The following is a 54,716-nucleotide window of genomic DNA, read 5'->3' as shown; positions in this document are numbered from 1 at the left end:
CCTGCAGTCGAGGAGGTTGCACCATCCCTTCCTGCTCTCGCCGCCAACGCAAAACCCAGCGGCGCAAGGCTGTAGGGCCAACACCGGTAGCTTCACAGGCTTTAGGTATGGAGTAATCCATCTCCACAACCAAACGGATCGCCTCCGCTTTTTCCTCAGATGTAACAACCCGATATCCCATGATGATTCCTAAAGTCGACGCTCCTACATCATGGTCCAAAAATATTCGACCACTACACGACAGCTCCTACAGGTCTACGCGATCCCCTGTAGGAGCTGTCGAGTGAAACGAGGCTGCGATCTTTTGTTTTTGATCCCTGAAAATTAATAGAACTTCTAGCCTCACGCAAACCTCATAGCTAACAAGTCCCTCCACTTTGGTAACAACATGGATCTTGTTATCGCGCGTCCTGAAGGTTTGTACTGCCCGGCCGGAGATTTCTACATCGACCCGTGGCGGCCGGTCGAACGTTCAGTCATCACCCATGCTCACGGCGACCATGCCCGCACCGGCAACCGGCATTATCTGGCGGCCGCTCCCGCTGAAGGGATTTTGCGTGCGCGATTGGGCCAGGACATCAACCTGCAAACCCTGCCCTACGGTCAACCCCTGACCCACCATGGCGTCACCTTGAGTTTTCACCCTGCCGGGCATGTCCTCGGCTCGGCACAGGTGCGTCTGGAATATGGCGGCGAAGTCTGGGTCGCCTCGGGCGACTACAAGATCGAGCCCGACGGCACCTGCGCGCCGTTCGAACCCGTACGCTGCGATACCTTCATCACTGAATCGACCTTTGGTCTGCCGATTTATCGCTGGCAACCCCAGGCGCACGTCTTTGCCGAGATCAATCAGTGGTGGCAAGCCAACGCCGCCGCCGACAAAACCAGCGTGTTGTTCTGCTACGCCTTCGGCAAGGCGCAGCGAATTCTCCACGGCATCGATGCCAGCCTCGGCCCCATTCTGGTGCACGGCGCCGTGGAGCCGCTCAATCAGGTTTATCGCAAAGGTGGTATTTGTTTACCGCCAACGATCTATGCCGGCGCGGTAAAAAAGAACGACCCCATGATGCGCAAGGCCTTGGTCCTGGCCCCGCCTTCGGCTGGCGGCAGCACTTGGATGCATCGCTTCGGTGATTACAGCGACGGCTTCGCCAGCGGCTGGATGCGTTTGCGTGGCACGCGGCGGCGACGTGGCGTGGATCGTGGTTTCGTGCTGTCTGACCACGCTGACTGGCCCGGCCTGCTCTGGGCCATCGAACAGACCGGCGCTGAGCGTGTGGTGGTGACCCACGGTTCGGTCGGGGTACTGGTGCGCCATCTGCGCGAACAGGGTCTCGATGCCATGAGTTTCAGCACTGAATACGGCGACGATGAGGAAGAAAACGCAGCCGTCGCCCCTGAGAGCGCCGAGGTGCTGGCATGAAGGCGTTCGCCGAGTTGTACGCCGAACTCGATGCCACGACGTCGAGCAACGCCAAACTGGCGGCGATGCAACACTACTTCGCCGAGGCCGCGCCGGAAGATGCCGCATGGGCTGTTTACTTTTTGTCCGGCGGGCGGCCTCGGCAACTGGTGCCGGTGCGCATCCTGCGAGAGTTGGCGGTGGAGATCTCCGGCCTCGCGCCGTGGCTGTTCGAAGAGAGTTATCAGGCGGTCGGCGATCTGGCGGAAACCATTTCGCTGGTGCTGCCCGAAGCGCTTCACAGCTCCAACGATGGATTGGCGGTCTGGATTGAAGACAAACTGCTGCCGCTGCGCGGTGAAACCCCGCAAGTCCTCGCCGAGCGACTGCCTGCCCTGTGGTCGCAACTGGACCGCCAGAGCCTGATGCTGTGCATCAAACTGATCACCGGCAGTTTCCGTGTTGGCGTCTCCAAGTTGCTGGTCACCCGCGCCTTGGCGGCCATGGCCGGGCTCGACAGCAAACGCGTCGCCCAGCGACTGGTGGGTTACACCGACCTGTCCAACCGCCCGAGCGCGCCCGGTTACTTGAAGTTGATCGCCGCCGAATCGTCTGACGAACATACCCAACGGGGCGGTCAGCCCTACCCGTTTTTCCTGGCCCATGCATTGTCGCAACCGGTCGAGCGTTTCGAAGCCCTGCTCGGCCCGGCCAGCGATTGGCAAGTGGAATGGAAGTGGGATGGCATCCGCGCCCAGGTGGTCAAACGCGACGGGCGACTGTGGATCTGGTCGCGAGGTGAAGAACTGGTCACCGAGCGCTTCCCCGAACTCGACAGTCTGGTTCACTGCTTGCCCGACGGTACGGTGATCGACGGTGAAATCGTCGCCTGGAAAACCGAACAACCCACCACCGAAGACGCCTTCAACCCTCATTCCCCGGCCTCACCCGCGGTAAAGCCTTTCGCTTTGCTGCAACAGCGGATCGGCCGTAAAACCCTGGACAAAAAGATCCTCGAAGAAGTGCCGGTGGTGGTCCTCGCCTACGACCTGCTGGAATGGCAAGGTGAAGACTGGCGCAACCAGCCTCAGGCCAAGCGTCGCACTCAACTGGAGCACGTCGTCAGCCGCTGTTACAACCCGGTGTTGTTCACTTCACCGGTACTCACCGGCGCAGACTGGTTTGACCTCGCCCGACAGCGGCAAGCCTCCCGCAAGCTCGGTGTCGAAGGCATGATGCTCAAGGCCCGGGATGCGTTGTATGGCGTCGGGCGGACCAAGGACATGGGCGTCTGGTGGAAATGGAAAGTCGACCCGTTCAGCGTCGACGCGGTACTGATTTATGCGCAACGCGGCCATGGTCGCCGCGCCAGTCTCTACAGCGATTACACCTTCGCCGTGTGGGACGGGCCGCCTGACGCGAGCGAACGCGCACTGGTGCCATTTGCCAAGGCCTATTCAGGGCTGACAGACGAAGAAATGCGCCAGGTCGACAGCATCGTGCGCAAGACCACCGTAGAGACATTCGGGCCGGTGAGCAGTGTGACGCCGAGCCTGGTGTTTGAACTGGGATTTGAAGGCATCGCCCTGTCCAGGCGACACAAGAGCGGGATTGCGGTGCGGTTTCCGAGGATGCTGCGCTGGCGGCAGGATAAGTCGGTCGAAGAAGCTGACAATCTGGGAACGTTGCAAGACTTACTCTGCTGACGATCAGATACGCCCCCTATCGGTGCAGCTATTTTCCGGCGCCCGTTTTCGTGCACAAATCCCTCCTTGCCATTTCTTGAATCACCTTTTAAAACACTTGTTCGGGACTCTGGTTCGGAAATTGCTACTTTCATAGGGTCTTACGCTTTCCAGTAACAATAATTCTGCGCCACAAGCGCTCATATTGGTTTTTAGGGATTGAATAATGAAAAAAGCATTGCTGACCCTTTCTGCACTGGCGTTGTGCATGGCAGCCGGTTCCGCGCTGGCCAAGGAATACAAGGAATTGCGTTTTGGCGTTGATCCTTCCTACGCTCCGTTTGAGTCGAAAGCGGCTGACGGTAGCCTGGTAGGTTTCGACATCGATCTGGGTAACGCGATCTGCGCCGAGCTGAAGGTCAAGTGCAAATGGGTCGAAAGCGATTTCGACGGCATGATTCCGGGCCTGAAGGCCAATAAATTCGACGGTGTGATCTCTTCGATGACCGTCACCCCGGCCCGCGAAAAAGTCATCGACTTCTCCAGCGAGCTGTTCTCCGGCCCAACCGCATACGTGTCCAAGAAAGGTTCTGGCGTCACCGCAGACGTCGCTTCGCTCAAGGGCAAAACTGTCGGCTACGAACAAGGCACCATCCAGGAAGCCTATGCCAAAGCCGTTCTGGACAAGGCGGGCGTGAAAACCCAGGCCTATCAGAACCAGGACCAAGTGTATTCCGACCTGACTTCCGGTCGTCTCGACGCCGGCATCCAGGACATGCTGCAGGCCGAACTGGGCTTTTTGAAGTCGCCACAAGGTGCCGGTTACGAAATCAGCAAGCCGGTGGACAGCGAATTGCTGCCAGCTAAAACGGCTGTCGGTATCTCGAAAGGTAACAAAGACCTCAAGGCACTTTTGGATAAAGGTATCAAAGCGTTACACGACGATGGCACCTACGCCACCATTCAGAAGAAACACTTTGGCGATCTGAATCTGTACAGCGGCAAATAATGCCCGGCGCCCATCTTGCGATGGGCGCTTTTTTCATCCGATCAGGTTGCTGATTTATGTTCGAAAACCTACTACAAAACCTGGGGCTCTCAGCCTTCAGCCTCCAGGGCTTCGGTCCGTTGCTGATGGAAGGCACCTGGATGACCATCAAATTGTCGGTGTTGTCGCTGTTGGTGGCCGTGTTGCTCGGCTTGCTCGGCGCCAGTGCCAAGCTGTCAAAAGTCAAACTGGTGCGCGTACCGGCCCAGCTCTACACCACGCTGATTCGCGGTGTGCCGGACCTGGTGCTGATGCTGTTGATCTTCTACAGCCTGCAGACCTGGCTGACGTCGTTTACCGATTTGATGGAATGGGAATACATCGAGATCAACCCGTTCAGCGCCGGGGTCATCACCCTGGGCTTCATTTATGGCGCGTACTTCACCGAAACCTTCCGTGGCGCGATTCTCGCGGTCCCACGGGGCCAGGTCGAAGCGGCGACCGCGTATGGCCTCAAACGCGGCCAGCGCTTCTGGATCGTAGTGTTCCCACAGATGATGCGTTTTGCCCTGCCGGGTATCGGTAACAACTGGATGGTGATGCTCAAGGCCACCGCGCTGGTCTCGATCATCGGCCTCGCCGACCTGGTCAAGGCAGCACAAGATGCCGGCAAAAGCACCTATCAGCTGTTCTACTTCCTGGTACTTGCAGCGTTGATTTACCTGCTGATCACCAGCGCCTCCAACTTCGTCCTGCGCTGGCTCGAACGCCGCTACGCCGCCGGTTCCCGGGAGGCCGTACGATGATCGAGCTCTTGCAGGAATACTGGAAACCGTTCCTTTACACCGACGGCTACAACATCACCGGCCTGGCCATGACCATGTGGCTGCTCAGCGCGTCGATCTTCATCGGTTTCGTGGTGTCGATCCCGCTGTCCATCGCCCGGGTTTCGCCGCATTTCTACATCCGCTGGCCGGTTCAGTTCTTCACCTATCTGTTCCGCGGTACGCCTCTCTATATTCAGCTGCTGATCTGCTACACCGGGATTTACAGTCTGGCCGCCGTGCGCGCCCAGCCCGTGCTCGATGCGTTCTTTCGCGATGCGATGAACTGCACGATCCTGGCCTTCGCCCTGAACACCTGCGCCTACACCACGGAGATTTTCGCCGGGGCGATTCGCAGCATGGCGCATGGTGAAGTCGAAGCGGCCAAGGCATACGGTCTGACAGGCTGGAAGCTTTATGCCTACGTGATCATGCCTTCAGCCCTGCGTCGTTCGTTGCCTTATTACAGCAACGAAGTGATTCTGATGCTGCACTCGACCACCGTGGCCTTCACCGCGACCATCCCGGACATCTTGAAAGTCGCGCGGGACGCCAACTCGGCGACCTTCCTGACCTTCCAGTCGTTCGGCATCGCCGCGCTGATCTACCTGACCGTTACCTTTGCGCTGGTCGGCGTGTTCCGCCTCGCCGAACGCCGATGGCTGGCCTTCCTCGGGCCAACCCACTAGGACCCGCTTTAGGAATAAAGAGACATGCGCCACCAGATTCATGACCTGCTGGCCCCGCTGCCGGGGACCGCTCGACAGATTCACAGCTTTCACTTCGGCCCCTCATCGGCCAAAGGCAAGATTTACATCCAGTCATCCCTGCATGCCGACGAAATGCCGGGCATGCTGGTTGCCTGGCACCTCAAGCAACGTCTGGCGGAACTCGAAGCCGCCGGCCGTCTGCGCAGTGAAATCGTGCTGGTGCCGGTGGCCAACCCGGTCGGCCTCGAACAAGTGCTGATGGATGTACCGCTGGGCCGTTACGACCTCGAAAGCGGGCAGAACTTCAACCGCTGGTTCGTCGATCTGAGCGAAGCCGTCGGCAACGAGATCGAAGGTCTGCTCGGCGACGATCCGCAGCACAACCTCGAACTGATTCGCAGCAGCCTGCGCAATGCCCTCGCCCAACAGACGGCCAGCACGCAACTGCAATCCCAGCGCCTGGCTCTGCAACGGCTGGCCTGCGATGCCGACATGGTGCTGGACCTGCATTGCGATTTCGAAGCGGTCGCCCACCTTTACACCACGCCCGAGGCCTGGCCGCAGGTCGAGCCACTGGCGCGGTACATCGGTGCCGAAGCCAGCCTGCTGGCTACCGACTCCGGCGGTCAGTCGTTCGATGAATGCTTCACTCTGCTCTGGTGGCAATTGAAGGAGCGCTTCGGCGAACACTTCGACATTCCGCTGGGCAGTTTCTCGGTCACCGTCGAATTGCGCGGTCAGGGCGACGTCAATCACCCCTTGGCGAGCCTCGATTGCCAGGCGCTGATCGATTACCTGATTCACTTCGGCGCCATTGCCGGCGAACCTGCGTCGCTGCCCGAACTGCCCTACCCGGCCACGCCGCTGGCCGGCGTTGAACCGGTGGCAACACCGGTCGGTGGGCTGCTGGTATTCACCGCGCTACCAGGGGAATACCTCGAAGCCGGGCAACTGATCGCTGAAATCATCGACCCGATCTTTGACCGCGTCACCCCCGTTCATTGCACCGTCGCCGGGTTGATGTACGCCCGTTCGCTACGGCGCATGGCCACTGCCGGCATGGTGATCGCCCACGTCGCGGGCACCGAAGCCTATCGCAGCGGCTACCTACTTTCGCCTTGAGGATGCATGCCCCCATGTACAAACTGACCATTGAAGGCCTGCATAAAAGCTATGGCGAACATGAAGTACTCAAAGGCGTTTCGCTCAAGGCCAACACCGGCGACGTCATCAGCCTGATCGGCGCCAGCGGCTCGGGCAAAAGTACCTTCCTGCGTTGCATCAACTTTCTCGAACAGCCCAACGACGGCACCATGAGCCTGGACGGCCAGAACATCCGCATGATCAAGGATCGCCACGGCATACACGTGGCCGACGCCGATGAACTGCAACGGATCCGCACCCGCCTGGCCATGGTGTTCCAGCACTTCAACCTGTGGAGCCACATGACGGTGCTGGAAAACATCACCATGGCCCCGCGTCGGGTGCTGGGGTGCAGCAAGCAGGAAGCCGAAGACCGTGCCCGGCGCTATCTCGACAAGGTTGGCCTGGCCTCGCGCGTGGCGGATCAATACCCGGCGTTTCTTTCCGGAGGTCAACAGCAACGCGTGGCGATCGCCCGGGCACTCGCGATGGAACCGGAAGTCATGCTGTTCGACGAACCGACCTCGGCCCTCGACCCCGAACTGGTGGGCGAAGTACTGCGCGTGATTCAGGGTCTGGCCGAGGAAGGCCGAACCATGATCATGGTGACCCACGAAATGAGCTTCGCGCGCAAGGTGTCGAGTCAGGTGTTGTTTCTGCACCAAGGCTTGGTGGAGGAAGAAGGTGCGCCGGACGACGTACTGGGCAATCCGAAAAGTGAGCGGTTGAAGCAGTTCCTGAGCGGCAACCTGAAATAGCCTCACTTCCCACCTCTACAACGAAATATGGCCAGTCAGCTGAAGTCTTTGAAGACATCAGCTGACTGGCCATTCGTTTTTCGCAGGCGGCGATCAAACAACGGGCGCTGGAGGCGGCTCGTCCGGCAAGGTGGGCTCACCGGGCTCGGAAGGTTGTTCGTTGGGGGTATCGGGATCAGGCTGACCGGGAATGCCCCCTGCCATGCTGATAGGTGGATGTGCCAACAAGGACCAGGCCAAAACGCCAACCTGATTGGGCTCAAGCCTTGCCAGTTCGGCACTTATTCGCGGATCGATCTTCATAGGGCACTCCTGAGCGATGGCCCGTCCGCGTTGCGCGAACCGGGCAGTACACCCAATAGAGTGTCCACCCGCTCAAGAATTCCCACGACTTGCCTGACGAACGGATCAGGTGCGTGGCAGGGTAACGCCGCGCTGACCCTGATACTTGCCGCCACGGTCCTTGTAGGACACTTCGCACTCTTCGTCGGATTCAAGGAACAGCATCTGTGCCACGCCTTCGTTCGCGTAGATTTTCGCCGGCAGATTGGTGGTGTTGGAGAACTCCAGGGTCACATGACCCTCCCACTCAGGCTCAAGCGGCGTGACGTTGACGATGATACCGCAGCGCGCATAGGTGCTTTTACCCAGGCAAATGGTCAATACATTACGCGGAATGCGGAAATATTCGACGGTGCTGGCCAGGGCGAAGGAGTTCGGCGGAATGATGCACACGTCGCTGTGGATGTCGACGAAGCTGCCGGCATCGAAGTTTTTCGGGTCGACGATAGCCGAATTGATGTTGGTGAACACCTTGAAATGATTTGTGCAACGCACATCGTAGCCGTAGCTTGACACGCCGTAGGAGATCACACGGCTATCGTCGCTGCCACGCACCTGGCGCTCTACGAAGGGCTCGATCATGCCGTGCTCTTGCGCCATGCGGCGAATCCACTTGTCCGATTTGATGCTCATGGCGGGTGTCCTGAATAGCGAGGTGGAAAAAATCTGTCCGGCATCTTACCGGGCGCGCGCTTCGGGTTCAAAGTCCGAGGCACAAATCTTGCCGATCCCCCGTAATTTCCGGGCCTTGCGAGAAAACCGGCGGACCGTCAGTCATGAAAACAGAGAAACCTTCGTCGCAAGCATTGGCACGTTCCGGAAAAAGGGTTAAGGTGGCGCCACTGTGCTGCTTGTGTCACTGAGAATCTCTACACGATATGTTGAATTTCGATCCAACCATCTACAAGAATTTTTCCTGCTCTTTGCACTCAGTCTCGGCCAGGGTTCTTCCTGCGTCGCAGTTATCTTTGTTCAAGGAGTTACACCATGTCTAATCGCCAAACTGGTACCGTTAAGTGGTTCAACGATGAAAAAGGCTTCGGCTTCATCACTCCACAATCCGGTGACGACCTGTTCGTTCACTTCAAAGCTATCCAATCCGACGGCTTCAAAAGCCTGAAAGAAGGCCAACAGGTTTCTTTCATCGCTACCCGCGGTCAGAAAGGCATGCAAGCTGAAGAAGTTCAAGTTATCTAACTTGTACTTGCTTTAGTAAAAAGCCCCGCCCTCAAAAGCGGGGCTTTTTTGTGCCTGTCTGTTTTGCAGGCAAAAAAAATCGCAGCCCATGGCTGCGATTTTTTGCGTCTTACCAAGCCACGCCAAACCCGGCGGTGTACCGGGTCTTGTCCAGATCAGCATCGTCGGTGCCGCTGATGATGTCTCTCTCGGCCTTCAGGTTAAGCGACGCCCATTCGGTCACCTTGTAGCGCAAGCCCATTTCGGCATCGAGTGCGTAATCGGCCACGCCCGACAACGGCTTGCCCACTTCGCCATTGGTGAAGAACTCCACCTTCTTGCCGATCAGGTAGCGGTTGTAATCCCACTTCATCGCCAGGGAATAGAAGTTTTCTTTACCACCGTCAGCGAACTCATAGTCCGTGCGGTTGACCAGCGAGCCCAGCGAGAATGCACCCAGCTCGTTATCCCAGAACTGGTAACCCGGACCGGTACCGACGGTGCGCTGGCGGGACAGCTCTTCGACCTTGTCGCGCTTATAGACCGCGCGCCCTTGCCAGAACCATTTTTCGGTCAGGAAGCGGTCGAGCGAGTATTCGCCCCGCCAGTTGTCGGTAGTGACCACGTCATCCTGAAATTCGCGGTTGTACTCACCTTCTGCGGTGTGTCGCCATCTGCCGTGACGCGCAGTGGTCTTGAAGTCGATATCGTAATCATCGGTGTCTTTCTCGGCCCGCTGATAATCCAGCGCTGCATCGACATTACCCTTCCAAACCAAATCCTCGACGACAGGCTTTGGCTTGAGAATCTGCTGAATACTCGCCAGCTCCACAGTCTTGGGCGTCTCGCCGTTGGCCAGGGTGACCTTGCCGTCTTCTGCCGCATGCAGCGCCTTGGCCTTTTCACCGGTGTAGGCATCCTGTTTGACCAACAACTGCTGATCGCTTTCCAGGGTTTTGACCTGCTTCCAGTCGATCGGGACGGCACCGGCGTATTCGGTCTGGATCAACAGTTTGCCGCCATCGAAAACGGTGATCTTGCCGCTCAGCTTGTCACCGTTCTTCAACCAGACGGTATCGGCGAGCAAGGGCGTGGAGGCACTGACGACAGCAAGGCACAGCAGGGTTCTGGACAACATAAGCAAATACAGGCTCAATTTTGCGAAAAAAAGTCGGCATTATCCATACGAATAAGGCCCTAACAAGGACTGACCCGACTATTTCTATTGAGTTCATTTCTCAATTGGCGATCCAGGATTTACTCTACAGACGGTAAGGCGAACTCTTTCAGGAACTGCCGACGTGACCGACTCCACCACTGAAACCGATAGTCCGGCGCAAATCCGACGCACGGCGCTGTACCTGACTCTGGCGCAAGTCCCGGAGGGAAAAGTCGTGAGTTACGGTCAGCTCGCCGAGCTGGCCGGACTGGGTCGCGCCGCCCGCTTCGTCGGACGGACGCTGAGCCAACTGCCGGGCGACAGCAAATTACCCTGGCACCGCGTGCTCGGCGCCGGCGGGCGTATCAGCCTGCCTGCAGGCAGCCCTTCGGGGGATGAACAACGCGCGCGTTTGCGCATGGAGGGCATCAGTATCCTGAACAATCGTGTTGATATTCAGCGCCATGGCTGGCGCCCGGTAGAGCACAGCGGTTAGAGTGCGCGCTTTGTTTCCGTATTTCTTGAGGCAGACTCCAGCCCATGCCCCGTAAAACCTGGCGCGCCGCGCTCGCCGCCTATGCCAGCCCCTCGACGCTTGTACTGTTGCTGCTTGGTTTCGCCGCCGGCCTGCCCTACATGCTGGTGTTTTCGACACTTTCGGTCTGGCTGCGCGAAGCCGGCGTGGCTCGCGAAACCATTGGCTATGCAAGCCTGATCGGCCTGGCCTACGCCTTTAAATGGGTCTGGTCACCGCTGCTCGACCAATGGCGCCTGCCTTTTCTCGGCAAGCTCGGTCGCCGACGTTCCTGGCTGGTGCTTTCCCAGGCACTGGTCATTCTCGGCCTGATCGGGATGGGTTTCTGCGACCCGCAAAAGCATTTGTCCTGGCTGATCGCTATTGCTGTGGTTGTCGCCTTCGCTTCGGCGACGCAAGACATCGCAGTCGACGCCTATCGCCTGGAAATCGCCGACGACACCCGCCAGGCCGCGCTCGCCGCCAGTTACATGTCCGGTTATCGGATCGCCGCACTGCTGGCCACCGCCGGCGCCCTGTTCTTCGCTGAAGGCTTCGGCTCCACCGGTTTCAACTATAAGCATTCGGCATGGGCCGGCACCTACATCCTGTTCGGTGCCTTGATGGTTCCGGCGCTGCTGACCTCCTTTTTCATGCGCGAACCGCCGGTGCCGCTGCGCACGCAGCTTCAGGCCGGGCGCTACAGCTTTGTGCATCAACTGGCATCGGTGTTTGTGCTGATCGTGCTGCTGGTTTCCGTGCCAGCCATGTTTACTCAGCTGTACAACACCGATTTCGCCAGCGTGCTGTTCGAAGGTGTGAGCCTTCTCGACCTGCTGCTCGAAGACCGCGCGTTCCTGCGGGCGATTCTCTACACCACGCTCACCGCTCTGTGCCTGTCAGCCATTGGTCGCCGTGGCCTGGCGCCGGTACTGACGCCGATCAACGACTTCATTCTGCGCTACCGCTGGCAAGCGTTCCTGCTGCTCGGCCTGATCGCCACCTATCGGATGTCCGATACGGTCATGGGCGTGATGGCCAACGTGTTCTACATCGACCAAGGCTTCACCAAGGATCAGATTGCCAGCGTCAGCAAGATCTTTGGCCTGATCATGACCCTGGTCGGCGCCGGCATGGGCGGCCTGCTGATTGTGCGCTTCGGCATCTTGCCGATTCTGCTCATCGGCGGCATTGCATCAGCCGGCACCAACCTGCTGTTCCTGATGCTCGCCGACATGGGCGCCAACCTGAACATGCTGATCCTCACCATTTCCCTGGATAACTTCAGTTCGGGCCTCGCGACCTCGGCGTTTGTCGCCTACCTGTCAAGCCTGACCAACTTGAAGTTCTCCGCGACCCAGTACGCCCTGCTCAGCTCGATCATGCTCTTGCTGCCACGCCTGATCGGCGGCTACTCGGGGGTCATGGTGGAGAAATTCGGTTATCACAACTTCTTCCTGATCACTGCCCTGTTGGGCGTTCCGACGCTGCTGTTGATCGCGCTGCACTGGTTCCAGGAGAGCCGCCGCGAAGGCCCGACGCCAACGCCGGCACCAGAACCGGTTCCGACCCAGGTCGCGGAAGAATCGTAGGTTCTTTAGCAGGAAGCAGCGCAGAGGGCGCGGGAATTCCCGCCCTCCCGTCACACCCCGCCGACCGCACGCCTGTACGCCAGCAGATCTCGCCCGTACAATGCTCCGTCATTTCTCGTCATCAGCAACCGACAACGGCCAACCATGCGCACCAGTCAATTTTTGCTCGCCACACAGAAAGAAACGCCTTCCGACGCGGTCGTGATCAGCCATCAGCTGATGCTGCGCGCCGGCATGATCCGCAAACTCGCCTCGGGCCTGTACACCTGGCTGCCGATGGGCTTGCGAGTGATGCGCAAGGTCGAAGCCGTCGTTCGTGAAGAAATGAACGCCGCGGGCTCTCTCGAAGTGTTGATGCCGAGCACCCAACCGGCTGAGCTGTGGCAGGAATCCGGTCGCTGGGAAGAATACGGCCCTGAATTGTTGCGCTTCAAGGATCGCCACGGTCGCGATTTCTGCGCAGGCCCGACCCACGAAGAAGTCATCACTGACCTGATGCGCAACGAATTGAGCAGCTACAAACAGCTGCCGATCAACCTGTACCAGATCCAGACCAAATTCCGTGACGAAATCCGTCCACGCTTCGGTTTGATGCGCGGTCGCGAATTCATCATGAAGGATGCCTACTCTTTCCACGCTGACCAGCCATCGTTGCAGGTCACCTATGACCGCATGCATCAGGCGTATTGCAACGTGTTCACCCGTCTGGGCCTGAAATTCCGCCCGGTTGAAGCCGACAACGGCTCGATCGGTGGTGCTGGCTCCCACGAATTCCACGTACTAGCCGAATCCGGCGAAGACGATATCGCCTTCAGCAACGGTTCCGACTACGCCGCGAACATCGAGAAAGCCGAAGCAGTGCCACGGGAAACTTCCCGCCCAGCACCCGCCGAAGAGCTGCGTCTGGTCGATACGCCTGACACCAAGACCATCGCCGCGCTGGTGGAAAAATTCAATCTGCCGATTGAAAAGACCATCAAGACCCTGGTGGTTCACGCTGAAGAGAAAGGCAAGCTGATTGCCCTGATCATCCGTGGCGACCACGAGCTGAACGAAATCAAGGCCGGCAACCAGCCTGGCGTTGCCAGCCCGCTGGTCATGGCATCCGAAGCCGAACTGCGCGACGCCATTGGCGCCGGCGCTGGCTCCCTCGGCCCGTTGAACCTGCCGCTGCCAATCATCATCGACCGTTCCGTCGAGCTGATGAGCGACTTCGGCATCGGTGCCAACATCGATGACAAACACTATTTCGGCGTGAACTGGGAGCGTGATCTGCCGGTTCCTACCGTTGCCGACCTGCGTAACGTGGTCGCCGGCGACCCGAGCCCGGATGGCAAGGGCACCCTGGAAATCAAGCGCGGCATCGAAGTCGGGCACATCTTCCAGCTGGGCAACAAGTACAGCAAAGCGATGAAGTGCGAAGTGCTGGGCGAGAATGGCAAGCCAGTCACCCTGGAAATGGGTTGCTACGGCATCGGCGTTTCCCGCGTGGTGGCTGCGGCCATCGAGCAGAACAACGACGCCAACGGGATCATCTGGAGTGACACGCTGGCCCCGTTCCAGATCGCTCTGGTACCGCTGCGCTACGAAACCGAACAGGTTCGCGAAGCCACCGACAAGCTGTATGCAGAATTGACTGCCGCCGGCTTCGAAGTACTGCTGGACGACCGCGACAAGAAAACCAGCCCGGGCATCAAGTTCGCGGACATGGAGCTGATCGGCATTCCTCACCGGATCGTGGTCAGTGACCGCGGCCTCGCCGAAGGCAATCTGGAATACAAGAGCCGCACCGAGCCCGAAGCGCAAGCGCTGCCGGTCGCAGACGTGCTGTCCTTCCTTCAGTCCCGTATCCGCCGCTGACACCAGATAGAGAAGTCATGTTCAAGCGAAACACCTTAGGCCTCGGTGGTGCCGCCCTGTGCGGCACCCTGCTGGTCAGCGGCTGTGCCAATCACATGTCACAACGCAGCGAGCACGAGGAACGTGTCGAGCGTAAATTGCTCGATCACAGCCTGCAGATTGATGTCGGCGAGCCGAAGGTGCTTGAGCTGCCGCAACGTCGGGTGAAGATCCACGAGCAGAAGACGTTCGAAGTCACCGAATTCGAAGTCACACGCCACTACGACCGCTACACGCCTTACCAACCCTGGCGGGAGGCTTACGAGATCCCGCTGGGTGCGGTGGCCGTGGTGGCCGGTGTCGGTGCGAACGTGGTCAACGTGTTCGCCCTCGGCAACCTGCCGGACAGCGTGACGAAAGACTGGTTGAGCTACGGTTTCGCCGGGCTCAACCCGTTCATGAACGTGCAGTCTCATGGTCGCGCGCAACAGAACCTGGCGGGAATCGACGAGGTCCAGCTCGACAAGCGCACCGAATACTCGAGCCTGCCATGGAGCGAGCGTCCGGTTGAGGTCAAGGCCGGCAAGGAAACGTTCGAGCTGAGCACCGACAAAAACGGTGTATTGCGCGTGAACCTGCTGGACAGTCCGTTCGCCGAACATGACATCAATCATTTGAGCCGGCTGCTGATCAGTGTCCAGGATGCCCAGGACGATGTGCACACCAATTCGTCCCTGGCGGTCAGTAGCTCCTTGCGTAGCAAGCTGCTCGAAGCTCACGGACTGATTTACGACGACCTCGAAGACGACGAAGTGAGCCAGTGGGTACACCGGGTCAAACGCTTGTCGGAACTGGGTCTGGAAGAGGAAGCCACCGAGCTGGAACAAAGCCTGATCGAACTGACGCGCAACGATCCTGAGCTACAGACCGAATTCCTCAAGTCATTGACCAAGGATGCCGGGCGACTGGTCGCGGATCCGGGACCGAATTAAAGTCAAAAGCTTCGTCGGAACGCCGCCCGGAGCAAGCCCGCTCCCACATTAGATTTATGGTGTTCACAAAACCAATGTGGGAGCGGGCTTGCTCGCGAAGGCGACCTGACATTCACTTCAACATCAAGATCTGCCACTACCGCTCGAACAACTCCATCTGCTCAAACCCGCCCCGCAAATCCTCCAGCCGCACCCCAATCCCCAACAACCGCACCGGTTTCCCGCCGCGATTGAACGCCTGGGTCAGCAACAACTGATAGCTCCCCAAATCCCGCCCTGCCCCGGCCTGCTCCAGCGTAGTCTGGGTGAAGTCATGGAATTTCACTTTGACGAATGGTTTGCCCGGTCGATAGCTGCTGTCGATTCGCGCCATGCGGCCGGCCAGTGTTTCCAGCAACTCAGGTAATTTATCGAGGCAGCTCACCAGGTCCGGCAGATCCACGTCGTAGGTGTTTTCGACACTGATCGACTGCCGACGACTGTCGTTGTGCACTAATCGATCGTCAATCCCACGGGCCAGGCTCCAGAGTCGCTCGCCGAAGCTGCCGAATTCGCGCACAAGCGCCAACTTGTCCCATTCACGCAGATGCGAACAATCGACGATGCCGAGCCTGCCTAATTTGTCTGCGGTCACCTTGCCAACGCCATGCAGCTTGCTCACCGGCAAACCACTGACAAAATCCTCGACCTGATCCGGCGTAATGACGAACAAGCCGTTGGGCTTCTTCCAGTCGCTGGCGATCTTGGCCAGAAACTTGTTCGGCGCAACGCCCGCCGAAACAGTGATGTGCAACTGATTAGAAACGCGACGGCGAATGTCTTGGGCAATCCGCGTGGCGCTGCCACCGAAATGCGCGCTGTCGGACACGTCGAGGTAGGCCTCATCCAACGAAAGCGGCTCGATCAAGTCGGTGTAATCGCGAAAGATCGTGTGAATTTCCTTGGAGGCCTCTCTATAGGCCTCCATGCGTGGCTTGACGATGGTCAGGTCCGGGCACAGCTTCAAGGCATGCCCGGAAGACATGGCCGAGCGCACCCCATAAGCCCGCGCCTCATAATTGCAGGTGGCGATCACGCCACGTCGATCCGCCGATCCGCCCACTGCCAGGGGCTTACCGGCCAGGCGCGGGTCGTCACGCATCTCGATGGCGGCGTAGAAGCAGTCACAATCGACGTGGATGATTTTTCGCTGCGTCATATAAATGCAGTGTTCATGGTGAAGAAATGGCGTATTGGCGGGTCAGATCGGCAGTATCTCACTGACACCTGTATATAGCACCAGTACTCAGAATGTTCTTTTCCACCCGTAGGAAAAGTGCCAGATGAATTTATTTTTTCAATCGAAAAGCTTCACCCGATAGAGCTGAAAGCCTTGCCATACCGGCCTTACAGCCAATCACCCAGCCCTATTTTCAAGCTAAGCGATTGAACAGGAAGAGGTTTTCTCTGGATTGAAGGTTGACAGCCCGCCGATCCTCTGTAGAATGCCGACACACAGACGCGGGATGGAGCAGTCTGGTAGCTCGTCGGGCTCATAACCCGAAGGTCGTCGGTTCAAATCCGGCTCCCGCAACCAAACATCAAAAAAGGCTACTCGAAAGAGTGGCCTTTTTTGTGCGCGCCGCTTTTGTAAAAATGAGCATGGAAACGACGTGGAACGTCTGACGGCGCAGAAATGAGAAATCGTTCCGATTCCGAAACTTAAGTCTCCCTCACGACCGTCCGCCACTCATTTACGCTTATTTGACCCTATTCAGGATTAACGGTTGACACCCCGGCGTATCTCTATAGAATGCCGCCACACAGACGCGGGATGGAGCAGTCTGGTAGCTCGTCGGGCTCATAACCCGAAGGTCGTCGGTTCAAATCCGGCTCCCGCAACCAAACATCAAAAAAGGCTACTCGAAAGAGTGGCCTTTTTTGTATCTGTTGAAAAAGTCCTTTCGCAACAATGATCTGCCACTGTGTAGCGAGCCGTTCAGGTTCACCCATGCTCTGAGCCCAGACTATGCTGAGCCACAGACAGAACCCTCTACGACTGATGACGTACCATCGCCGATACCCGGTGAGAGGCGTTAATATTTGTGATTATTTTTTTCTACAGGGATTGGTAACTTGGCTGGATACCCCCATCCTGTCGCGCACAATCCAAGAGGTGATTGATGCGCGCCAACTCGTCTGATCCACAAGACCCCGTCACAGCGACACAACCGATCAAGGCCGAGCGTCTGCGCTTGCTTGATCGAATCAGCAAATACCGCCAGCCCATCGGTCTGGCAGTCACTTTGCTGTTGTTCGCTATCGCGCTGATTGCCTGTCGCCACCTGCTGAGCGAACTCGATCTGTACGCTCTGCACGACTCGATTCTCGACGTTCCGAAACCGGCATTGCTCGGTGCGCTGGGCGCGACCGTGGTCGGTTTCATTATTCTGCTGGGCTACGAATGGTCGGCCAGCCGCTACGCGGGCGTGACACTCGCTCCGCGAATCCTGGCCTTGGGCGGGTTCACCGCATTCGCCATCGGCAATGCCATCGGCCTTTCGATGCTCTCGGGGGGCTCGGTTCGTTACCGTTTATATGCACGTCATGGCCTGGGCGCCTCTGAAGTCGCCCACATGACGCTGTTCGCCAGCCTCTCGCTAGGCTGCGCCCTGCCCCCACTGGCCGCCCTCGCGACCCTCAGCAACCTGCCTGGCGCCTCTGCCGCCCTGGGTTTGTCCGAAACGTTGCTGGGTGCAATCGCCGCGGCCGTTTTGCTGCTCTTCAGCGTACTGGCCATTGGCATTTACCGCCGCCGTCTGCCAGAACAGCCTTATCCTGACAACCTGCTGGTCAAGGTCGGACGCCGCACCTTGCGCCTGCCGGGTCGTCGCCTGACGTTTCTGCAACTGATCATTACTGCCCTGGACGTCGCCGCCGCGGCAACCGTGCTTTATCTGCTGCTGCCGGAAGCACCGCCTTTCGGCGCGTTCCTGCTGGTGTACCTGTTGGCCCTGGCTGCAGGTGTGCTCAGCCATGTTCCCGGCGGGGTCGGGGTGTTCGAAGCGATTCTGCTGGCCGCCTTCTCCGACACACTCGGCGCTGCACCACTCGCTGCCGCGCTGCTGCTCTATCGCCTGATCTACGTGGTGCTGCCGTTGCTGGTAGCCTGCGTATTCCTGCTGATCAACGAAGGTCAGCGCCTGTTTCAATCGCGTCAGTCCTTAAGAGTGGCGTCCGGCCTGGCCGCGCCGATCCTGGCGGTGCTGGTATTTCTGTCCGGCGTGGTGTTGCTGTTCTCCGGCGCCACCCCGGAAATCGACACACGCCTGGAACACATCGGTTTTCTGATCCCGCATCGACTGGTCGATGCCTCGCACTTCGGTGCCAGCCTGATCGGTGTGCTTTGCTTGCTGCTGGCCCAGGGGCTGCGCCGCCGACTGTCGGCCGCCTGGATGCTGACCACCATCTTGTTGCTGGTCGCCGCCCTGCTCTCTCTGCTCAAGGGCTTCGACTGGGAAGAAGCCTGCTTGCTGACGCTGACCGCGAGCCTGCTGGGAGTTTTTCGCAGCTCGTTCTATCGCCCCAGCCGCCTGACCGAGGTGCCGTTCTCGCCGCTGTATCTGGTGGCGAGCCTGTGCGTACTCGGTGCGTCGATCTGGCTGTTGCTGTTCGCCTATCAGGACGTCCCATACAGCCATCAGCTCTGGTGGCAGTTCACCCTCGACGCCGATGCCCCGCGTGGCTTGCGCTCGCTGCTCGGCGCTGCGGTGTTGCTGGTAGTGGTGTCCCTGACCTGGCTGCTGCGCACCGCACGCCCGGTGATCCATCTGCCAACGCCCGATGAGCTGGACCGCGCGGTAAAGATCTTGATGGCCTCCGCGCAACCGGATGGCGGCCTTGCCCTGACCGGAGACAAGGCGCTGCTGTTTCACCCCAATGACGAGGCGTTCCTGATGTACGCACGTCGTGGTCGCAGTCTGGTGGCCTTGTATGACCCGATCGGCCCGACCCAGCAACGGGCGGAAATGATCTGGCAGTTCCGCGACCTCTGCGACATCCACCACGCCCGTCCTGTGTTCTATCAAGTGCGCGCCGAGAACCTGCCGTACTACATGGACATCGGCCTGACCGCGATCAAACTCGGCGAAGAAGCCCGGGTCGATCTGCTTCGCTTTGATCTCGAGGCCAAAGGCAAAGAGATGAAAGACCTGCGCTACACCTGGAACCGTGGCACTCGCGATGGCCTGTCGCTGGAGATCTTTGATCCCGGACAAGCGCCGATGGATGAACTCAAGGTGATTTCCGATGCCTGGCTGACCGGCAAGAACGTGCGCGAGAAAGGTTTCTCCCTCGGCCGCTTCAGCGATGACTACCTCAAGCACTTCCGCATTGCGGTGATCCGATTTGAAGGTCACCCGGTAGCGTTCGCCAACCTGCTCGAAACTTATGGCCACGATCTGGCCAGTCTCGACCTGATGCGCGCGCACCCAGACGCCCCCAAGCTGACCATGGAGTTCATGATGGTCGGCCTGATTCAACATTATAAAAATCATGGATACGCGCGTTTCAGCCTGGGCATGGTGCCGTTGTCGGGGTTGCAGCCCCGTCGTGGCGCACCACTGACCCAGCGTCTGGGCTCGATGGTTTTCCGCCGTGGTGAGCAGCTCTACAACTTTCAAGGCTTGCGCCGCTTCAAAGACAAATTCCAGCCTGACTGGGAACCCCGTTATATGGCCGTGCCCGCCGGACTCGATCCGCTGGTTGCCCTGGCCGACACTGCCGCCCTGATTGCAGGCGGCTTGACCGGATTGGTGAAACGCTGATGATTCAACGCTCCTTGCGGTACGTACTGGCCACACTGGTAGTGCTGGCCCTGATTCTCGGTGGCGGTTACTGGTACCTGAAACGCCCGGCGCCCGAACCGACCCTCGAACAGCTGACGCCGGCCGATGGCGCCGCGATGACCCGTGTCATCCCCGGCAACACGCCACGCGCCCAGGTGCTGGTGGCGGTCAATGAAGACCAGAAGCTCAGCAACAAACAGTTGATGACCCTGAGCCGCAGCGGCTCGGCGCAGATTGTTCAGGTGATCCTGCCCAAAGACTGCCTGCTGCAAAGTCGCGCCCTGCAATCGGCCCTGAGAGAACTCAAAGGCCCGGCGACCCTGGTCAGCGGCATCGGCCCTGGCGCCGTGCTGGCGTGGCGCTGGTTGTCCGAGCAGAAGGACGACAAGGCTCAAGCCATCTCGGTGGACCTGGCCCTGGAAAAACCAGGCTGCACGCACCTGCTACCGAAAAGCGCCGCTCACGGCCACTGGCTGGTGGCCTGGAACGATAACCCGGACGACACCAGCGCCGGTTTCGTACGCGACCAACCCAATGCCGAAACCAGCATCAGCGACTACGACATCAACCTGCCGCAAGTGCTGAACAACGAACTGCGCAAGATTCTCGTTGGCGGCGATAAAGCCGCTGGCGGCTTGCAGATCCCGGTGGTCGAAGTGCCCGCCGGCCAAGCCAAGGACACCGTGACCCTGTTCCTCTCCGGTGACGGCGGCTGGCGCGACCTGGACCGCGACGTCGCGGGCGAGATGGCAAAGATCGGCTACCCGGTGGTCGGCATCGACACCCTGCGCTACTACTGGCAGCACAAGAGCCCGGAGCAAAGCGCCTTGGACCTCGCCGAGCTGATGCAGCACTACCGGCAGAAATGGGGCACCAAGCGCTTCATCCTGACCGGTTACTCGTTCGGCGCCGACGTCCTGCCGGCGATCTACAACCGCCTGGAGCCATCGGAACAGCAACGGGTCGACGCGATCATCCTGCTGGCCTTCGCCCGCACCGGCAGCTTCGAAATCGAAGTCGAAGGCTGGCTCGGCAACGCCGGCAAAGAAGCCGCCACCGGCCCGGAAATGGCCAAGCTGCCGCCGGAGAAAGTGGTGTGCATCTACGGTGAAGAAGAAGTCGACGAGAGCGGGTGTACTGACAAGACTGCGGTGGGCGAAGCGATGAAACTGCCTGGCGGCCATCACTTCGACGAGAACTATCCGGCGCTGGCCCAGCGGTTGGTGGATATCATCGAAAAGCGACAAGCCAAGGGTGAGACGGCTCAGGAGTGATCTGAGCGTCGCCCAACAAAAAGCCCTCGCAGCCTTAAGGTTGCGGGGCTTTTTGGTTAGAGGCGACGCTCTGCCGCGCCGTAGACCTCTTCGTCGCGTCGAGCACCGACGGCAACGATCAATACCTGAATCGCCTTGCCATCGACTCGATAAACAATCCGCGTGTCGCCTGTCCGGATCCGTCTACAGCCTGCAAGGCTGGCTCTTAGGGGCTTGCCGCTCTTGTCCGGCTCACCATTGATAATCCGCTCTTCGATGACATCAAGAATGCGGTTCGCCGCCACAGCTCCCAGCAGATCCAGATCCCTCTGGACCTCCGGATGATAGATAACGCCCCAAACCATCCACAGCTCCTTTAGTCTTTCCTGGCGTACCGCGTCCGCATATCGTCGTGGCTGACTGCCTTGGCCTGATCAAAACCGATCAGTCGCTCTCGAGCCGCTGCTTCAACCCGAAGGTCCTCAAGCTCGTCGAGCATTTCCTGATACGCATCGACATTGATAATGACCGCTGCTGGCTGATTGTCCTTGAAAATGACCAGCCGCTCGGTGGCTCGGCTAGAAATCTCTTTGAGCCTTGCGCTGAACCCCCTGACCATTGCAGTCACCGATATGGCTTGGTCAGCACGCTCCAGTAATGCCGTCATACCCACCTCTCTACACAATCATGCAAATTTGAACACATAGTTCTACGCAGAGTATTGCGTCGAATTCGACATACAGCAAGCGGCAAAAAACGCGAACTGATCAACCTGCGTGTTTCACACATCTTCGCCGTGTTTAGTTTCGTTTACTTAAGGTGTCGAAATATCGGATGACGCCCGCAGACCTTGTAGGCAAACTCCGAATCGTTCTTTTTGGGCACTTTGATGCCTTGTTGCGCTTTTCTTCGACGGGATACTCTCCGGACGTCGCTGACTATTCAGCGATCGGGTGTGGTAACCCGGCGAAACCAGCGCAACAGCGCCTTCATCCCGAACACGGGCATTTTTTATGTCTGCGATCTCGAGTTATGGCGGCTGTGCGTGGGACGCCCTCGGGCGTGCCGGTTTCCTTGGTTCCCGGTTTACCACCCTGCGTACAGCTGCCTCCCTTTCGCGTGGTAACGAAAATGGCAGCTCCTCGAACCCAGGAGTAAAACCATGACCAAAACAAATCCGTCAGAACCTGACGAACTGAAAACCATCGGCCTCACCCCCTTCATCTACTGCTCAAACAAGGCACTGTTCCGTGTCAGTCGAGACGTCCCCCTCGGTGATGCGCTAGCCATGGCCTCTGATTTTCTGTTCCTTGCCAAGGAGCTGACTAAAGATGCTGCCTACGCCCGCGACACCGACCGACACGCTTGGGCCGCGCATTACCTGACGGCAATGAGTAAGGCCGTGATTGATGATGCGGTGAAGGTACTGACGCCGCCACCTGCTCGGACAAAAGCCGAATCTAAAAAATAGCTGCCTGAGCGCAACTAATGGCGCCGAGACCCCAAACACAAAAAAGCCCCCGCTACCGCAATGGCAACGGGGGCTTTTTGTTGTGGCTTACATCTCCACCTGAGTCCCCAGCTCAATCACCCGGTTCAGCGGTAGATTGAAGAACCGCAGATTGCCGTTGGCGTTCTGCAACATGAAGGCGAACAGCGCCTCACGCCAGCGCGCCATGCCTTCGAGCTTGGAGGCAATGACTGTCTCGCGGCTAAGGAAGTAGGTGGTGCGCATCGGGCTGAAGTCCAGGTCATCGAGATGACACAGCTTCAGCGCTTGCGGCACGTCCGGCTCGTCGACGAAGCCGAAGTGCAGGATCACCCGGAAGAAGCCTTCGCCGTAGGAATCGACCTCGAAACGCCGCGATGCGGGCACCCGCGGGATGTCTTCGTACACCACCGTGAGCAACACCACTTGCTCGTGCAGTACCTGGTTATGCAGCAGGTTGTGCAACAGCGCATGAGGCACGGCATCTGGCCGCGCGGTCAGAAACACGGCGGTGCCCTGAACGCGATGCGGCGGTTGCACGGCGATGCTGCTGATGAAGATCGGCAGCGGCAAGCCACCCTCGTCGAGACGATCGACCAGCAATTGCTTGCCGCGTTTCCAGGTGGTCATCAGCACAAACAGCACGATACCGGCGATCACCGGGAACGCCCCGCCCTGAATGATTTTCGGCACGTTGGCGGCGAAGTACAGACCGTCTACCAAGAGGAAACCGAGCAACAGCGGTATTGCGAGGACCGGAGGCCATTTCCACAGCAGCAATATCACCGCCGACACCAGGATAGTGGTCATCAGCATGGTACCAGTCACCGCCACGCCATAGGCGGAGGCCAGCGCGCCGGAGGATTCGAAACCCAACACCAGCAGAATCACGCCGACCATCAGCGCCCAGTTCACCGCGCCAATGTAGATCTGGCCTTGTTCGGCGCTGGAGGTGTGCCGAATGTGCATGCGCGGAATGTAACCGAGCTGGATCGCTTGACGGGTCAGGGAGAACGCACCGGAAATCACCGCCTGAGAAGCAATGACCGTGGCCAGGGTCGACAACCCCACCAACGGAATCAGCGCCCAGCTCGGTGCCAGCAGGTAGAACGGGTTGCGAGCGGCTTCCGGATCACCCAGCAGCAAGGCGCCTTGACCGAAGTAGTTCAGCACCAGCGCCGGCAGCACCAGAATGAACCACGCACGGGCAATCGGCTTGCGACCGAAGTGGCCCATGTCGGCGTACAGCGCTTCGGCACCGGTCAATGCCAGCACTACCGCGCCGAGAATCGCCACGCCCATGCCCGGGTGCACAACGAAGAAGCGCACGCCCCACACCGGGTTCATCGCTTTCAACACTTCCGGATGCTGCATGATGCCGTAGACACCCAGCGCGCCCAGCACCACAAACCAGGTCACCATGATTGGCCCGAACAGGATGCCGATCCGCGCGGTACCGTGACTTTGAATCAGGAACAGCGCCACCAGCACGATCAGCGACAGCGGCACCACCCAATGGTCGATGCCCTCGAAAGCCAGTCCCAGGCCTTCAATCGCCGAGAGCACCGAGATCGCCGGCGTGATCATGCTGTCGCCATAGAACAGCGCCGCGCCGATCAGCCCGCAGACCACCAGTAAAGTGCGCAACTTCGGATGCCCGGCCGCAGCCCGCCGAGCGAGGGCGGTCAAGGCCATGATCCCGCCTTCGCCCTGGTTGTCGGCGCGCAGTACGAACATCATGTACTTGATCGACACGACCCAGATCAGCGACCAGAAGATCAGCGCCAGAATCCCCAGCACCCCGTCGTGATTGACGGGCACGCCATAGCCACCGGAAAACACTTCTTTGAGGGTGTACAGCGGGCTCGTGCCGATATCGCCATAAACTACCCCGACCGCCGCGACCAGCATACCGATCGGCTTCGCCGCCGAATGCTCGGCACCCGCCGCCTGACTACTTGCCTGACCCATCCACCACTCCTACTACCCAGACCGGACTTCTTTGGAAGAAGCACTATGCTTTGCCGTGCAGCATGCGCTGTTTTACTTACTGTTACAGACGTTTTGTTGACTGTAAAAAATCGGTAAAGCGTAACGGCGCGAAGCATAGCGCAGCACTCGTCGTATTTCCCTGCATAAAGCTGGTCAAGTGCGCCTCTCATCGCTAGAATTGCGCACTTTTTGACCAGAGGCGCAACATAGCGCCCGTCTGTCGCCTTGCCGTCTTCGGCTGGAGGCGTCCCAAATACCGAGGTTAGACATGTCCACCACTCCTGCGCCGGCCAATCCAAAGGTTGGTTTCGTATCCCTGGGTTGCCCCAAAGCACTGGTCGACTCCGAGCGCATCCTTACCCAGCTGCGTATGGAAGGCTATGACGTTGTGTCCACTTACGAGGACGCCGACGTCGTGGTGGTCAACACCTGCGGCTTCATCGACTCGGCCAAGGCTGAGTCTCTGGAAGTGATCGGCGAAGCCATCAAGGAAAACGGCAAGGTCATCGTGACCGGCTGCATGGGCGTCGAAGAAGGCAACATTCGTAAAGTGCACCCAAGCGTGCTGGCCGTGACCGGTCCGCAGCAATACGAACAAGTGGTCAACGCCGTGCACGACGCCGTGCCGCCGCGTCAGGATCACAACCCGCTGATCGACCTGGTGCCGCCACAAGGCATCAAGCTGACCCCGCGCCACTACGCCTACCTGAAGATTTCCGAAGGCTGCAACCACAGCTGCAGCTTCTGCATCATCCCGTCGATGCGCGGCAAACTGGTCAGCCGCCCGGTCGGTGATGTATTGGACGAGGCTCAGCGCCTGGTCAAGGCCGGCGTCAAAGAGCTGTTGGTGATCTCGCAAGACACCAGCGCTTACGGCGTCGACGTGAAATACCGCACCGGTTTCTGGAACGGCGCACCGGTGAAAACCCGCATGACCGAACTCTGCGAAGCCCTGAGCACCCTCGGCGTCTGGGTTCGTCTGCACTATGTTTACCCGTACCCCCACGTCGACGAGCTGATTCCGCTGATGGCCGCCGGGAAAATCCTGCCGTACCTGGACATCCCGTTCCAGCACGCCAGCCCGAAAGTCCTGAAAGCCATGAAACGCCCGGCCTTCGAAGACAAGACCCTGGCCCGCATCAAGAACTGGCGCGAAATCTGCCCGGACCTGATCATCCGTTCGACCTTCATCGTCGGCTTCCCCGGCGAAACCGAAGAAGACTTCCAGTACCTGCTGAACTGGCTGACCGAAGCCCAACTGGACCGCGTCGGCTGCTTCCAGTACTCGCCAGTCGAAGGCGCACCGGCCAACCTGCTGGACGCGGCCATCGTGCCGGACGACGTCAAGCAAGACCGCTGGGACCGTTTCATGGCGCACCAGCAAGCCATCAGCTCGGCACGCCTGCAACTGCGCGTCGGTCGTGAAATCGAAGTACTGGTCGATGAAGTCGACGAGCAAGGCGCGGTCGGCCGCTGCTTCTTCGATGCCCCGGAAATCGACGGCAATGTGTTCATCGACAATGGAAGCAACCTGAAACCAGGCGATAAAGTCTGGTGCAAAGTGACCGACGCCGACGAATACGACCTGTGGGCTGAACAGATCTAAACGCAAAAAATACCAAAAGCCCTGCTCTCTTGACGAGATGCGGGGCTTTTTTACGTCTATCGTTTTGTGGGAGAAAGGATTCGCATCATCAACTGCAAAAGGGGCAGCCGGCCATGCGCCAACATTCGGTCATCCACACGCCGAAACAGAGCGACTACGAAGAACTCACTCAGGTCTGGGAAGCCTCGGTGCGCGCCACCCATGACTTTCTGCCGGACAGCTACATCGAACTGCTGAAGAACCTGGTGCTGACGCGCTACCTCGATGCAGTGATGCTGATCTGCACCAAAGACCCGCGCCAGCGCATCACCGGGTTCGCCGGGGTCGCGGCGGGCAAGATCGAAATGCTCTTCATCGACCCGGCTCACCGCGGCCAGGGCCTGGGCAAGCAGTTGCTGCGCTATGCGATGGAACACCTGAATGCCGATGAACTGGACGTCAACGAGCAGAACCCGCAAGCCTTGGGTTTCTACTTCAAACAGGGCTTCGAAGTGATCGGTCGTTCGGAAGTCGATGGCATGGGCCAGCCTTATCCGCTGCTGCACATGCGCATGAAACAGACAAATCAGCGCGCTCAACGCGGCTAAAAGCTTTACGGCGCAAATGGAGCCGGGATTAACCGGCGCCAGGCAGGTACAATGCCCACCCCTTTTTTGTTACGGCCCTGTCATGACTGACCCGATTCGTCTCTCCAAACGCCTCATCGAACTCGTCGGCTGTTCCCGTCGGGAGGCTGAGCTGTTCATCGAGGGCGGCTGGGTCACCGTGGACGGTGAAGTCATCGACGAGCCGCAGTTCAAGGTCGAGAACCAGAAAGTCGAGCTTGATCCAGAAGCCAAGGCCACTGCACCGGAACCGGTGACCATCCTGCTGAACGTGCCCGTGGGCATGAATGCGGAAACGGCCATGGCAACGATCAGCGCCGAGACCTTGAGCGAAGAACACCGCTTCAGCAAACGTCCGCTCAAGGGCCACTTCCTGCGCCTGACCGCCAGCACCGACCTGCAAGCCAACGCCAGCGGTCTTTTGGTGTTCACCCAGGACTGGAAGATCCTGCGCAAACTCACTGCCGACTCCGCCAAGATCGAGCAAGAGTATGTGGTCGAAGTTGAAGGCGACATGGTGGCTCACGGCCTCAACCGCCTGAACCACGGCCTGACCTACAAGGGCAAGGAACTGCCGCCGGTCAAAGCCAGCTGGCAGAACGAAAACCGCCTGCGTTTTGCGATGAAGAACCCACAACCGGGCGTCATCGCCCTGTTCTGCCAGGCCGTAGGCCTGAAGGTTGTCGCCATCCGCCGCATCCGCATTGGCGGCGTGTCCATCGGCAAAGTGCCGTTGGGCCAATGGCGTTACCTGTCCGGCAAAGAGAAGTTCTAAGACTTCTCACGCCGCCACACATTTTGGCGCCGCTGTTTATGCGGCGCCCACTGCTGAATATCAGGACTGCACACCATGATTCATAACGACGTACTGCGCAGCGTGCGCTACATGCTCGACATCAGCGACAAGAAAGTCATCGAGATCATCAAGCTCGGCGGCATGGACGTGACCCTGGAAGACCTGGTGACGTACCTCGACAAGAAAGAGGAAGACGAGGAAGGCTTCGTACGCTGCCCGGATGAAGTCATTGCGCATTTCCTCGATGGCCTGGTGATCTTCAAGCGCGGCAAGGACGAAAGCCGTCCGCCGCAGCCGATCGAAGTGCCGGTGACCAACAACATCATCCTGAAAAAACTGCGCGTGGCCTTCGAACTGAAAGAAGACGACATGCACGCCATCCTCAAGGCCTCCGAGTTCCCGGTGTCCAAGCCTGAGCTGAGCGCGCTGTTCCGCAAGTTCGGCCACACCAACTACCGTCCGTGCGGCGATCAGTTGCTGCGCAACTTCCTCAAGGGCCTGACCCTGCGCGTGCGTCCGCAGTAAGTGCCCGCTGGCCTTGAGCTGCAAACCCGCGGCTCAAAGCCAGGCTGTATAGACCCTCATTCCTCGCAAAAATAGTGGCTCCGCTTCCGGCGGCTGACGACTAGGGTGTATTGACCCTCAGCTCTCAGGATTCGCCATGCACCCGTATTTTTCCCTGCAAGGCCGCACCGCTCTGGTGACCGGCGGCACCCGTGGTATTGGCAAAATGATCGCCAAGGCTTATGTCGAGGCTGGCGCAACCGTGTACGTCTGCGCCCGGGATGCCGAAGCCTGTCAGCAAACGGCTGATGAATTGAGCGCATTCGGTCGTTGCCACGGAGTGGGAGCCAACCTGGCCACCGAAGAAGGCGTACTTCAACTGGCTACGCAACTGGGTGAGCAGATCACTCATCTGGATATTCTGGTGAACAACGCCGGCACCACGTGGGGCGCGCCGCTGGAGAGCTACCCGGTCAAGGGCTGGGAAAAGGTCATGCAACTGAACGTGACCTCGGTGTTCAACTGCATTCAGCAGTTTTTGCCGTTGCTGCGTAAGGCCGGTTCGGCAGCGAATCCGGCGCGGATCATCAACATCGGCTCAGTGGCGGGAATTTCGTCCTTCGGCGAGCAGGCGTATGCCTACGGGCCGAGTAAGGCTGCCCTGCATCAACTGTCGCGAATTCTGGCTCGGGAACTGGTGAGTCAGCACATCAACGTCAACGTCATCGCGCCGGGGCGTTTTCCGAGCAAGATGACTCAGCATATTGGGAATGATGAGCAGGCGTTGGCCGACGATACGGCGTTGATTCCAATGAAACGCTGGGGCCGGGAGGAAGAAATGGCGGCGCTGGCGATCAGTCTGGCGAGTACGGCCGGCGCTTATATGACCGGGAATATCATTCCGCTGGATGGCGGGTTTAGCCTCTGACTCGCCACAGAGCCGGGTGGGTTATCATGCTCGCCCTTATCCCGCCTCGACCGCAGACCATGACCTACAGCGTTTCCCCCATCGGCTTCGTGCGCTCCTGCTTCAAGGAGAAGTTCGCCATCCCGCGCCAGCCACAACTGGCCCCGGCCGCTCGCGGTGTACTGGAACTGGTGGCGCCGTTCGATCAGGGCGATGCGGTGCAGGGTCTGGAACAGGTCAGCCACGTGTGGCTGCTGTTCCTGTTTCATCAGACACTGGAAGAAAAGCCACGGCTGAAAGTCCGCCCTCCTCGTCTCGGCGGTAACAAATCCATGGGCGTGTTCGCCACCCGCGCGACGCATCGGCCCAACGGCATCGGCCAATCCGTGGTGAAGCTGGACAAGGTTGAAGCCAATCGCCTGTGGATATCCGGCATCGACCTGCTGGACGGCACGCCGATTCTCGACATCAAACCCTACGTGCCTTACGCCGACATCATTGATACAGCCTCCAACAGCATCGCCAGCGCCGCACCGCTGCTGATTCCCGTGCAGTGGACGGACTCAGCACTGCAACAGGCTCACGGCCATGCTCAGCGCCTTGAAGAACCGCTGGTGGAGTTGATCGAGCAATGCCTGGCACAAGACCCACGTCCGGCGTATCAGATTCCCACACCCGAACGGGAATACGGCGCACAGTTCTGGGACCTTGACGTGCGCTGGCATTATCCAGAGGCGGGTGTGATCCGCGTCCTTGAAGTCATTCCCGCCCCCAACCTGCATCGGGCATAAAAAAGCCCCCATTGCCTGCACAGGCAATGGGGGCTTTTCAGTGATGCGATGTTCTTACTTCTCGACGAACGCTCGCTCGATCAGGTAATCACCCGGCTCGCGCATCCGCGGCGACACTTTCAGGCCGAAGCTGTTCAGCACTTCGCTGGTCTCGTCGAGCATGCTCGGGCTGCCGCACAGCATGGCGCGGTCGTCCTGCGGGTTGATCGGTGGCAGACCGATGTCGCTGAACAGCTTGCCGCTGCGCATCAGGTCGGTCAGGCGACCTTCGTTCTCGAACGGCTCGCGGGTCACGGTCGGGTAGTAGATCAACTTGTCACTGAGGGCCTCGCCGAAGAACTCGTTCTGCGGCAAGTGCTCGGTGATGAACTCGCGGTAAGCGACTTCGTTGACGTAACGTACGCCGTGGCACAGGATCACTTTTTCGAAACGCTCGTAGGTTTCCGGGTCCTGGATGACGCTCATGAACGGCGCCAGACCGGTACCGGTGCTGAGCAGGTACAAATGTTTGCCAGGCTTCAAGTCATCCAGCACCAGCGTGCCGGTAGGCTTTTTGCTGATGATGATCTCGTCGCCTTCCTTCAGATGCTGCAGCTGGGAAGTCAGCGGGCCATCAGGCACCTTGATGCTGAAGAACTCGAGATGCTCTTCCCAGTTCGGGCTGGCAATCGAGTAAGCGCGCATGAGCGGCCGGCCGTTGGGCTGTTGCAGGCCGATCATCACGAACTGACCGTTCTCGAAGCGCAGGCCCGGATCGCGGGTGCACTTGAAGCTGAACAGAGTGTCGTTCCAGTGATGAACACTGAGGACACGCTCGTGGTTCATGTTGCTCATGTACGTGGGACTCCTGGAGATTTGGTCTGCGCATGCTCTGCGCCCGCGCTGCGAAAAATGAGCTGCTGTGCGCAATTGCATCGCATTCTAATGGCAGCCACAATATCTGTTAACTGGATTATTAAGATAAGGGTTATCGGTTATATCGATATGCGATTTACTCTCCGTCAACTTCAAGTATTCGTCGCCGTCGCCCAGCAGGAAAGCGTATCCCGTGCTGCGGGCCTGCTCAACCTCTCGCAATCGGCGGCAAGCACCTCGATCACCGAGCTAGAGCGTCAGTCCAGCTGTCAGCTGTTCGACCGCGCCGGCAAACGGCTGAGCCTCAATGCCCTCGGCAAACAGCTGCTGCCGCAAGCGGTGGCGCTGCTCGACCAGTCCAAGGAAATCGAAGACTTGCTCAATGGCAAGTCGGGATTCGGCTCTCTGGCGGTCGGCGCGACCCTGACCATCGGCAATTACCTGGCCACCTTGCTGATCGGCAGCTTCATGCAGCGCCATCCGGAAAGCCAGGTGAAGCTGCACGTGCAGAACACTGCCAACATTGTGCAGCAAGTCGCCCACTATGAAATTGATCTGGGTCTAATCGAAGGTGACTGCAGCCATCCGGACATCGAAGTGCAGAGCTGGGTGGAGGATGAACTGGTGGTGTTCTGCGCGCCCCAGCATCCACTGGCCAAGCGCGGCACGGCGACCATGGAAGAGCTGACCCATGAGGCCTGGATTCTGCGGGAACAGGGCTCCGGCACGCGACTGACCTTTGACCAGGCCATGCGTCACCATCGCAGCTCACTGAATATCCGACTGGAACTGGAACACACCGAAGCGATCAAGCGTGCCGTGGAGTCCGGGTTGGGGATTGGCTGTATTTCGCGTCTGGCGCTACGCGACGCGTTCCGCCGTGGCAGCCTGGTGCCGGTGGAAACGCCAGATCTGGACCTGGCGCGGCAGTTCTATTTCATCTGGCACAAACAGAAATATCAAACGTCGGCGATGCGTGAATTCCTCGACCTGTGCCGCGCCTTCACCGCCGGGGTTCAGCGCAGCGATGAGATCGTTCTGCCCACCATCGCTTAAAGCAGGATGACTGCCCAGACCAGCGCGATCATGCTCAAGGCTACGAACTGAGCGGCGCTGCCCATGTCCTTGGCGTTCTTGGACAGCGGGTGCAACTCAAGGGAAATGCGGTCGATGGCCGCTTCCACGGCCGAATTGAGCAATTCGACAATCAACGCCAACAGGCACACTGCAATCAGCAACGCCTGCTCGACGCGACTGACGTTCAGGAAGAACGACAGCGGGATCAATATGACGTTGAGCAACACCAGTTGCCGAAAGGCCGCTTCGCCGGTGAAAGCTGCGCGCAGACCGTCCAGCGAATAACCGGAGGCGTTGAGGATGCGTTTTAGGCCGGTTTGGCCTTTGAAAGGTGACATAAAGTAGGCAACTGACCAAAAAATGAAGTGGGAAGGCTAGATTAAGCACAGTCAAAAAAGCGTGAACGCGCCGCGTCTGATCAGTTCGAAATTGACTCAAGTTGTTGCAGAAGCAAGGCTGCCTGGGTCCGGGTCCGCACATTCAGCTTGCGAAAAATCGCCGTCACGTGGGCCTTGATCGTCGCTTCGGAAACGCTCAGCTCGTAGGCAATCTGCTTGTTCAACAAGCCTTCACAGACCATGGTCAGCACACGAAACTGCTGCGGCGTCAGGCTCGCAAGGCCTTCGCTGGCGGCCTTGGCTTCGGCGGAAACGCTGACCGCCTCGAACGCCTGGGGCGGCCAGAACACATCACCATCGAGCACCGCGCGTACGGCTTTCTGGATGACGCTCAGATCACTGGACTTGGGGATGAAGCCGCTGGCGCCGAATTCACGAGACTTGACCATGATCGAGGCTTCTTCCTGGGCCGACACCATGACCACCGGAATCTGCGGATACTGACCGCGCAACAGCACCAGCCCTGAAAAACCGTAGGCCCCCGGCATGTTCAGGTCCAGCAGCACCAGATCCCAGTCGGACTTCTCGTCCAGACGGGTTTCCAGCTCGGCAATGCTTGCCACTTCCACCAGGCGGACTTCCGGGCCCAGGCCCAGGGTCAACGCTTGATGCAGGGCGCTACGAAAAAGAGGGTGGTCATCGGCAATCAGGATTTCGTATGTGGCCATTTTTCAAATGATCCTGTTTTTTATGGGACGCCCGATGCATTCAGGCCTCACCAAAACAACTCGAGGTACAGCCACGGAGCTGTACCAACAGGGCACGTTCAACGCCAATCACGTGGCTATCCACGTAAAGAATACGGCGTATCAAACTTTGGCCGCGCCCTAATCGGCGCCAAGCATGCCCAGCGAAGCCGGGGTGGTCAAGGTGCATGGCCAGTACAGTTCTTTGCAGTATGGGCGACAATCAGCGGCTAACAGGGACGCCGATTTACACAAAAGGCATCAGCTCGGCGTGTGCTGGTGTTGAAACATTCATTTCAAGCTGATGTTTGGCATCAAGGTAATGTTGGCTGAATACGTCGAAATAAGCGTCCAGCGCCGACGCAGCCTCGGTATCGCCCGCCAGATCGAGACACAACGCCGCCACTTCGGCTGTGCATAGATGCTCGCTGCGGGTCGATCGGCGCAACCGGTACCGCGACAGCTTCTCGGGTAACAGGCTCAGGATTGGCAGCCGATCGAAGTAGGGGCTTTTGCGGAAAATCTTTCGGGCTTCTGTCCAGGTGGCATCCAGCAGAATGAACAGCGGACGCTTCGAACGATCGGCATCGACGCTGTTTGTGACACGCTCGGGTTCGACGTACTCACCCGGAAACACCAGATAGGGCTGCCATTGCGGGTCGGCCAGCAGCGCCAGCAGTTGCTCATCAACTTCCGTACGCGACCAGATGAACGCATGGTTGTCGCGCACCACATCGGCGATCAGCCAACCGGTGTTGCTCGGTTTGAACACTTCCTTGTTGGTCATGATCAGGCACACGCCAGAACGGGCCTCGACTTGCGGACGCCAGGCGCACAGGCAGTGGCTCTCGATCACGCGGCAGGCTCGGCAACGCGGTGCCCTCCAGCCTCGGGCCTGAATCGGCTTGATGCCCTCTTCCTCTCGCTCATCGCGCAAGCGGGCTACTGCGTTTGCAGCAAAGCGTGGGGTTGCAGGGTTCATCGCAGGCAACGCCGGCAGGGGAAGAAAATCGACACGAAAAACACTCGGCAGGGCAGAAAGTGGCGGCAGTTTATCAGAGCAGCCGGCGCAAGCCTGTACCGTCCAGGCCTCGTCCCCTATAATTCGCCGCCACTGAACGCACAGTCATGTGACGGGTCGAACCACCAGTCACTGAACCAGGAGAGTTTCATGCTGCGCCTTATCGTTCCCACCGCTGCCATTTTGCTGGCGTCGTCCTTCAGCGCTCAGGCTGCGTCCTTGAGTGAGCAGAATCTCAACAGAGAGCTGCGAAACGTCGCCACACAAAGCAGTGTTGGTACTCCACGGGCGATCAACGAAGACATTCTTGATCAGGGCTACACCGTCGAAGGCAACACGCTGATCAACCATCTAAGCGTACAAAGCAGCCACGCCAACAAGATGCGTGCCGACCCGAAAGCCGTGTATTTCCAGCTTGGCGCCTCTGTATGCAACAACCCATCGTTCCGCAAACTGATGGCCAAGGGCGCGGTCATGCGTTACGACTTCACTGAGGTGAAGACCAACCGCGCAGTCGGCTCCGCCAGCTATCAGGAATCGGATTGCCCGAAAGCGGCTCCGACCAAGAAGAAGTAATCATTGGGGATTGGCGCGCCGCTGTTCATCCTCGGCGCGCAGTTCTGCCAACAACGCCTGCAAATAACGTGAACGTCGGTCGGCCCCCTCCAGACGCCGGCAGCACTCTTCTTCGAGACTCAAATGATTGGTCTCGGCTGATGACTTCAGCAATCGATACAGTTGCGTATCGATCTCCAGAATGACTCTGGCCATCACTTCCCGCCTCCCTGCACCTCGCCCTTGCTTGAGCGATAAAATCCTTGAACCGCTTGTAACGTGCGTCCTGCCTTTGACGCAAAGTTGTCGTGTCGTGCCTGTAATTTAGTAAATCAGACTGTCGGACACTCGCCTTGCGTTCAGACGAGCGGTGAAAGCACCTTGCAAATCGCCAATAAGCGGTTGCCAGGAAAGACTTTGCGGCGCAATGATCAAGTCAGCGAAAAACGCTGCGAGGGTCTAGATTCATAGTGTTCACGTTTACTTTTCAGGGCAGGAAAGGGGCTGCCCATTGCCCGTCTTGTTGTGCGAATGTTTCCTTCATCCAAGGGAAAAACAGAGCCTGTATGGAAGGAGAAGTTGATGCCTTACCAACCGAATGACCTCCTGAGCCGTCATTTTGAAGAAAGCGGCCACGACCTCATCAGCAAGGTCGAAGAGCAACTCAACCTTGTTTCACCCAACAGCCCGAACATCCCGATCTACCGCGACATGATCCTGACCGTGCTGCGCATGGCCCAGGAAGATCACAACCGCTGGAATGCCAAGATCACCCTGCAAGCCCTGCGTGAACTGGAACATGCCTTCCGTGTTCTGGAGCAGTTCAGGGGGCGCCGCAAAGTCACCGTTTTTGGCTCGGCCCGAACACCGATAGAACATCCGCTGTACGGTCTGGCCCGGGAACTTGGCGCCGCGCTGGCGCGGTCAGACCTGATGGTCATTACCGGTGCCGGTGGTGGCATCATGGCGGCGGCCCACGAAGGTGCTGGCCTGGCACACAGCCTGGGATTCAATATCACCCTGCCCTTCGAGCAGCATGCCAATCCCACCGTGAATGGCACTACCAACCTGCTGCCTTTCCACTTCTTCTTTACCCGCAAGCTGTTCTTCGTCAAGGAAGCCGATGCGCTGGTCCTGTGCCCTGGCGGTTTCGGTACCCTGGATGAAGCGCTGGAAGTGCTGACACTGATCCAGACGGGCAAAAGCCCGCTGGTGCCCGTGATATTGCTGGACGCTCCCGGCGGCAATTTCTGGCAAGGCGCGTTGGACTTCATTCACCATCAACTGGAGGAAAATCGCTACATCCTGCCGACCGATATGAAACTCGTCAGTCTGGTCTACAGCGCGGAAGAGGCTGTGGAGCAGATCAACCAGTTCTACAGCAACTTCCACTCCAGCCGCTGGCTCAAGCATCAATTCGTGATCCGCATGAATCACAAGCTCAGCGACCAGGCGCTCGAACACATGCAAGAGGCATTTGCCGACCTGTGCCTGAGCGATCACTTCCATCAACACGCCTACAGCGGAGAGGAACACGACGAACCGCAGTTCAGCCACCTGGCGCGACTCGCTTTCACCTTCAACGCCCGTGATCATGGACGTCTGCGGGAACTGGTGGACTACATCAACCTGCCGGAAAACTGGGCGCAATCCCAACCCCAGGCGCAACAGCGCTCGCGGGAACCGTCCAAGGTTACGTAAGCAAAAAAAACGGCCCGCTATCAAAATAGCGAGCCGTTTCAGTCAATCGTCCATCCCTCGGCCACTGAACAAGCGGCTGATCATTTCCATGGAATATCCCCGATAACTCAGGAACCTGCCCTGTTTGGCACGTTCCCGGGCGTCTATCGGTAAATGCCCGGAAAACTTTCGCCGCCAGGTGTCTTCCAGTTGTTCCTGCCAGTTGATACCGCTCTCGCGTAAAGCGAGTTCGATGTCGGTACGTTGCAGGCCGCGCTGGCTCAACTCTTCGCGAATACGCAAAGGGCCATAACCGGAACGGGAACGGTAGGAAACAAAGCTTTCAAGGTAGCGGGATTCGGACAGCAGGCCTTCTTCCGTCAAACGGTCGAGAGCCGAGTCGATCATTTCAGGGAGGGCGCCGCGTTGACGCAGTTTACGCGTCAACTCGACTCGACCGTGCTCGCGTCGCGCGAGCAGGTCCATTGCGGTTCGCCGCACCGCGACGAGTGTATCGAGTACGGCGGTCATCGGATCAATCAGATATCAGCGTCAGCCAGGTCATCAGCAGTCTCTTTGACTGGCGATGCTTTGACGTCCGGCGCTGGAGTCAGCAACTTGTCGCGCAGTTGCTTCTCGAGCTTGGCGGCGATTTCCGGATTGTCTGCCAGGAACTTGGCCGAGTTAGCCTTGCCCTGACCGATCTTGGTGCCTTCATAGGCATACCAGGCGCCGGACTTCTCAACGAAACCGTGCAGCACGCCCAGGTCGATCATCTCACCATTGAGGTAGATGCCCTTGCCGTAAAGAATCTGGAACTCGGCCTGACGGAACGGCGAAGCTACCTTGTTCTTCACAACCTTGACGCGAGTTTCGCTACCGACAACCTCGTCACCTTCTTTCACCGCGCCAGTACGGCGGATGTCCAGACGAACCGAAGCGTAGAACTTCAGCGCGTTACCACCGGTGGTGGTTTCCGGGCTGCCGAACATCACACCGATTTTCATACGGATCTGGTTGATGAAGATAACCAGGCAGTTGGCGTTCTTGATGTTACCGGTGATTTTACGCAGCGCCTGGGACATCAGACGGGCTTGCAGGCCCACGTGCATGTCACCCATTTCGCCTTCGATTTCAGCCTTTGGAACCAGAGCTGCCACGGAGTCGACGATGATCACGTCAACGGCGTTGGAACGCACCAGCATGTCGGTGATTTCCAGGGCTTGCTCGCCGGTGTCCGGCTGCGAAACCAGCAGGTCGTCGACGTTGACGCCCAGTTTGCCGGCGTATTCAGGGTCGAGGGCGTGCTCGGCATCGACGAATGCGCAGGTCGCGCCGGCTTTTTGAGCCTGGGCGATCACCGACAGTGTCAGCGTGGTTTTACCGGAGGATTCAGGACCGTAGATCTCAACGATACGACCTTTTGGCAGACCGCCAATGCCGAGCGCGATGTCCAGACCCAGAGAGCCAGTGGAGATAGCCGGGATCGCCTGACGGTCCTGATCGCCCATACGCATTACGGCACCCTTGCCGAATTGACGTTCGATCTGACCCAGGGCCGCAGCCAAGGCTTTCTTCTTGTTGTCGTCCATTAAAGTCCTCACGTAATCAATAAGGCCTGACGGCCAACACCTGTATAAGTAGCCAGTATTATTCCACAGCGTTTCAGGATCGCCTACCCCTGATTTGAGATTTCTCCAGCAGCATGGCGCAGCAGCCCCTCTAGCGCGGCCTTCACCGTTTGTCGGCGGACCTCGTCACGGTTGCCGGGAAAGTACTGCACCTCGCTGAACACCTGTTCACCAACGCCCCAAGCCAGCCACACGGTGCCCACCGGCTTGCTCGGCGAACCGCCATCCGGCCCCGCCACACCGCTGACCGCCACGGCAAAACGCGCCCGGCTTTTCTCCTGCGCGCCTCGGGCCATGGCCTCGACCACCTCGCGACTGACCGCTCCCACTGTCGAAAACAACTCGACCGGAACATTCAATTGCTCGGTTTTCTGGCGATTGGAATAGGTGACATAACCAGCCTCGAACCATGCCGAACTCCCCGGAATCCGGGTGATCGCCTCGCTGATCCCGCCACCGGTGCAGGATTCTGCGGCGGTGACGTGAGCATTGAGAACCTGCAAGCGCCTGCCAAGTTCAGCGGCCAGTTGGGTGATTTCTTTCACGGTCATCTCCTGAGCAAGCGGAATGAGAACTACCGTACACGAGCGTAACGCGCTTGCAAGGCGCAGGATCGATCAAAATGTTAGCGAGCGAGGGCTCTGATATAAGCCTGCCAACACAGCCAGAAACACAACAACGCCAATGACGCAGTAAGATATCGGCATCAAACCGAAGGCTGGCATAACACCGCCCTCGCCCGCGCCCAGAGTTGCAAGCGATCCTGTAAACCGTTCAGGCCGCCGTTGATGCGGCGAGTGATGCTGTTGAACTGGTCGCGGTCGGCCAGCTCGTTGAAGCCATTTTGCTCCCAGAACCACGCGGCTGATTCGGCGGCCCATTGGGGTTGTTCCAGCAGTTCCGGCAAAAACAGTAAACGATCATCACCGAAGAGTCCGAGACTGCACTGACGGTAATTGTCGCGGCCCGTGATCTGAATCAGGCCTCGGCCACGGTACTTTTGACCGTCGCCGTCAGGCTCTGGCGTATTGCCAAGGCGGACAGCCAGTGCGCCAGTGTCGTACTTGCTCAAGTATTGAGCGCTGCCCAACTCACGCACGTACTGCAACTGCCCTGATTCGTGACCGACTTGCGCGAGGAAGGCGGCGATACGTTTGGGGATGTTGATGTTGCGGTGAGACATGGCTGTGTTCAGGACGGAAATGAAAACGCCCGCTTGGGAGCGAGCGCGGGGCATAACGATCTGTAATTGTTGCTGCGTAACTGTCATATAGCCCCCAGGCCCTGACGAGTGTCTGGTTCGTGTCAAAGATATCCAGCCAGCCAAAGTGGCGCACTGGGTCGATGCTCGCTGAAAGGAAAGAACGACCCTTGCGGCCAATCCCGAAGTGCACGGCGATAGGCCTGCAATTCGGCGTATTGATCGGTGGTCAATGTTGTACCGCCGCCGCCCTCCAGTTCGTCCCTGTCGCGGGCGACCATACTGTCCGTGGCCGATAACTGGCTATCACTAGTTCACGCTCCACCCCGCCTGTACCTGACCGGAAAAATTCCGGGCTTTCAGGCGGCAGCCCTGTTTGGTACCGGTGCTCCCGACCAGGATGAGCATCGCCCCGTCGCCGCCCACACGGGTGGCCACGAGCGAAGAAAAAGACGTCGGAGTCCCCATGATCGGGGTTTCATCGACAAACTTGACGTCCACCAAACCGGCGCTGGGGACACTATTGGGATAGTCCACGGTATATCCTTCCGTTGGTATTTTGCAGGCAGCCGTGTGCTGGTAACACACGACTGCACTTCCAGTTATCAATAAGCTCCAGGGTTTATACGGTTACGCCACTGACAGGTGAAGCCGGCCAGTCAATGATCATCGGGAAGTCCGGTTGCTGTTCAATGTCCATCAACTTGAGCGTATAGCGTTTCCACTCTTGCAGAGTGGCCAGTTGAACACTGGTGGCCTCACCTAGTTCATAAGCGTATTGCAGCGGCGCGACGCGAATAACAATCTGAAACAGACGACTGTCTCGCTGGGCGTTGGCTTGAGCGGTTTTGCCTGTTAGTTCGGCAGCCAAGTCCAGCACCCAGTCATCATTCAGCCAAACATAATATTCGCCGGGACGAGGCTTGAAGGTCAGATAGTCAGGCAACGGGCCCAACGCGAACCAGATTTCAACGCCACCTGTGTCTTTGCGATACGCCTCGCGGTTGCGCAAATCGATCAGTTGCGAAGCGGCACCGTTACGCCAGACCCAGACATAGCCCGTTTCGGCGGCCGGCAATGCTTCCGGCAACTCTATCGCATTGCCTGGCAGGACAACGCCCATACCGGGGATCACCGGCAACTCCACCGGACCGAACAATTCCTGCGTTGTTTCAGAAAAATAGTAATAAACCATAAACACCTCTATTGAAAAATCTTGAGCATCCATTAAAAACGCAGACCAGCGTTAATTTCAGATGAGTTTTATTCTGCCTGGGTAGGCAACATTTCGTGGACGCGTTTCTATACCTCCTGTAACTTCGGCAACTCCTGTAACTCCTGTAACTTCGGTAACTTCGGTAACTTCGGTAACTTCGGTAAAACCAAGACTGCTCGGACCTTGATTGAATAGAGCATCGGGAGCGACTGACCCTGCACCTGAGGGAACACCCAACATGTCGCTTTTTAGTTCATGTCTGTGTGACTTCAATATATCAACTTGCCAACTACCAGCCATTCGACCTGGGTCAACACTGCGACCTTCGTCAACAACCCTCGGGGTACCGGCTTGCAGCGTTTCGAGGTCGATGCCAGCAGCCACGCGACCGGCAAGACTTGGGCAGTGATCACGCAGTTGGCTAATTAGGGGGGGATCTTCATGGTGTTTTCACCGGGCAATAAAAAACCCGCTTGTTGGCGGGTTTAGAGAAAGGTACTGGCCTTGGAAAACCCGCGTCCTTGCGGGCCGGATGCCGGTCGGCACCGCTGCTCGCCATTCCATTGGGCTTTGTGTTCAGTGATCCTGGCGAGGATCTCGCGGCGGCACTTCGCAAACGCCAATCCGCTTGGCCGCCCAGCGTTCATAAAGGCCAATGGCAACGTCCGCCCCGGCCATCGCCGTCAGGCAACCGAACGCGCAAGCCGTCCAGATCGACACGCCGGCGGCATACAGCAGCATGATGGCCGAGACCCCGCAGACCATGCAGGCCCCGGATCGCAAGGCCAGGCGCCGCAGCAATGACCAGCCGCGGGCGCCCTCCTTGTCAGCGCGCCACATTTCGCCGGACACCCCACCCACCAGGGCGAGAACGATGACCAGCCAGATCGGCATGTCCAGCAACGCTTGTTGCTCGTTTGTCATGTCACGCCTCCTGGGGGGTGAATGGCCTAAATCGGAAAAGTCCTGCGCAATAAAACAAGACGCCCTGCCACCTGGCAGGGAGTCCTTGGCTCTACCCTTAAAACTCCCAACCGATATGACCGTAAGTTGGATACGGTGCAGTACCGTTATGCTCGGGACTTGTGGTGTTCGGGTAGTAGATTTTTCGAGCGCGAATGGTCGGCGTATAGCCGAAACGCGCCCAGACAGGCACATCCTGGACGATCGCCAGGCTGCCATTGGGTTGAAGGCGCAAAGAAGCCCCCGGACGGCCACCGGTTCCCGAATTCCAAAGCGGAACGTCATTCGCTGCATAAACAACGAAGTTGCCGTCTGCCTGGAACACCGCCTTCACCGCGCCTTTGTTCTGCGTATAACTGGCCCAGCGAACACTCCAGTTCGGGCCGTAGTTCACAACGTTGCCGTCGCCCTGGAAGATGATGGCGCCGTCACCGGCAAAGTAAGGCTGCCCTCTGACCAACTCGGAGGGGCCCGGAAAAATGACCGCGGCGCTTCCCGTCACGACAGGTATTGACGGAGTAGCATTCCAGAGCGTCTGCGAGTCGATGATCACAATGTTGCCGTCGTCCTGCACTTGAAGATAAGTGCGATTCGCGGCTGCCTCGACACTGTCCACTGCCGTGGTATTGACCGTCGTCCAGCAACGGTTACGGGTGTGGTCTACAAGAACCCCGCTGTAATACACGTAGAAACAGTTAGGCACCGCTGCTACAGGATTGAGAGTGTTCGTGTAAGCGTTCCCGTCAGCCACCCAGGCAAGTGCGCCATTATCGTAGAGCGCCAGGTTCATGTCCGGTTGCAGCAGCAGTTTGAACCGCTTGCTCGGCGACTCAAGATACTGACCCGGGCTCATCGAGTTGCGCGGTGGCAACACCGGGCTGCCATTGTTTGTGAACTGAATACGGGGTGGTCCTAGTGGTCCTGCCATTTTTATCACCTATTGAGTCGAATGGTTTGGTGCGCAGGATTGCGCTTTCATGTCGCTCAATGGCGATCGCTCAAGGCTCGCGGCCTTCACATGATTCAATGTTCCGCATCGGGAGCATTTGATCTGGAGCTCGGTGTACTCACCCACTCGGGCGAGAAGTCTTTTGCACTGCCCACATCTGCAATCTTTCAACATCGAGATGCCTCCTGGCTTCTGCCGAATCCTTTCTGTAGTTGAGGTTGATAAACCTCGGACGAGGCAGGCATTCCAAAAAGCCCGGCGCTTGCCGGGCTTTTCAGTAATGCGGTCCTTCGCGTTGACCTTTCGGCGCTACTGGCGCGGTACGGATCGATTCATATTGTTTTTCCGACCGCGGTCCCTGCCCGCCGGATAACTGCTTGTGGTGCTTTACGCTGCACACCCGGGTCAGTTGCCAACCCTCTGAACCGTTGAGGCCGGTTCATCGCTGCCTTTGTGGTGGAACTAAAGAGCTTCGTTTCGAGCTGCTTTTGAGCTGCTTGAGACAAAGAATATGCATGGATGCATATACAGTCAATGCATAAACGCATTTATTTATGCGCCATAAATGCATTGACGCATGAAAACCCCGCAGGCAAAGGCGCTGACGGCTTTTCGACAGGCGAAAAAAAACCCGCTCAGTGGCGGGTTTTATCTGACAGCGGTAAGGTTAACGGGCGTACATGCCCCACCAGAAGACGTGACCGAGGATGACGATCTGCTCCTCCTGGATTTCCTGGAAGGTGTAGTCCTCGTCCGGATGCTCATCGCGATTGAAGCTGCGCAGGCGAATCCCGGTAGGCAGGCGATAAAGCTGTTTCACCCGCAGCTGGCCGTTGTGGTTGATGGCATAAAGGTCGCCATCCACGATATCGCCGATCCCGCACTTGCCGGCATTAACGCCTACGGTGGCGCCGTCGCGCAGTACCGGCAACATACTGTTGCCGCGCACCGTCACGCATTTTGCCTGGTCGAACTGAACGCCATTGTGGCGCAGGCTCCGCTTGCCGAAGCGCAGGCTAGAGCGCTCGCTCTCTTCGATGACGAACCTTCCTGATCCTGCAGCCAATTCAACCTCGCGAAGAAAGGGGACCGATACCTCGTCATCATCGACGGGCGTATCGTCGTCCCACAGACTTATGTCCCTGAGTTCCGAATGCAATTGATCGCGCCCGGTGCTGGCTGCCGGCGCGACATCCGCACGGCCCCGCAACTGGTCGGTGCTGACGGCGAAGTACTCGGCGATCTTCGAGATGTGTTTATCCGAGGGATCGACGATCTTCCCGCTGAGGATCCGCGAGAGAGTGGATTGAGGCACGCCGGTGCGACGGTGAAGCTCCGTGGGGGAGATCCCGTGCTGATCGAGCAGCGCTCTTAAGACGGTAGAAACATTGCGTTTTTGCATAAAGCGCATAGTGCTTGTTCTTTTCGCGGAAGACAAATGCCAAATTGCATAAATTGCGCATATGCCGTGCATAGACAGAAGAAATGTATCGCAGGGCTTTCATGCCTGCGTCGGGTGGACCGCCCATGTTAACCTTGCGCCCATCGCGGAAAAGCCGGGCCGATGCCCCTCCTTTGCCCTACACCTTTCAACGAATTTGCCTGATTATCCGATGAATAAAGCGCTCTCTGATCTGTCCTCCCACACGCCAATGATGCAGCAGTACTGGCGCCTGAAAAACCAGCACCCTGACCAGCTGATGTTCTACCGCATGGGCGACTTCTACGAGATCTTCTACGAAGACGCGAAGAAGGCCGCCAAATTGCTGGACATCACCCTGACCGCCCGTGGGCAGTCGGCGGGTCAGGCGATTCCGATGTGTGGGATTCCTTACCATGCCGCGGAAGGTTACCTGGCGAAACTGGTCAAGCTCGGCGAGTCGGTGGTGATCTGTGAGCAGGTCGGCGACCCGGCGACCAGCAAAGGGCCGGTGGATCGTCAGGTGGTGCGGATCATCACACCGGGTACGGTCAGTGACGAAGCGCTGCTGGATGAGCGTCGGGATAACCTGATCGCGGCGGTGCTGGGTGACGAGCGACTGTTCGGTCTGGCGGTGCTGGACATCACCAGCGGCAACTTCACCGTGCTGGAGATCAAGGGCTGGGAAAACCTGCTGGCGGAACTGGAGCGGGTCAATCCGGTAGAACTGATGATCCCGGATGACTGGCCGAAGGATCTGCCGGCGGAGAAACGTCGTGGGGTTCGTCGCCGTGCGCCGTGGGATTTCGAGCGTGATTCGGCACTGAAAAGTCTCTGCCAACAATTCTCGACCCAAGACCTGAAAGGCTTCGGTTGCGAGAACCTGACCCTGGCCATCGGCGCCGCGGGTTGCCTGCTCAGCTACGCCAAGGAAACCCAGCGCACCGCCCTGCCTCACTTGCGCAGCCTGCGTCATGAACGCCTGGACGACACCGTGGTGCTGGACGGCGCGAGCCGTCGTAACCTGGAACTGGACACCAACCTGGCTGGCGGTCGCGACAACACGTTGCAATCGGTGGTCGATCGCTGCCAGACCGCCATGGGCAGCCGTCTGCTGACCCGCTGGCTGAACCGTCCGCTGCGGGACCTGACCGTATTGCTGGCGCGCCAGACCTCGATCACCTGCCTGCTCGACGCCTACCGTTTCGAAAAGCTGCAACCGCAGCTCAAGGAAATCGGCGACATCGAGCGAATCCTGGCGCGGATCGGCCTGCGCAATGCCCGCCCTCGTGACCTGGCTCGCCTGCGCGATGCGCTCGGTGCCTTGCCCGAGTTACAAGTGGCAATGACTGAGCTGGAAGCTCCGCACATCATTCAACTGGCGAAGACCACCAGCACCTACCCGGAACTGGCGGCACTGCTGGAAAAAGCCATTATCGACAACCCGCCCGCCGTCATCCGTGACGGTGGTGTGTTGAAAACCGGTTACGACGCCGAGTTGGACGATTTGCAATCGCTCAGCGAAAACGCTGGCCAGTTCCTGATCGACCTCGAAGCCCGCGAGAAGGCCCGTACCGGTCTGTCGCACCTGAAAGTCGGTTACAACCGCATTCATGGCTACTTCATCGAGTTGCCAAGCAAGCAGGCTGAGTCGGCGCCGGCAGACTATATCCGCCGCCAGACGTTGAAAGGTGCCGAGCGCTTCATTACGCCGGAACTGAAGGCGTTCGAAGACAAGGCGCTGTCAGCGAAGAGCCGCGCCCTGGCACGCGAGAAGATGCTCTACGAAGCACTGCTCGAAGATTTGATCGCCCAGTTACCACCGTTGCAGGACACCGCCGCGGCACTGGCCGAGCTGGACGTGCTGAGCAACCTTGCCGAACGTGCACTGAACCTCGATCTGAACTGCCCGCGCTTCGTCAGTGAGCCATGCATGCGCATCAGCCAGGGTCGTCACCCGGTGGTCGAGCAAGTGCTGACCACGCCGTTCGTGGCCAACGACCTGAGCCTCGACGACAACACCCGCATGCTGGTGATCACCGGTCCGAACATGGGTGGTAAATCCACCTACATGCGCCAGACCGCTCTGATCGTGCTGCTGGCACACATCGGCAGTTTCGTGCCGGCAGCCAGTTGCGAGTTGTCTCTGGTGGACCGGATCTTTACCCGGATCGGTTCCAGCGATGACCTGGCCGGCGGGCGTTCGACCTTCATGGTCGAAATGAGCGAGACCGCGAACATCCTGCACAACGCCACCGAGCGCAGCCTGGTGCTGATGGACGAAGTCGGTCGCGGCACCAGCACCTTTGACGGTCTGTCCCTGGCGTGGGCTGCGGCCGAACGCCTGGCGCATCTGCGGGCTTATACGCTGTTCGCCACCCACTACTTCGAGCTGACGGTACTACCGGAGGCGCAACCGCTGGTGGCCAACGTTCACCTTAATGCCACCGAGCACAACGAACGCATCGTATTCCTGCACCACGTGCTGCCAGGGCCTGCCAGCCAGAGCTACGGCCTTGCGGTTGCGCAGTTGGCCGGTGTGCCGAGCGAAGTGATCGTGCGCGCTCGCGAACACCTGGGTCGGCTGGAAGCGACCGCCCTGCCTCATGAAGTTCCCAAGACTGCCAAGGGCAAACCGGCCGCGCCGCAGCAGAGCGACATGTTCGCCAGCCTGCCGCATCCGGTGCTGGATGATCTGGCCAAACTTGATCTGGACGACATGACACCGCGTCGGGCGCTCGAAATGCTCTATACACTAAAGACACGGATCTAACGCACTTGCCTGCAAGCTGTTAGAATCTCGCGCGGTTTGGGATGCTGCTGGCTTATAGCCTGACCAGCAGACTATCGCTCCCAAACCTGGCGACCCCAACGTGAAGGGGCTCCGCTGCCGCCGCCTGAGGAGAAAATTAGAAATGACCTTCGTCGTCACCGACAACTGCATCAAGTGCAAGTACACCGACTGCGTAGAAGTCTGTCCGGTGGACTGCTTTTACGAAGGCCCGAACTTCCTGGTGATTCACCCGGATGAGTGCATCGACTGCGCACTGTGCGAACCAGAATGCCCTGCCGTGGCCATCTTCTCCGAAGATGAAGTCCCGGAAGACATGCAGGAGTTTATTCAGCTGAACGTTGAGCTGGCGGAAATCTGGCCCAACATCACCGAGAAGAAAGAATCGTTGCCCGATGCCGAAGAGTGGGATGGTGTCAAAGGCAAGATCAAAGACCTCGAACGCTGATTACCCCCGCGTTCTCGAAAAGGCCCCTTGTGGGCCTTTTTGCTTTTCTGCAGGCAAAAAAAAGGGGCGGTTTGACCCGCCCACATTTTTTCCCTATTCCCTGTGTTCCTTTTCATCGTCCTGATGAATCGCTTCCTGCGATGTCCTTTCCCCTCATCCTTGAAGGGCGTGTCTGTCCGTCGACACAGTTCAGATACTAGAGAATTCCCTACCAAGAGCAATCACCCCCGCTAGCTGAAACTGCCTGTCACAAGCTATTAATATTAATAAATAATCATATAAATCAATTAGTTAATCATATCTCACGTAGGAATATATACAGCTGCTACCCATGGAATTAGCGAACACTTACGAAAGAGTAAGCAAACACTTACAGCGAGAGGCTACAAACCAGAGATGATGACGGAGGGAACCCCCAACCTGTCTCTGAGGTAATAAAAAACCCCGAACCAGTCGGGGCTTCTTAATGCCAGCCAGCAAAGTACTTATTGAAACAGCGACTCGCTCGACAGGCCATTCTTCTCGAGAATCTCCCGAAGACGCTTCAGGCCTTCAACCTGAATCTGTCTGACCCGCTCCCGGGTCAGGCCAATTTCCAGGCCTACATCTTCAAGCGTGCTGCTCTCGTGACCGCGCAGGCCGAAGCGGCGTATCACCACTTCACGTTGCTTGTCGGTCAGCTCCGAGAGCCATTGATCGATGCTCTGGGACAGGTCGTCATCCTGCAACAGTTCACATGGATCGGTTGGACGGTCATCGGTAAGGGTGTCCAGCAGGGTTTTATCCGAATCCGGACCCAGCGAGACGTCGACCGAAGAAACCCGCTCGTTCAGGCCGAGCATGCGCTTGACCTCTCCCACTGGTTTTTCCAGCAGGTTGGCAATTTCTTCGGGCGAGGGTTCGTGATCGAGTTTTTGCGTCAGCTCCCGTGCAGCCCGCAGGTACACGTTGAGCTCTTTGACCACATGGATCGGCAACCGGATGGTCCGGGTCTGATTCATGATCGCGCGTTCAATGGTCTGACGAATCCACCAGGTCGCGTAGGTCGAAAAGCGGAAGCCGCGTTCGGGGTCGAACTTCTCTACCGCCCGGATAAGCCCGAGGTTGCCCTCTTCGATCAGGTCCAGCAGCGACAGGCCACGATTGACGTAACGCCGGGCGATTTTCACCACCAGCCGCAGGTTACTTTCAATCATGCGTTTGCGCCCAGCCGGATCTCCACTTTGCGACAAGCGCGCAAAATGAACTTCTTCTTCGGGGGACAGCAGAGGGGAAAAGCCAATCTCATTGAGGTACAGCTGCGTGGCATCGAGCGCACGCGTGTAGTCAATGTACTTGTGTTGCTTTAACGAAGCGGAGTGTTTGGATTTGGCACGAACGGAAGGTGGAGCAGCCCCTTCATCATTCGACATCGAATCCGTCCCGATGCCGGTCTCCATCAGGAGAACCTCATCGTCGATGTCAAACTCCGGCACTTCTTTACTGAGAGCCATTGTTATAGTCCTTTGGTGAGTTCGACCTCAGGCTCAAGCGGCGCCTTTATCCTTGGCAACGCTGGAGCCTGTTCCCTCTACGCGACGGAACAGGCTGGAAGCGATCAACGACGTGGCAGGAATTGCAGCGGATCTACAGGTTTACCTTGTCGGCGAATCTCAAAATGCAGCTTCACCCGGTCTGTACCCGTTGACCCCATTTCGGCAATTGTCTGTCCGACCTTGACCTGCTGCCCCTCCCGAACCAACAGCCTGCGGTTATGTCCGTAGGCACTGACGTAGGTATCGCTGTGTTTGATGATGACTAATTCGCCGTAGCCCCTTAAGCCACTCCCGGCGTATACCACCGTCCCATCAGACGCAGCTAAAACAGGCTGTCCCAAATCCCCGGCGATATCAATTCCTTTATTCAAACTGCCGTTTGAAGAGAATTTTCCAATGAGAATGCCATTAGATGGCCACCCCCAGCCGGTCGGGGCCGGACCGGCAGGAGGCATCGGAGCAGGGGTCGGCTTGCTGGCGACGGACGGTGCAACCACTGCTGTGCTGGTGGTTGCGCCATTCGCCTGGCGCCGGATAACCGTGGTTTTCAGCGACGAAGAAGGTGTTGAATCAATGGCGCTGGCCACCGGTGTCGGCGTTGAACCGGTGCGACCGTCAAAGCGAATCGTCTGACCCGGATGGATCGTATAAGGCGTAGGAATGTTGTTGCGTGCCGCGAGGGCTTTGTAGTCCCAGCCGTAGCGAAAGGCGATGGAGAACAAGGTGTCTTTAGGTCGGACGACGTATTGACCCGTGGTCACTGCCGGACGCTGGGCGACGGCGTTGTTGCGATCGACGACACGTACTTCGCTCGATTTGTTGCTGGAGCAACCAACTAGCAAGGTGCTCAAGACAAGGCCAGTCACCAGGCGCTGAAAGCTCGTTTTACCCATTCGCTGCGCAATGACTGTGAGACTCACCCGCCGCTCCCTTTGTGGTGGCTGAAAATGTGGATTGCCGTGTTCCGGCATGAAATGTCGCAAGTATAACGGGCCGTGCAGGCTTTACCTTTAATGAAGCGAAATGGCTTGGCGCACACGTTTGCTGCCTGACGATGAATCCCGTTTAACTGATCGATGCCGCTGTAAGACAGGAGCAATCGAAGAGAATTCAGCGCCCTGAAACAAATGCTCAGGCGAGCGGCCCATTGAGTAACGGGACGAAGCGAACAGCCCCCAGAACACGCCTGGAAAAGCCCTGCTCTTCCCGGATGATCAGCATCAATTGTTGAACCTCACCCGATCCGACCGGGATCACCAGCCGCCCTCCCGGCGCCAATTGATCAAGCAGCGCCTGAGGTACATCAGTCGCCACCGCGGTCACGATAATGCCGTTGTAAGGTGCCAGCGCCGGCCAGCCTTCCCAACCATCGCCCCAGCGGAACACCACGTTGCGCAGGTTCAGCTCCACCAGGCGCTCCTTGGCCCGATCCTGTAGAACCTTGATGCGCTCGACGGAAAACACCCGCTCGACCAGCTGCGACAGCACAGCCGTCTGGTAGCCCGAGCCGGTGCCAATTTCCATCACCTTGTCGAGAGGACCTGCCTCCAGCAGCAACTCGCTCATGCGAGCCACCATATAAGGCTGCGAGATGGTCTGGTTATTGCCGATCGGCAGCGCGGTGTCTTCGTAGGCACGGTGAGCCAGCGCCTCGTCGACGAACAGGTGACGCGGTGTACGGCGAATGACTTCCAGCACCTTGGCGTTGCAAATTCCCTCTTCATACAGGCGCTGAATAAGGCGCTCACGGGTCCGTTGCGAGGTCATCCCGATGCCACGACGCAGAATATCGTCTTGTTCACGAGCCATTAGTTCAGCCCCTCCAGCCAGCCATCGAGACTTCTGAAGGCATCATTAAAGGTGCGATCCAGTTGCAGTGGGGTGATTGAAACATAGCCTTGCATCACCGCATGAAAATCGGTACCCGGGCCGCCGTCTTCGGCATCCCCCGCCGCCGCAATCCAGTAACCGGATTTACCGCGCGGATCGACCACTTTCATCGGCGCTGCAGCACGTGCGCGATGTCCGAGGCGGGTCAGCTGAATACCGCGGATGTGATCCAGCGGCAAATTGGGAATGTTCACGTTCAGTACCGTACGCGGTGGCAGTTCAAGGTCCGCGTGAGCCTCTACCAGTTTGCGCGCAAAGTACGCGGCTGTGGGAAGGTTCTCCACTTGCCGTGAGGCCAACGAAAAGGCAAACGAAGGACGCGCCAGGAAACGTCCCTCAAGGGCCGCCGCCACGGTGCCGGAATACAACACGTCATCCCCCAGGTTGGCGCCCAGGTTGATGCCCGAAACCACCATGTCCGGCTCGCGCTCCAGCAAGCCATTGAGGCCCAGGTGCACGCAATCGGTCGGTGTGCCATTAAGGCTGATAAAGCCGTTGGCCAGGGTTTGCGGGTGTAACGGACGGTCGAGCGTCAGCGAGCTGCTGGCGCCGCTTTTGTCTTGGTCCGGGGCGATAACCACGCATTCGGTGTAATCCGCCAGCGCAGCATAAAGCGCGGCGAGACCGGGTGCGGTTACCCCATCGTCGTTAGAAATCAGAATACGCATGGGCTGTCCGTCTGCCCCACCGGCACCAGATCAACGAGCTCGCGCACCAATACGGTGGCGAAGCATCCGGCCGGGAGGACGAATTCCAGTTGCAGAATGTCAGGCTCGGGATAATGCCACGTCAACCCACCAATGGGCAGCCGCAGGATGCGACGTTCGTGGCTCATACCGGCGTTAATCAACCAATCACGCAAGTCCGCTTCGCGAGTGGCGATTGCCTGCTCCAGTTCATGGACAGCGCCAGTGGCCGGCGAGTCACCTTCGCCCCACTGCGGACCGGTCGGGTGCAGATCGAGAATCGCCAGACGCGGGTCGCTGCACTCGGCCTCACCAGCCGGAAAGAAGCTGCGACTGTCGGTGAAGGCCAGCAGATCGCCAACCTGGGCACGCTGCCAGCTGCCATCGGCGACTCGGGCCGCCAACACCTGATTAAACAGAAAGCTGCGCGCCGTAGAGAGCAGACGCGAACGCACGTTGCGCTGCTCCGGCAAGGCTTTGCGAGCAGCCCACGCACGGGCATCGACCACGTTACCGCCGTCAAACCCAAAACGCTGGGCGCCGAAATAATTGGGAATACCTTGCTTGGCGATCAGTTGCAGACGCTCGTCGATCGCCGCTTTGTCGCCAGCGAATTGCGTCAGTCGCAACGTGAAGCCATTGGCCGAGTGAGCACCGCGTTGCAGCTTGCGTTTGTGCCGGCCGGTCTTGAGGATCTTCAGCGTATCGTTTTCCGCCGCCGACAGATCAGGATCAGCCTTGCCCGGCAGCTGCACGCTGAACCACTGGCGAGTCAGCGCCTGACGATCCTTGAGGCCCGCGTAACTGACAGTGCGTAATGGCACGCCCGCTGCCTTGGCGATCCGCCGGGCTGCTTCTTCGGTATTCAGACCGCGCTTTTCCACCCAGATCCACAAGTGTTCGCCGTCGCCACTGAGGGGGATATTGAGGACTTCATCGACCTGAAAATCTTCCGCCGTGGCTTTCAATACTGCGGTGCCGAGGGCTTCGCCATAGGCCCGCGGGCCGAGCAATTGCAGTTCGTTCATGCGCGCAGCAACAAGGCAACGGAGTGCACGGCAATGCCTTCTTCGCGACCGACAAAGCCGAGCTTTTCGGTGGTGGTAGCTTTCACGTTCACTTGATCCAACTCAACTTGAAGATCCGCGGCAATCAGCGCGCGCATCGATTCGATATGCGGGGCCATTTTCGGCGCCTGGGCGACGATGGTGTTATCGACGTTGCCGACTTTCCAGCCCTTGGCGTGGATCAGTGCGACGACATGACGCAACAGCACACGGCTGTCGGCGCCCTTGAATGTCGGGTCGGTGTCCGGGAAATGCTTGCCGATATCACCCAGCGCAGCGGCACCGAGCAAGGCATCGCTCAAGGCGTGCAGCAGGACGTCACCGTCGGAGTGAGCGAGCAGCCCGAAGCCGTGTGCAATCCGCACGCCGCCCAGAGTAATGAAATCGCCTTCAGCGAAACGGTGCACATCATAGCCGTGGCCAATACGCATAAAAAAACGCCCCGATTTTTGTCAGGGCGTGATTCTACCTGCTTTGTCGAACATTAGGCGCTTAGAGCGCGCCCATGATGTTGCAAGTGGTCGTCGATGAAACTGGCGATGAAGAAATAGCTGTGGTCGTAGCCGGGTTGCAGGCGCAACGTCAGCGGATGACCGGCCAGTTTGGCGGCCTGTTGCAAGGCTTCAGGCTTGAGCTGGGTGGCCAGGAAATCGTCGCGATCACCTTGGTCTACCAGCAGCGGCAACTTCTCATCAGCCTCGGCAATCAACGCGCAGGCATCCCACTCGCGCCATTTCGAACGGTCTTCCCCCAGATAGCGGGAAAAGGCCTTCTGCCCCCACGGGCAATCCATCGGATTGTTGATCGGCGAGAATGCCGAGACCGACTGATAGCGCCCCGGATTACGCAACGCGCAGACCAGTGCGCCGTGGCCGCCCATGGAGTGACCGCTGATGCCGCGCCTGTCCGACGCCGGGAAATGGGCTTCGACCAATGCCGGCAATTCCTGCACGACATAATCATGCATCCGATAGTGCCGGGACCAGGGTTCCTGCGTGGCATTCAGATAAAACCCGGCACCGAGACCGAAGTCCCAGGCGCCATCCGGATCACCCGGCACATCGGAACCGCGAGGGCTGGTGTCCGGGGCAACGATGATCAGACCCAGTTCGGCAGCCATGCGCATGGCGCCGGCCTTTTGCATGAAGTTTTCGTCGGTGCAGGTCAGGCCGGACAACCAATACAGCACCGGCAGTTTGCCACCCTGCTCCGCTTGCGGCGGCAGGTACACGGCAAACACCATGTCGCAGCCGAGCACATCGGAGCGGTGCCGATAGCGTTTGTGCCAGCCGCCGAAGCTTTTCTGGCAGGAGATATTTTCCAGGCTCATGACCGACCTCAGAAATGGATGACCGAACGGATGCTCTTGCCTTCATGCATCAGGTCGAACGCCTTGTTGATATCTTCCAGGCCCATCGTGTGGGTGATGAACGTATCCAGCGGGATTTCGCCGGTTTCAGCCATCTCGACATAGCTTGGCAACTCGGTACGGCCACGCACGCCACCGAACGCCGAACCGCGCCAGACGCGACCGGTCACCAGCTGGAATGGACGCGTGGAGATTTCCTGGCCAGCACCGGCGACGCCGATGATTACCGACTCGCCCCAACCCTTGTGGCAGCACTCAAGTGCAGCACGCATCAATTGCACGTTGCCGATGCACTCGAAGGAAAAGTCGACGCCGCCATCGGTCATGTCGACGATGACTTCCTGGATCGGACGATCGAAATCTTTCGGGTTCACACAATCGGTTGCACCCAATTGCTTGGCGATCTCGAATTTGGCCGGGTTGATGTCGATGGCGATGATCCGCGCCGCCTTGGCTTTGACGGCGCCAATCACCGCCGACAGACCGATGCCGCCGAGGCCGAAAATGGCGACGGTATCACCTGGTTTTACCTTGGCGGTATTGAGGACTGCACCGATGCCGGTGGTGACACCGCAGCCCAGCAGGCAGACTTTTTCCAGTGGCGCTTCTTTTGGAATTTTGGCGACGGAGATTTCCGGCAGCACGGTGTACTCGGAGAACGTCGACGTCCCCATGTAGTGGAAAATGGGTTGGCCCTTGTAGGAAAAGCGCGAAGTGCCATCCGGCATCAGGCCTTTGCCCTGAGTCGCGCGAATTGCCTGACACAGGTTGGTTTTGCCCGACAGACAGAATTTGCACTGGCGGCATTCCGGGGTGTACAGCGGGATCACGTGATCGCCGACTGCGACGGAGGTCACGCCCTCGCCGATCGCCTCAACCACCGCGCCACCTTCGTGACCGAGGATTGAGGGGAAGATACCTTCCGGGTCCGCGCCCGACAGCGTGTAGGCATCGGTATGACAAACACCGGAGGCAACCACTCGCAGCAGAACTTCGCCGGCCTTGGGCATGGCGACATCGACTTCAACGATCTCGAGGGGTTTCTTGGCCTCGAAGGCAACGGCAGCGCGCGACTTGATCATGTGGATTCTCCAGTGAATAAAAACGAGACAGTGAGTGTAATACACCGCCTGACGGTGAATAATCCGGACAAAAGCAAAACATTATTGCCATACAGGGATAATCCTTGATGTCCGAAAACCGCTGGGAAGGTATCGACGAGTTCGTCGCCGTGGCCGAGTGCAGCCAGTTCACGGCTGCCGCGGAACGCCTCGGAGTTTCCTCCTCCCACATCAGTCGACAAATAGTACGCCTCGAAGAGCGCCTTCAGACGCGACTGCTTTATCGCAGCACCCGCCGGGTCACGCTGACCGAGGCAGGGCAAA

The 54,716-nt window shown here is 58.5% G+C and carries 59 protein-coding genes, 2 tRNA genes and 1 pseudogene (2 of these 62 running past the window's edge); 30 read left to right on the top strand and 32 right to left on the bottom strand.

Features of this window, described 5'->3' with window-relative positions; genetic code table 11:
• On the bottom strand, positions 1-181 hold the 5' portion of the coding sequence (locus ACSQ87_RS07180) for a transposase (protein ID WP_150701667.1). The gene continues 116 nt to the left of window position 1, outside the view; the window shows 181 of its 297 coding nt (coding positions 1-181); the start codon lies at positions 179-181; the stop codon falls past the left edge of the window.
• Positions 182-388: 207 nt separating this feature from the next.
• On the opposite strand from ACSQ87_RS07180, the gene ACSQ87_RS07175 reads away from it, so the two are divergent.
• From ACSQ87_RS07175 to ACSQ87_RS07145, 7 genes are all read left to right on the top strand, one after another.
• Complete coding sequence (locus ACSQ87_RS07175; protein ID WP_223432969.1) at positions 389-1,423, top strand: ligase-associated DNA damage response exonuclease; 1,035 nt, start codon at positions 389-391, stop codon at positions 1,421-1,423.
• Positions 1,420-3,108 carry an ATP-dependent DNA ligase gene (locus ACSQ87_RS07170; RefSeq protein ID WP_223432970.1) on the top strand — a complete coding sequence of 563 codons (1,689 nt, stop codon included), beginning with the start codon at positions 1,420-1,422 and terminating at the stop codon, positions 3,106-3,108. Before ACSQ87_RS07175 ends, ACSQ87_RS07170 begins: the two co-directional genes overlap by 4 nt.
• Positions 3,109-3,313: 205 nt before the next feature.
• Entirely contained in the window at positions 3,314-4,096 is a 783-nt protein-coding gene (locus ACSQ87_RS07165; RefSeq protein ID WP_223432971.1) for a transporter substrate-binding domain-containing protein, read from the top strand.
• Positions 4,097-4,152: 56 nt separating this feature from the next.
• Complete coding sequence (locus ACSQ87_RS07160; RefSeq protein ID WP_150654863.1) at positions 4,153-4,881, top strand: ABC transporter permease; 729 nt, start codon at positions 4,153-4,155, stop codon at positions 4,879-4,881.
• Positions 4,878-5,588 (top strand): ABC transporter permease, encoded by a 711-nt coding sequence (locus ACSQ87_RS07155; RefSeq protein ID WP_223432972.1) that lies wholly within the window; start codon positions 4,878-4,880, stop codon positions 5,586-5,588. The genes ACSQ87_RS07160 and ACSQ87_RS07155 overlap by 4 nt, the downstream gene beginning before the upstream one ends.
• A gap of 24 nt (positions 5,589-5,612) precedes the next feature.
• Complete coding sequence (locus tag ACSQ87_RS07150) at positions 5,613-6,731, top strand: succinylglutamate desuccinylase/aspartoacylase family protein (RefSeq protein ID WP_223432973.1); 1,119 nt, start codon at positions 5,613-5,615, stop codon at positions 6,729-6,731.
• A 14-nt stretch (positions 6,732-6,745) separates the two neighbouring features.
• Positions 6,746-7,510, top strand: a complete 765-nt coding sequence (locus tag ACSQ87_RS07145; protein WP_223432974.1) for an ABC transporter ATP-binding protein — start codon at positions 6,746-6,748, stop codon at positions 7,508-7,510.
• A gap of 93 nt (positions 7,511-7,603) precedes the next feature.
• Here ACSQ87_RS07145 and ACSQ87_RS07140 read toward each other — a convergent pair whose 3' ends face one another.
• Positions 7,604-7,813, bottom strand: coding sequence for a hypothetical protein (locus tag ACSQ87_RS07140; RefSeq protein ID WP_008030060.1), 210 nt, complete (start codon positions 7,811-7,813; stop codon positions 7,604-7,606).
• Positions 7,814-7,918: 105 nt separating this feature from the next.
• Positions 7,919-8,485: a dCTP deaminase gene (gene dcd, locus ACSQ87_RS07135; protein ID WP_007904652.1), complete on the bottom strand. Its 567-nt coding sequence runs from the start codon at positions 8,483-8,485 to the stop codon at positions 7,919-7,921.
• A gap of 354 nt (positions 8,486-8,839) precedes the next feature.
• Between dcd and ACSQ87_RS07130 the strand changes: the two genes are divergently transcribed.
• On the top strand, positions 8,840-9,049 hold the full coding sequence (locus ACSQ87_RS07130) for a cold-shock protein (protein ID WP_002554837.1): 210 nt from the start codon (positions 8,840-8,842) through the stop codon (positions 9,047-9,049).
• A 109-nt stretch (positions 9,050-9,158) separates the two neighbouring features.
• On the opposite strand, the gene ACSQ87_RS07125 is transcribed toward ACSQ87_RS07130, so the two are convergent.
• On the bottom strand, positions 9,159-10,166 hold the full coding sequence (locus ACSQ87_RS07125; protein ID WP_223432975.1) for a DUF481 domain-containing protein: 1,008 nt from the start codon (positions 10,164-10,166) through the stop codon (positions 9,159-9,161).
• A 163-nt stretch (positions 10,167-10,329) separates the two neighbouring features.
• Here ACSQ87_RS07125 and ACSQ87_RS07120 point away from each other — a divergent pair, with 163 nt between their 5' ends.
• The 4 genes from ACSQ87_RS07120 (at position 10,330) to ACSQ87_RS07105 (ending at position 15,124) form a co-directional block, all read left to right on the top strand.
• Complete coding sequence (locus ACSQ87_RS07120) at positions 10,330-10,683, top strand: MGMT family protein (protein ID WP_008153938.1); 354 nt, start codon at positions 10,330-10,332, stop codon at positions 10,681-10,683.
• 44 nt (positions 10,684-10,727) lie between these two features.
• On the top strand, positions 10,728-12,293 hold the full coding sequence (locus ACSQ87_RS07115) for an AmpG family muropeptide MFS transporter (RefSeq protein ID WP_223432976.1): 1,566 nt from the start codon (positions 10,728-10,730) through the stop codon (positions 12,291-12,293).
• A gap of 144 nt (positions 12,294-12,437) precedes the next feature.
• Entirely contained in the window at positions 12,438-14,153 is a 1,716-nt protein-coding gene (locus tag ACSQ87_RS07110; protein ID WP_223432977.1) for a proline--tRNA ligase, read from the top strand.
• A gap of 17 nt (positions 14,154-14,170) precedes the next feature.
• Positions 14,171-15,124 (top strand): hypothetical protein, encoded by a 954-nt coding sequence (locus ACSQ87_RS07105; protein ID WP_223432978.1) that lies wholly within the window; start codon positions 14,171-14,173, stop codon positions 15,122-15,124.
• A 136-nt stretch (positions 15,125-15,260) separates the two neighbouring features.
• Here ACSQ87_RS07105 and dinB read toward each other — a convergent pair whose 3' ends face one another.
• Positions 15,261-16,322 carry a DNA polymerase IV gene (dinB, locus tag ACSQ87_RS07100; RefSeq protein WP_056739239.1) on the bottom strand — a complete coding sequence of 354 codons (1,062 nt, stop codon included), beginning with the start codon at positions 16,320-16,322 and terminating at the stop codon, positions 15,261-15,263.
• Positions 16,323-16,623: 301 nt separating this feature from the next.
• On the opposite strand from dinB, the gene ACSQ87_RS07095 reads away from it, so the two are divergent.
• The 4 genes from ACSQ87_RS07095 (at position 16,624) to ACSQ87_RS07080 (ending at position 21,224) form a co-directional block, all read left to right on the top strand.
• A tRNA-Met gene (locus ACSQ87_RS07095) sits at positions 16,624-16,700 on the top strand.
• Positions 16,701-16,931: 231 nt separating this feature from the next.
• A tRNA-Met gene (locus ACSQ87_RS07090) sits at positions 16,932-17,008 on the top strand.
• Positions 17,009-17,286: 278 nt separating this feature from the next.
• Positions 17,287-19,929: a bifunctional lysylphosphatidylglycerol flippase/synthetase MprF gene (gene mprF / locus ACSQ87_RS07085; protein ID WP_223433007.1), complete on the top strand. Its 2,643-nt coding sequence runs from the start codon at positions 17,287-17,289 to the stop codon at positions 19,927-19,929.
• On the top strand, positions 19,929-21,224 hold the full coding sequence (locus tag ACSQ87_RS07080) for a virulence factor family protein (protein ID WP_223433008.1): 1,296 nt from the start codon (positions 19,929-19,931) through the stop codon (positions 21,222-21,224). The genes mprF and ACSQ87_RS07080 overlap by 1 nt, the downstream gene beginning before the upstream one ends.
• Before the next feature lie 56 nt (positions 21,225-21,280).
• Here the strand turns inward: ACSQ87_RS07080 and ACSQ87_RS07075 are convergent, their stop codons facing one another.
• Together ACSQ87_RS07075 and ACSQ87_RS07070 are read right to left on the bottom strand one after the other, a co-directional pair.
• Positions 21,281-21,568 (bottom strand): type II toxin-antitoxin system RelE family toxin, encoded by a 288-nt coding sequence (locus ACSQ87_RS07075; protein WP_223433009.1) that lies wholly within the window; start codon positions 21,566-21,568, stop codon positions 21,281-21,283.
• An 11-nt stretch (positions 21,569-21,579) separates the two neighbouring features.
• Positions 21,580-21,870, bottom strand: a complete 291-nt coding sequence (locus tag ACSQ87_RS07070) for a type II toxin-antitoxin system Phd/YefM family antitoxin (protein ID WP_223433010.1) — start codon at positions 21,868-21,870, stop codon at positions 21,580-21,582.
• Between the two features lie 495 nt (positions 21,871-22,365).
• On the opposite strand from ACSQ87_RS07070, the gene ACSQ87_RS07065 reads away from it, so the two are divergent.
• A complete protein-coding gene (locus ACSQ87_RS07065; RefSeq protein ID WP_223433011.1) occupies positions 22,366-22,674 on the top strand; it encodes a DUF3077 domain-containing protein in 309 nt (102 codons plus the stop codon).
• A gap of 87 nt (positions 22,675-22,761) precedes the next feature.
• Here the strand turns inward: ACSQ87_RS07065 and ACSQ87_RS07060 are convergent, their stop codons facing one another.
• Complete coding sequence (locus tag ACSQ87_RS07060) at positions 22,762-24,663, bottom strand: potassium transporter Kup (RefSeq protein WP_223433012.1); 1,902 nt, start codon at positions 24,661-24,663, stop codon at positions 22,762-22,764.
• A gap of 289 nt (positions 24,664-24,952) precedes the next feature.
• Here ACSQ87_RS07060 and rimO point away from each other — a divergent pair, with 289 nt between their 5' ends.
• The 6 genes from rimO (at position 24,953) to tsaA (ending at position 29,893) form a co-directional block, all read left to right on the top strand.
• Positions 24,953-26,290, top strand: coding sequence for a 30S ribosomal protein S12 methylthiotransferase RimO (rimO, locus tag ACSQ87_RS07055; protein WP_223433013.1), 1,338 nt, complete (start codon positions 24,953-24,955; stop codon positions 26,288-26,290).
• Between the two features lie 113 nt (positions 26,291-26,403).
• Positions 26,404-26,877, top strand: coding sequence for a GNAT family N-acetyltransferase (locus ACSQ87_RS07050; protein WP_223433014.1), 474 nt, complete (start codon positions 26,404-26,406; stop codon positions 26,875-26,877).
• Positions 26,878-26,959: 82 nt separating this feature from the next.
• Entirely contained in the window at positions 26,960-27,670 is a 711-nt protein-coding gene (locus ACSQ87_RS07045) for an rRNA pseudouridine synthase (RefSeq protein WP_223433015.1), read from the top strand.
• Between the two features lie 75 nt (positions 27,671-27,745).
• Positions 27,746-28,216, top strand: coding sequence for a DUF1456 family protein (locus ACSQ87_RS07040; protein WP_150654848.1), 471 nt, complete (start codon positions 27,746-27,748; stop codon positions 28,214-28,216).
• 136 nt (positions 28,217-28,352) lie between these two features.
• Positions 28,353-29,123 (top strand): SDR family oxidoreductase, encoded by a 771-nt coding sequence (locus ACSQ87_RS07035; RefSeq protein WP_223433016.1) that lies wholly within the window; start codon positions 28,353-28,355, stop codon positions 29,121-29,123.
• Between the two features lie 59 nt (positions 29,124-29,182).
• Positions 29,183-29,893 carry a tRNA (N6-threonylcarbamoyladenosine(37)-N6)-methyltransferase TrmO gene (tsaA, locus tag ACSQ87_RS07030; protein ID WP_223433034.1) on the top strand — a complete coding sequence of 237 codons (711 nt, stop codon included), beginning with the start codon at positions 29,183-29,185 and terminating at the stop codon, positions 29,891-29,893.
• Between the two features lie 54 nt (positions 29,894-29,947).
• On the opposite strand, the gene fpr is transcribed toward tsaA, so the two are convergent.
• A complete protein-coding gene (gene fpr / locus ACSQ87_RS07025; RefSeq protein WP_030127957.1) occupies positions 29,948-30,727 on the bottom strand; it encodes a ferredoxin-NADP reductase in 780 nt (259 codons plus the stop codon).
• 150 nt (positions 30,728-30,877) lie between these two features.
• Here fpr and ACSQ87_RS07020 point away from each other — a divergent pair, with 150 nt between their 5' ends.
• Complete coding sequence (locus ACSQ87_RS07020) at positions 30,878-31,804, top strand: LysR family transcriptional regulator (RefSeq protein WP_008153977.1); 927 nt, start codon at positions 30,878-30,880, stop codon at positions 31,802-31,804.
• Here the strand turns inward: ACSQ87_RS07020 and ACSQ87_RS07015 are convergent.
• From ACSQ87_RS07015 to ACSQ87_RS07005, 3 genes are all read right to left on the bottom strand, one after another.
• A complete protein-coding gene (locus ACSQ87_RS07015) occupies positions 31,801-32,163 on the bottom strand; it encodes a diacylglycerol kinase (protein ID WP_008010143.1) in 363 nt (120 codons plus the stop codon). The two genes, ACSQ87_RS07020 and ACSQ87_RS07015, sit on opposite strands and share 4 nt — an antisense overlap.
• A gap of 80 nt (positions 32,164-32,243) precedes the next feature.
• Positions 32,244-32,891 carry a response regulator transcription factor ErdR gene (gene erdR / locus ACSQ87_RS07010; protein WP_033053926.1) on the bottom strand — a complete coding sequence of 216 codons (648 nt, stop codon included), beginning with the start codon at positions 32,889-32,891 and terminating at the stop codon, positions 32,244-32,246.
• Positions 32,892-33,156: 265 nt separating this feature from the next.
• Positions 33,157-33,891: a tRNA-uridine aminocarboxypropyltransferase gene (locus ACSQ87_RS07005; RefSeq protein WP_223433017.1), complete on the bottom strand. Its 735-nt coding sequence runs from the start codon at positions 33,889-33,891 to the stop codon at positions 33,157-33,159.
• 189 nt (positions 33,892-34,080) lie between these two features.
• Here ACSQ87_RS07005 and ACSQ87_RS07000 point away from each other — a divergent pair, with 189 nt between their 5' ends.
• The gene (locus tag ACSQ87_RS07000; RefSeq protein ID WP_056739218.1) at positions 34,081-34,506 is read left to right on the top strand and encodes a PA3611 family quorum-sensing-regulated virulence factor; all 426 of its coding nucleotides are present in this window, start codon (positions 34,081-34,083) and stop codon (positions 34,504-34,506) included.
• Here the strand turns inward: ACSQ87_RS07000 and ACSQ87_RS06995 are convergent, their stop codons facing one another.
• Positions 34,507-34,701, bottom strand: coding sequence for a hypothetical protein (locus ACSQ87_RS06995; protein ID WP_223433018.1), 195 nt, complete (start codon positions 34,699-34,701; stop codon positions 34,507-34,509).
• A gap of 366 nt (positions 34,702-35,067) precedes the next feature.
• Here ACSQ87_RS06995 and ACSQ87_RS06990 point away from each other — a divergent pair, with 366 nt between their 5' ends.
• Positions 35,068-36,186: a TIGR00730 family Rossman fold protein gene (locus ACSQ87_RS06990; protein ID WP_223433019.1), complete on the top strand. Its 1,119-nt coding sequence runs from the start codon at positions 35,068-35,070 to the stop codon at positions 36,184-36,186.
• A gap of 42 nt (positions 36,187-36,228) precedes the next feature.
• Here ACSQ87_RS06990 and recX read toward each other — a convergent pair whose 3' ends face one another.
• The 7 genes and pseudogenes from recX to ACSQ87_RS06955 all read right to left on the bottom strand — a co-directional run bounded on the left by recX (position 36,229) and on the right by ACSQ87_RS06955 (position 40,225).
• Complete coding sequence (gene recX, locus ACSQ87_RS06985) at positions 36,229-36,696, bottom strand: recombination regulator RecX (RefSeq protein ID WP_223433020.1); 468 nt, start codon at positions 36,694-36,696, stop codon at positions 36,229-36,231.
• An 8-nt stretch (positions 36,697-36,704) separates the two neighbouring features.
• Positions 36,705-37,757: a recombinase RecA gene (gene recA / locus ACSQ87_RS06980; RefSeq protein ID WP_007907270.1), complete on the bottom strand. Its 1,053-nt coding sequence runs from the start codon at positions 37,755-37,757 to the stop codon at positions 36,705-36,707.
• Between the two features lie 83 nt (positions 37,758-37,840).
• Positions 37,841-38,341: a CinA family protein gene (locus tag ACSQ87_RS06975; protein WP_223433021.1), complete on the bottom strand. Its 501-nt coding sequence runs from the start codon at positions 38,339-38,341 to the stop codon at positions 37,841-37,843.
• Between the two features lie 161 nt (positions 38,342-38,502).
• On the bottom strand, positions 38,503-39,066 hold the full coding sequence (locus ACSQ87_RS06970; RefSeq protein ID WP_223433022.1) for a glycoside hydrolase family 19 protein: 564 nt from the start codon (positions 39,064-39,066) through the stop codon (positions 38,503-38,505).
• 35 nt (positions 39,067-39,101) lie between these two features.
• Positions 39,102-39,293, bottom strand: a pseudogene (locus ACSQ87_RS06965) (hypothetical protein); the annotation flags it as partial.
• Between the two features lie 13 nt (positions 39,294-39,306).
• Entirely contained in the window at positions 39,307-39,534 is a 228-nt protein-coding gene (locus ACSQ87_RS06960; protein ID WP_223433023.1) for a hypothetical protein, read from the bottom strand.
• 85 nt (positions 39,535-39,619) lie between these two features.
• A complete protein-coding gene (locus ACSQ87_RS06955) occupies positions 39,620-40,225 on the bottom strand; it encodes a tail fiber assembly protein (RefSeq protein WP_223433024.1) in 606 nt (201 codons plus the stop codon).
• A gap of 270 nt (positions 40,226-40,495) precedes the next feature.
• On the opposite strand from ACSQ87_RS06955, the gene ACSQ87_RS06950 reads away from it, so the two are divergent.
• Positions 40,496-40,642, top strand: a complete 147-nt coding sequence (locus ACSQ87_RS06950) for a hypothetical protein (RefSeq protein WP_185752705.1) — start codon at positions 40,496-40,498, stop codon at positions 40,640-40,642.
• 147 nt (positions 40,643-40,789) lie between these two features.
• On the opposite strand, the gene ACSQ87_RS06945 is transcribed toward ACSQ87_RS06950, so the two are convergent.
• The 4 genes from ACSQ87_RS06945 to ACSQ87_RS06930 form a co-directional block, all read right to left on the bottom strand.
• Positions 40,790-41,137 (bottom strand): phage holin family protein, encoded by a 348-nt coding sequence (locus ACSQ87_RS06945; RefSeq protein ID WP_046046281.1) that lies wholly within the window; start codon positions 41,135-41,137, stop codon positions 40,790-40,792.
• 97 nt (positions 41,138-41,234) lie between these two features.
• Positions 41,235-42,104 carry a putidacin L1 family lectin-like bacteriocin gene (locus tag ACSQ87_RS06940; protein WP_223433025.1) on the bottom strand — a complete coding sequence of 290 codons (870 nt, stop codon included), beginning with the start codon at positions 42,102-42,104 and terminating at the stop codon, positions 41,235-41,237.
• Positions 42,105-42,113: 9 nt separating this feature from the next.
• Positions 42,114-42,299 carry a Com family DNA-binding transcriptional regulator gene (locus tag ACSQ87_RS06935; RefSeq protein ID WP_095128077.1) on the bottom strand — a complete coding sequence of 62 codons (186 nt, stop codon included), beginning with the start codon at positions 42,297-42,299 and terminating at the stop codon, positions 42,114-42,116.
• Positions 42,300-42,792: 493 nt separating this feature from the next.
• On the bottom strand, positions 42,793-43,527 hold the full coding sequence (locus tag ACSQ87_RS06930) for a LexA family transcriptional regulator (protein WP_223433035.1): 735 nt from the start codon (positions 43,525-43,527) through the stop codon (positions 42,793-42,795).
• Positions 43,528-43,738: 211 nt separating this feature from the next.
• On the opposite strand from ACSQ87_RS06930, the gene mutS reads away from it, so the two are divergent.
• Both mutS and fdxA read left to right on the top strand, forming a co-directional pair.
• Positions 43,739-46,318 carry a DNA mismatch repair protein MutS gene (gene mutS, locus ACSQ87_RS06925; protein ID WP_223433026.1) on the top strand — a complete coding sequence of 860 codons (2,580 nt, stop codon included), beginning with the start codon at positions 43,739-43,741 and terminating at the stop codon, positions 46,316-46,318.
• 142 nt (positions 46,319-46,460) lie between these two features.
• Positions 46,461-46,784 (top strand): ferredoxin FdxA, encoded by a 324-nt coding sequence (fdxA, locus tag ACSQ87_RS06920; RefSeq protein ID WP_003222178.1) that lies wholly within the window; start codon positions 46,461-46,463, stop codon positions 46,782-46,784.
• 485 nt (positions 46,785-47,269) lie between these two features.
• On the opposite strand, the gene rpoS is transcribed toward fdxA, so the two are convergent.
• From rpoS to ACSQ87_RS06880, 8 genes are all read right to left on the bottom strand, one after another.
• On the bottom strand, positions 47,270-48,277 hold the full coding sequence (gene rpoS, locus ACSQ87_RS06915) for an RNA polymerase sigma factor RpoS (protein WP_008154012.1): 1,008 nt from the start codon (positions 48,275-48,277) through the stop codon (positions 47,270-47,272).
• 104 nt (positions 48,278-48,381) lie between these two features.
• The gene (locus tag ACSQ87_RS06910; protein ID WP_223433027.1) at positions 48,382-49,239 is read right to left on the bottom strand and encodes a peptidoglycan DD-metalloendopeptidase family protein; all 858 of its coding nucleotides are present in this window, start codon (positions 49,237-49,239) and stop codon (positions 48,382-48,384) included.
• A gap of 211 nt (positions 49,240-49,450) precedes the next feature.
• On the bottom strand, positions 49,451-50,086 hold the full coding sequence (locus ACSQ87_RS06905) for a protein-L-isoaspartate(D-aspartate) O-methyltransferase (RefSeq protein ID WP_177327881.1): 636 nt from the start codon (positions 50,084-50,086) through the stop codon (positions 49,451-49,453).
• A gap of 41 nt (positions 50,087-50,127) precedes the next feature.
• Positions 50,128-50,877 (bottom strand): 5'/3'-nucleotidase SurE, encoded by a 750-nt coding sequence (surE, locus tag ACSQ87_RS06900; RefSeq protein WP_046046285.1) that lies wholly within the window; start codon positions 50,875-50,877, stop codon positions 50,128-50,130.
• On the bottom strand, positions 50,865-51,923 hold the full coding sequence (truD, locus tag ACSQ87_RS06895; RefSeq protein WP_223433028.1) for a tRNA pseudouridine(13) synthase TruD: 1,059 nt from the start codon (positions 51,921-51,923) through the stop codon (positions 50,865-50,867). The genes surE and truD overlap by 13 nt, the downstream gene beginning before the upstream one ends.
• A complete protein-coding gene (gene ispF / locus ACSQ87_RS06890) occupies positions 51,920-52,393 on the bottom strand; it encodes a 2-C-methyl-D-erythritol 2,4-cyclodiphosphate synthase (RefSeq protein ID WP_010462780.1) in 474 nt (157 codons plus the stop codon). The genes truD and ispF overlap by 4 nt, the downstream gene beginning before the upstream one ends.
• Positions 52,394-52,446: 53 nt before the next feature.
• The gene (fghA, locus tag ACSQ87_RS06885) at positions 52,447-53,292 is read right to left on the bottom strand and encodes an S-formylglutathione hydrolase (RefSeq protein WP_223433029.1); all 846 of its coding nucleotides are present in this window, start codon (positions 53,290-53,292) and stop codon (positions 52,447-52,449) included.
• Between the two features lie 8 nt (positions 53,293-53,300).
• Entirely contained in the window at positions 53,301-54,413 is a 1,113-nt protein-coding gene (locus ACSQ87_RS06880; protein ID WP_033059912.1) for an S-(hydroxymethyl)glutathione dehydrogenase/class III alcohol dehydrogenase, read from the bottom strand.
• A 107-nt stretch (positions 54,414-54,520) separates the two neighbouring features.
• Between ACSQ87_RS06880 and ACSQ87_RS06875 the strand changes: the two genes are divergently transcribed.
• Positions 54,521-54,716, top strand: the beginning of a protein-coding gene (locus ACSQ87_RS06875) for a LysR substrate-binding domain-containing protein (RefSeq protein ID WP_223433030.1). It continues 701 nt past the right edge of the window; 196 of the gene's 897 nt are visible here — the first part of the coding sequence; the start codon lies at positions 54,521-54,523; the stop codon falls past the right edge of the window.

Origin of the sequence: Pseudomonas sp. LjRoot277, from assembly GCF_964253845.1 — a bacterium.
In the GTDB taxonomy this organism is placed as follows: Bacteria; Pseudomonadota; Gammaproteobacteria; order Pseudomonadales; family Pseudomonadaceae; genus Aquipseudomonas.
Note: the sequence above shows the minus strand (reverse complement) of the source record. Positions and strands in the feature narration are given on the sequence as shown.

Coding starts and splice junctions, on each gene's coding strand:
- ACSQ87_RS07175 (WP_223432969.1), top strand. CDS start 389: ATGGATCTTGTTATCGCGCGTCCTGAAGGTTTGTACTGCCCGGCCGGA.
- ACSQ87_RS07170 (WP_223432970.1), top strand. CDS start 1,420: ATGAAGGCGTTCGCCGAGTTGTACGCCGAACTCGATGCCACGACGTCG.
- ACSQ87_RS07165 (WP_223432971.1), top strand. CDS start 3,314: ATGAAAAAAGCATTGCTGACCCTTTCTGCACTGGCGTTGTGCATGGCA.
- ACSQ87_RS07160 (WP_150654863.1), top strand. CDS start 4,153: ATGTTCGAAAACCTACTACAAAACCTGGGGCTCTCAGCCTTCAGCCTC.
- ACSQ87_RS07155 (WP_223432972.1), top strand. CDS start 4,878: ATGATCGAGCTCTTGCAGGAATACTGGAAACCGTTCCTTTACACCGAC.
- ACSQ87_RS07150 (WP_223432973.1), top strand. CDS start 5,613: ATGCGCCACCAGATTCATGACCTGCTGGCCCCGCTGCCGGGGACCGCT.
- ACSQ87_RS07145 (WP_223432974.1), top strand. CDS start 6,746: ATGTACAAACTGACCATTGAAGGCCTGCATAAAAGCTATGGCGAACAT.
- ACSQ87_RS07140 (WP_008030060.1), bottom strand. CDS start 7,813: ATGAAGATCGATCCGCGAATAAGTGCCGAACTGGCAAGGCTTGAGCCC.
- dcd (WP_007904652.1), bottom strand. CDS start 8,485: ATGAGCATCAAATCGGACAAGTGGATTCGCCGCATGGCGCAAGAGCAC.
- ACSQ87_RS07130 (WP_002554837.1), top strand. CDS start 8,840: ATGTCTAATCGCCAAACTGGTACCGTTAAGTGGTTCAACGATGAAAAA.
- ACSQ87_RS07125 (WP_223432975.1), bottom strand. CDS start 10,166: ATGTTGTCCAGAACCCTGCTGTGCCTTGCTGTCGTCAGTGCCTCCACG.
- ACSQ87_RS07115 (WP_223432976.1), top strand. CDS start 10,728: ATGCCCCGTAAAACCTGGCGCGCCGCGCTCGCCGCCTATGCCAGCCCC.
- ACSQ87_RS07110 (WP_223432977.1), top strand. CDS start 12,438: ATGCGCACCAGTCAATTTTTGCTCGCCACACAGAAAGAAACGCCTTCC.
- ACSQ87_RS07105 (WP_223432978.1), top strand. CDS start 14,171: ATGTTCAAGCGAAACACCTTAGGCCTCGGTGGTGCCGCCCTGTGCGGC.
- dinB (WP_056739239.1), bottom strand. CDS start 16,322: ATGACGCAGCGAAAAATCATCCACGTCGATTGTGACTGCTTCTACGCC.
- mprF (WP_223433007.1), top strand. CDS start 17,287: ATGCGCGCCAACTCGTCTGATCCACAAGACCCCGTCACAGCGACACAA.
- ACSQ87_RS07080 (WP_223433008.1), top strand. CDS start 19,929: ATGATTCAACGCTCCTTGCGGTACGTACTGGCCACACTGGTAGTGCTG.
- ACSQ87_RS07075 (WP_223433009.1), bottom strand. CDS start 21,568: ATGGTTTGGGGCGTTATCTATCATCCGGAGGTCCAGAGGGATCTGGAT.
- ACSQ87_RS07070 (WP_223433010.1), bottom strand. CDS start 21,870: ATGACGGCATTACTGGAGCGTGCTGACCAAGCCATATCGGTGACTGCA.
- ACSQ87_RS07065 (WP_223433011.1), top strand. CDS start 22,366: ATGACCAAAACAAATCCGTCAGAACCTGACGAACTGAAAACCATCGGC.
- ACSQ87_RS07060 (WP_223433012.1), bottom strand. CDS start 24,663: ATGGGTCAGGCAAGTAGTCAGGCGGCGGGTGCCGAGCATTCGGCGGCG.
- rimO (WP_223433013.1), top strand. CDS start 24,953: ATGTCCACCACTCCTGCGCCGGCCAATCCAAAGGTTGGTTTCGTATCC.
- ACSQ87_RS07050 (WP_223433014.1), top strand. CDS start 26,404: ATGCGCCAACATTCGGTCATCCACACGCCGAAACAGAGCGACTACGAA.
- ACSQ87_RS07045 (WP_223433015.1), top strand. CDS start 26,960: ATGACTGACCCGATTCGTCTCTCCAAACGCCTCATCGAACTCGTCGGC.
- ACSQ87_RS07040 (WP_150654848.1), top strand. CDS start 27,746: ATGATTCATAACGACGTACTGCGCAGCGTGCGCTACATGCTCGACATC.
- ACSQ87_RS07035 (WP_223433016.1), top strand. CDS start 28,353: ATGCACCCGTATTTTTCCCTGCAAGGCCGCACCGCTCTGGTGACCGGC.
- tsaA (WP_223433034.1), top strand. CDS start 29,183: ATGACCTACAGCGTTTCCCCCATCGGCTTCGTGCGCTCCTGCTTCAAG.
- fpr (WP_030127957.1), bottom strand. CDS start 30,727: ATGAGCAACATGAACCACGAGCGTGTCCTCAGTGTTCATCACTGGAAC.
- ACSQ87_RS07020 (WP_008153977.1), top strand. CDS start 30,878: ATGCGATTTACTCTCCGTCAACTTCAAGTATTCGTCGCCGTCGCCCAG.
- ACSQ87_RS07015 (WP_008010143.1), bottom strand. CDS start 32,163: ATGTCACCTTTCAAAGGCCAAACCGGCCTAAAACGCATCCTCAACGCC.
- erdR (WP_033053926.1), bottom strand. CDS start 32,891: ATGGCCACATACGAAATCCTGATTGCCGATGACCACCCTCTTTTTCGT.
- ACSQ87_RS07005 (WP_223433017.1), bottom strand. CDS start 33,891: ATGAACCCTGCAACCCCACGCTTTGCTGCAAACGCAGTAGCCCGCTTG.
- ACSQ87_RS07000 (WP_056739218.1), top strand. CDS start 34,081: ATGCTGCGCCTTATCGTTCCCACCGCTGCCATTTTGCTGGCGTCGTCC.
- ACSQ87_RS06995 (WP_223433018.1), bottom strand. CDS start 34,701: ATGGCCAGAGTCATTCTGGAGATCGATACGCAACTGTATCGATTGCTG.
- ACSQ87_RS06990 (WP_223433019.1), top strand. CDS start 35,068: ATGCCTTACCAACCGAATGACCTCCTGAGCCGTCATTTTGAAGAAAGC.
- recX (WP_223433020.1), bottom strand. CDS start 36,696: ATGACCGCCGTACTCGATACACTCGTCGCGGTGCGGCGAACCGCAATG.
- recA (WP_007907270.1), bottom strand. CDS start 37,757: ATGGACGACAACAAGAAGAAAGCCTTGGCTGCGGCCCTGGGTCAGATC.
- ACSQ87_RS06970 (WP_223433022.1), bottom strand. CDS start 39,066: ATGACAGTTACGCAGCAACAATTACAGATCGTTATGCCCCGCGCTCGC.
- ACSQ87_RS06955 (WP_223433024.1), bottom strand. CDS start 40,225: ATGGATGCTCAAGATTTTTCAATAGAGGTGTTTATGGTTTATTACTAT.
- ACSQ87_RS06945 (WP_046046281.1), bottom strand. CDS start 41,137: ATGACAAACGAGCAACAAGCGTTGCTGGACATGCCGATCTGGCTGGTC.
- ACSQ87_RS06940 (WP_223433025.1), bottom strand. CDS start 42,104: ATGGCAGGACCACTAGGACCACCCCGTATTCAGTTCACAAACAATGGC.
- ACSQ87_RS06935 (WP_095128077.1), bottom strand. CDS start 42,299: ATGTTGAAAGATTGCAGATGTGGGCAGTGCAAAAGACTTCTCGCCCGA.
- ACSQ87_RS06930 (WP_223433035.1), bottom strand. CDS start 43,527: ATGCAAAAACGCAATGTTTCTACCGTCTTAAGAGCGCTGCTCGATCAG.
- mutS (WP_223433026.1), top strand. CDS start 43,739: ATGAATAAAGCGCTCTCTGATCTGTCCTCCCACACGCCAATGATGCAG.
- fdxA (WP_003222178.1), top strand. CDS start 46,461: ATGACCTTCGTCGTCACCGACAACTGCATCAAGTGCAAGTACACCGAC.
- rpoS (WP_008154012.1), bottom strand. CDS start 48,277: ATGGCTCTCAGTAAAGAAGTGCCGGAGTTTGACATCGACGATGAGGTT.
- ACSQ87_RS06905 (WP_177327881.1), bottom strand. CDS start 50,086: ATGACCTCGCAACGGACCCGTGAGCGCCTTATTCAGCGCCTGTATGAA.
- surE (WP_046046285.1), bottom strand. CDS start 50,877: ATGCGTATTCTGATTTCTAACGACGATGGGGTAACCGCACCCGGTCTC.
- truD (WP_223433028.1), bottom strand. CDS start 51,923: ATGAACGAACTGCAATTGCTCGGCCCGCGGGCCTATGGCGAAGCCCTC.
- ispF (WP_010462780.1), bottom strand. CDS start 52,393: ATGCGTATTGGCCACGGCTATGATGTGCACCGTTTCGCTGAAGGCGAT.
- fghA (WP_223433029.1), bottom strand. CDS start 53,292: ATGAGCCTGGAAAATATCTCCTGCCAGAAAAGCTTCGGCGGCTGGCAC.
- ACSQ87_RS06880 (WP_033059912.1), bottom strand. CDS start 54,413: ATGATCAAGTCGCGCGCTGCCGTTGCCTTCGAGGCCAAGAAACCCCTC.